Source organism: Streptomyces sp. NPDC007157, from assembly GCF_040634235.1.
In the GTDB taxonomy this organism is placed as follows: Bacteria; Actinomycetota; Actinomycetes; order Streptomycetales; family Streptomycetaceae; genus Streptomyces.
Window position 1 is genome coordinate 1 of record NZ_JBEYFE010000046.1, and the last position, 50,042, is coordinate 50,042.

Here is a 50,042-nt window from a genome sequence, read left to right on the forward strand (position 1 = left end):
GCGTTGACTTTTGGCACGCTGTTGAGTTCTCAAGGAACGGTCGCTTCCTTTGTACTCACCCTCTCGGGCTTTCCTCCGGGCTTCCCTTCGGTGTTCCAAACTCTATCAGTGTTTTTCCGGCCCTCTGACCACCCTCCCGCAGACATGCGGAAGATGATCCCGAGTTAGGATCCGACAAGTTTGGGTGCTGCTGAGCGAGGACGCTTTTCAGCGCCGCTCGGCCTCAAGCAGGAGTACGACTGTACACGGAGCCTCGGAGCCCGTGCAAATCCATTAGGCTGGTGGTCTAGACCACTACCTGGTAGCTTCCATGCGGAACCGCCACTTCATATGACATACGCTGCTGCTCAGCGCCGTCCGGAACAGGCAGTGACGGCCCGTAAGCAGCTCCATCTCCGGGAGGCTTCCCATGACCACCGTGACGTCCCCTCTGGCAGGACGCGCCATTGGACTGGCCGCCGTGCCGGATCCGGTCTTCTCCGGGGCCATGGTCGGCCCGGGCACAGCGATCGACCCCGCGCGTGAGCCTTCCGAGGTCGTGGCGCCCGTGGACGGCGTCATCGTCTCCCTGCACCCGCACGCGTTCGTAGTCGTCGACGAGAGCGGCCACGGCGTGCTCACCCACCTCGGTATCGACACGGTGCAACTCAACGGCCAGGGCTTCGAGCTTCTCGTCAACAAGGGCGACACCGTGACCCGCGGCCAGGGCGTCATCCGTTGGAACCCGGCCGAGGTCGAGGCCGCCGGCAAGTCCCCGGTGTGCCCTGTCGTGGCCCTGGAGGCCACGGCCGACTCCCTCTCCCACGTCCGCGACGACGGTGACGTGAAGGCCGGCGACAGCCTCTTCGTCTGGAGCTGACGACCCCGACGCCCTCCCCTCCTATGACGGAGCGGACGGCGACCACGAAAACCACCGCGGCGGCGGGACCCGCCGCACTATCGGAGACGGGTGAGATGGAGACAACGCTGCGAGGCGTCGGCGTGAGCCACGGTGTGGCGATCGGCGAGGTTCGGCACATGGGGACGGCGGTGCTGGAGCCGCCTGCCAAGCAGATCCCGGCGGAAGAGGCGGAGCGGGAGCCGGGGCGTGCCCGGCAGGCCGTGGAGGCCGTCGCCGCCGACCTGATGGCGCGCGGCAACCTGGCCGGCGGTGAGGCTCAGGCGGTGCTCGAGGCGCAGGCCATGATGGCCCAGGACCCCGAGTTGATGGCCGACGTGGAGCGCCGGATCGCCGTCGGCAGCACCGCTGAGCGTGCCGTGTACGACGCGTTCGCCGCGTACCGTGAGCTGCTGGCCGGAGCCGGTGAGTACCTGGCCGGCCGCGTGGCCGACCTGGACGATGTGCGGAATCGTATCGTCGCCCGGCTGCTCGGGGTTCCGATGCCGGGTGTCCCGGACAGCGACGAGCCGTATGTGCTGGTCGCGCGGGATCTGGCGCCCGCGGACACCGCTCTTCTGGACCCTACTCTGGTGCTCGGTTTCGTGACCGAGGAGGGCGGGCCGACGAGTCACAGCGCGATCCTGGCGCGGGCGCTCGGTGTGCCGGCCGTGGTCGCTCTGCCGGGCGCCGGTGAGCTGGTCGAGGGCACGGTCATCGCCGTCGACGGCAGTACCGGCGACATCTTCGTGAACCCGAGTGCGGAGAAGAAGGCCGAGTTGGAGGCCGCGGCCGCCGAACGCAAGGCCGCGCTGACCGCCTCGACCGGTCCGGGTGTCACCGCGGACGGGCACAAGGTGCCGCTGCTGGCCAACGTGGGCGGACCGGCGGATGTGCCGGCGGCCGTGGCGGCCGGTGCCGAGGGTGTGGGCCTGTTCCGTACCGAGTTCCTGTTCCTCGACGACAGCAAGAACGCGCCGTCCGAGGAGAAGCAGGTCGAGGCCTACCGTCAGGTGCTGGAGGCGTTCCCGGAGGGCCGGGTCGTCGTGCGGGTGCTGGACGCGGGTGCGGACAAGCCTCTGGACTTCCTGACTCCGGCGGACGAGCCGAACCCGGCGCTGGGCGTGCGCGGTCTGCGGACGCTCCTGGACCACCCCGACGTGCTGCGCACTCAGCTGACCGCGCTGGCGAAGGCGGCCGAGGGGCTGCCCGTCTACCTTGAGGTCATGGCGCCCATGGTGGCCGACCGTACCGACGCCAAGGCGTTCGCGGACGCCTGCCGTGCGGCGGGGCTGCGGGCCAAGTTCGGCGCCATGGTGGAGATTCCGTCGGCCGCGCTGCGGGCGCGTTCGATCCTCCAGGAGGTCGAGTTCCTGTCGCTCGGCACGAACGACCTGGCGCAGTACACGTTCGCCGCGGACCGTCAGGTCGGTGCGGTGTCCCGGCTGCAGGACCCGTGGCAGCCCGCGCTGCTCGACCTGGTCGCGCTGTCCGCCGAGGCGGCGAAGGCCGAGGGCAAGAGCTGTGGTGTCTGCGGCGAGGCCGCGTCCGATCCGCTGCTGGCGTGTGTGCTGACGGGCCTGGGTGTCACCTCCCTCTCCATGGGTGCGGCGTCGATTCCCTATGTCCGGGCGACGCTGGCCAAGTACACGCTGGCTCAGTGCGAGCGGGCCGCCTTGGCCGCGCGTGCCGCCGACACCGCGGACGAGGCCCGCACGGCGGCTCAGGCGGTGCTGTCCGGCGAGTAGCCGGGCGCGAACCTGATCGGCTGTCCTTCCGGGGGCGCTCCACCTGCGGGTGGGGCGCCCCCGCCGCGTCTCAGTGGTGGTGGCCCGGTGTCGTCCCCTGGTCGCCGAGGTCGGGTGGTGCGCAGTAGTCGACGTCGGATTCCGGGGAGATGAGGTCCCCGGATTCGACGTCGGTGCAGTAGGCGTCGAAGACCTCGGCCGCGGTGAGGGGTGCGAGGCGGTCGCCGCGCAGGCGCCAGCCGTAGACGCGGTCGGCGGTGCCGGGGGCGCTGGTGCGCATGACGAGTCCGCCGGGACTGCGGGTGGCGAGGCCGAGGGCGAGGACGCTGGTGAATTCGAGGGCTTCGGCTTCGTCGAGGCGGGTGGTGCCCTCGCTGTCCTGGTCGGCGTGGAGGACGGTGACCAGCGTTTCGGGTGGTCCGGAGACGCTGCACACGAGGTGCCGGTCGCCCGGTGGGGCGGCGTCGAGGATGCGGGTGAGGAGGTGGGAGGCGCGGGCGAAGGCGGCGCGCCCGATGTCCTCGCCGCAGGTGGGGCAGGGGCCGAGGCGGGCCAGGAGGGTGCTGGCGTACTCCCAGGTGGCTTGGCGTACCGCTTCGTCGACGAGGGCGGGGACGAGGTCGGTCAGGGGGCGGCCGTCGTAGGGGACGGTGGCGCCGGTGGCCGCGAGTTCCGCGGTGAAGCGGGTGCGGGTCGCGGGGTTGTCCGGGTCGAGTCCGGCGGCCGTGCAGAACTCGGCGTACTCCTCGGGGTCGAAGAGGGCGAGTGTGGTGTGGGTGCCTTCCGCGGCGCGGGTCCTGAGGAGGGCTTCGATCTGTCCCAGGTAGGTGGGGTGGTCGTGGAAGGTGAAGGTGCGGTAGCGCCGCATGGCGCGGAAGTCGTGTTCGTCGGTCAACAGGCCGATGGTGCCGGCGATTTCGCGGCGCAGGACGCGTCGCATGGCCCGGTGGTCGGTGTGCGCCATGTTTCCCCCTGTGAGCAGTCGATCAATGCTCACTCACCGTAATCGGCGCCACTGACAATGCTGGTTGCGGAAGCCGGCCTCGGACCAGGCGATGCCGGATCCCGCAGGTCAGGGCGATGGTGGCGCCGAATGCGGTCCGGTCGAGCGGGCCGGTGGCGATGGCGACGAGTCGGCCGTGGTGAACGGCCTGCGGTCGTGGGGCTGGTGGGTGGCCGCGGGGGCGCGGTTCCGGCTGTCGGCCGGTCCGGGAGTGCGGATCTCGACCGCCGGGCTGGAGCCGTCCGACGCGGTGCGGCCGGCCTCGGACTTCGCCGCCGTGCTGGGCGAGTCCGAGGCCACCTGTGGCGGGTGAGCGCTCCTGCCGGGAGGATCAGGCGCGCTTGCGGGCCAGGTCCTCGTAGAAGCTCAGCAGGTCGAGGTTGTCGATGGAACCGGGGTTGACGGCCTTCTCCAGGGGCGCGCCCTGGAGGAGGCGCTTGACCGGGACCTCGATGCGCTTGCCGGTGAGGGTGTGCGGGACGCCGGGGACCTCGATGATCTCGTCGGGGACATGGCGCGGCGAGAGCTGTTCGCGGATGGCCTGCTTGACGCGGTTCAGCAGGGCTTCGTCTAGGACGGCGCCCGGTGCCAGGTGGACGAACAGGGGCATCCAGTAGCCGCCGTCGGGCTGTTCGATGCCGATGACGAGGGATTCCCTGATCTCGGGCAGGCGCTCGACGACCTCGTAGATGTCGGCCGAGCCCATCCGTACGCCCTGGCGGTTGAGCGTGGAGTCGGAGCGGCCGTGGATGATCACCGAGCCGCGGGAGGTGACGGTGATCCAGTCGCCGTGCCGCCAGACGCCGGGATACATGTCGAAGTAACTGTCGTGGTAGCGGCTGCCGTCGGGGTCGTTCCAGAAGTGGATCGGCATCGAGGGCATGGGGTTGGTCACGACGAGTTCACCGACCTCGTCGATGACGGGGTGGCCGCTGGGGTCCCAGGCCTGGAGATCGGTTCCGAGGCCGGGTGCCTGGAGTTCGCCGGTGTAGACCGGGAGGGTGGGGACGGCGCCGGCGAAGCAGGAGCACACGTCGGTGCCGCCGCTGACGGAGGCGATCCAGAGATCGTCGCGGACCTCGTCGTGCAGCCAGCGGAACCCGTCGGGGGGCAGTGGCGAGCCGGTGGTGGCGACGCACCCCACCTTGGAGAGGTCGAAGTCGCGGGCGGGGTGCACACCGGCCTTGCGGCAGGCCATCACGTAGGCGGCGGAGGTGCCGTAGAGGGTGGCTCCGGTACGTTCGGCGACCCGCCACTGGGCGCCGGTGTCGGGGTAGCCGGGGCTTCCGTCGTACAGGACGATCGTGGTGCCGGTGAGGAGGCCGGAGACGAGGAAGTTCCACATCATCCAGCCGGTCGAGGTGTACCAGAAGAAGCGGTCCTCGGGGCCCAGGTCGCAGTGCAGGCCGAGCTGTTTGAGGTGTTCGACGAGGATGCCGCCCTGGGACTGGACGATGGCCTTGGGCAGGCCGGTGGTGCCGGAGGAGTAGAGCACCCAGAGGGGGTGATCGAACGGGACCTGCTCGAATTCCGGCTCGGTATCGGCGGCGGTCAGGGTCGACCACTCCAGGGCGCCTTCGGGGGCGGCCGTGCCGAGCAGCGGGACATGGACGACGGCGCGCAGGGTGGGCAGTTCGCGCCGGAGTTCGGCGACGGTCTCGCGGCGGTCGTGTTCCTTGCCGCCGTAGCGGTAGCCGTCGACGGTGAACAGGACGACGGGTTCGACCTGCTGGAAGCGGTCCAGGACGCTGCGGGCGCCGAAGTCCGGGGCGCAGGAGGTCCAGACGGCGCCTACGGTGGCGGTGGCGAGAAGGGCGACCACGGCCTGTGGGATGTTCGGGAGGTAGCCGCTGACGCGGTCTCCCGGGCGGACGCCGAGGGTGCGGAGTTCGGCGGCCAGGGAGCCCACCTGGCGGCGCAGTTCGGACCAGGTGACCGGGAGCGGTTCGTGGGTCTCGTCGACATACAGGAGCGCGGGTTCGTCCGCGCGGGTGGCGGCGGCGCGCAGGGCGTGCTCGGCGTAGTTCAGCGTCGCGCCGGGGAACCATTCGGCGCCGGGCATCGTGCGGTCGCCGAGCACGCGCGCGTAGGGCGTCGAGAACCGGACGTCGAACCACTCCGTGACGGCCTTCCAGAACGTGTCCAGATGGTCGACGGACCAGCGGTGCAGGGCCGGGTACCCGCCCTCGGCCGGGGCTCCGTGGTGATCCGCGGCCCAGGACTGGAACCTGGTGATGTGCGCCTGGGCGATCCGTCGCGGATCGGGTTGCCAGAGCGGCTGGGGGTTCGCGGTCGACATGGGGCGGCTCCCGGGCTTCTGCGCTGGTGGGCGTAGGACGCGCACGGGCTGGGGTGTGCGCGTACGCGGCTGACAGGGACGATGCCATGTGATCGACTTCTACACCAGGGTGCGCTCCACATAGTCCGTGTCGTGAAGATGTGGTCCCGGCACGGGTGAACGGCAGTTGAACGGCACGCGTGTGTGGAGCGCTGAGTGGCAGGGTGAGCAGTATGGACGGTCGTGACCTGGTGCGTTCGGTGAGAGTGGTCGGTTCGAGGAAGGCGGCTCAGGGGTTGCGTACCGTACGGGCGGCATGGCGCAGGAGGCGGATCGACGCCGCCGGGCTGCCCGCGCGGGGGGCCGAGCGTGCCCGGGTGCCGGGGCCGGTGCAGGAGGCGGTGCCGGGGCCGGGCGGCGGTGTGATCCGCTTCAGCCGGTCCGAGCTGCGGATCACGGTCGCCGTGAACGGGGCGGTCTTCTGGGGCTGGGACGGGGCCGGTCCCGAGCCGTCGTACGCGCTCGCGGGGCGCTGTCCCGAGCCTGACCCGCGGGCGGTCCTGGAACCGGACACGGACGGCGGCTGGCGGGTCGTGGCGGAGCGGGTGAAGGTCAGCGTCTCGCGGCACGGCGCGGTGGAGGTGTGCACGCCCGGTGGCGTGATGCTGCGGCGGGATCTGCCGCCCCGCTGGTGGGAGCCGGTGGACGGCGGTCCGGCACGCTGGATGCAGCGGTCGGAGGTCGCCGCGGACGCGCGGTTCTTCGGTCTCGGTGGGCGTGCCTCGGGGCCGCGGTTGCGCAACGGCACGTACCGGCTGTGGAACACCGACCCCGGCCGTGCCTTCGGGCCCGGAACCGATCCGCTGTACATCACCATGCCGGTGCAGCTGGTGGTGGCGGACGCGGCCGCGCACCTCGTGTTCCACGACACCTCCTGGGACGGCACGGTGACCCTCCGGGAGGGCGAGGAGGGTGCCGGGTCCGGCCATGACCGGACCGGGCGGTGCGAGCTGCGGATGGACGGCGGTCCGCTGCGCTGCTGGGTGATGGTGGGCACGCCCGCGCGCGTGCTGCACACCTGGGCCTCCCTCGCGGGCGCGCCCGCGCTGCCGCCGGCCTGGGCGCTGGGCCATCACCACGCGCGCTGGGGTTTCGGCAGCGAGCAGGAGGTCCGGCGGATCGTCGGCGGTTACCAGGAGCGGGGTCTGCCGCTGGACGCCGTCCATCTGGACATCGACCACTACGACGCCCATCAGGTGTTCACCGTCGACCAGGAGCACTTCCCGAAGCTGCCGACGCTGGCGGAGGAGCTGCGGCGGGACGGGATCCGGCTGGTGTCGATCGTCGACCCGGCGGTGAAGGCCGCGTCGGGCAACGCGGTCTATGACAGCGGGACGGGGGTCGACGCCTTTGTGCGGGATCCGTCGGGGCGGTTGGTGGAGGGCGTGGTGTGGCCCGGTGAGGCGGTCTATCCCGACTTCACGCACGCGCGCGTGCGCAAGTGGTGGGGCGAGCTGTACGAGGAGCGGCTCGCGCAGGGCTTCGCCGGGTTCTGGCACGACATGAACGAGCCGACGTCCTTCAACGCCTTCGGGGAGTCGACGCTGCCACGCGCCTCACGCCACGCCTTGGAGGGACGCGGCGGCGACCACCGGGAGGCGCACAACGTCTATGCGCTCTGCATGGCGCGGGCGGCCTACGAGGGGTTGCGCGAACTGGCGCCCACGGAGCGGCCGTTCCTGTTCTCAAGGGCCGGCTGGGCCGGCATGCAGCGTTACGGGGGCACCTGGTCCGGTGACGTCGCCACCGGCTGGCCGGGGCTGCGCGCGTCCCTGTCGCTGGTCCTGGGGCTCGGGCTGTGCGGGGTGCCGTACTCCGGGCCGGACGTGGGCGGTTACGACGGGAGTCCGTCGCCGGAGCTGTTTCTTCGCTGGTTCCAGCTGGGCGCCTACCTGCCGCTGTTCCGTACGCACGCGAGCATGCGGGCGGGGCGCAGGGAGCCGTGGGAGTTCGGGGCCGAGGTGCTGGAGCACGCGCGCGTGGCGCTCCTGGAACGGCGGCGCCTGCTGCCGTACTTCATGACGCTGGCCCACCTGGCCCGGCGGACCGGCGCGCCCTATGTGCGGCCGCTGTGGTGGGGTGCGCCGGAGGACCGGGCCCTGCGTGACTGCGAGGACGCGTTCCTGCTGGGCGACAGCCTGCTGGTGGCTCCGGTGCTCGGTCCGGGTGCCGACCGGCGTGCGGTGCAGCTGCCCCGGGGGCGCTGGTACGACACGCTGACGGAGCGAGCGTACGAGGGGCCCGGGCAGGTGCTCGTGGACGCCCCGCTGTCGCGGATCCCGGTGCTCGCGCGCGCGGGTGCCGTCCTTCCCGTGCGGGACGAGGACGGCGGTGTGCGGCTGGAGGTGTGGGCGCCCGCCCGGGGACGGACCGGGGGCGGGCTGTTCGTGCCGGACGCGGGCGACGGCTGGGACGAGCCGGAGATCGAGCGCTACGTCGCCCGCTGGGAGGGCCGGCGGGTGGTGGTGAGACGGGAGGACGAGAACGGCGTGAGCGAACCGCCGTATCCGGTGCGCGTCCGGGGGCTGGGGTGAGCCGGAGGGCTCAGTAGCGGCCCTCGAACCACGCGCGTACGGCCACGCTGTGCAGCGGGAAGGCGAGTTCCTCGGGCCTGCGCAGTAGGTGCCACCCCTCCGTCTCGTCCGTCGCGCCGGACGGCGGGAGCCCTTCGGCCGGGCGTTCCGGGAGGAGTCCGAACAGCAGCAGGTGCCCGTCGGGTGAGCTCATGGCGTCGACGAGCCGTACGTCCCGCGCGGCCGCGTCGATGCCGGTCTCCTCCTTGAGCTCACGCACGACGGCGAGCCGCCAGTCCTCGCGGTCGTCGACATAGCCGCCGGGCAGCGCCGTGCCTCCGCGCGCGGGGGCGATGGTCCGGGTGATGACGACCAGGGCGGTGCCCTTGGTGTCGTACACGGGCTGGAGGGCGATCGCCACCGGCAGCGGGTTGCGGTAGGCGATGTGGCCGCAGGCCGGGCAGGTGCGCGGCCAGCCGGAGACTCCCGCTCCGTAGGGCGCTCCGCAGCTCGAACAATGCGAGCCCGGAGCGGAGTTGGCAATTGGGTGCTGATTTTCGGACACGCGCGGACTTTATCCGATCACGGGAGCGACGTCTTACGGTCATGGGAACGTCTCGTTCCGGAAGTGAACCGACGCCGGCGGCCGGGACCGGCCGAACGGGAGACGACCCGGGGGCACGGCCTGCCCAATTGCGGCGACCCGTGGCACACTTCTGACGTTCCGTCAGATCTCGCGCCCTGGAGGAGCTTTGTCGCGCACACGCATGCCTGCGGTCGAGGGCTGGTTCACGGGCGAGGGGGACGGGTTCCGGCTCCTGGGCACCCGTTGCGCGGCCTGCGCCTCGGTCTTCTTCCCGCGCGAGGACGCCCACTGCCGCAATCCCGGGTGCGCGGGCGGCGACCTGGCGGAGGTCCCGCTCTCCCGCCGCGGGCGGATCTGGTCGTACACCGACAGCCGGTACCGGCCGCCGTCACCCTATGTGAGCGATCCGGAACTTCCGTGGGAGCCGTACGCGTTGATCGCTGTGGAGCTGGAGTCCGAGCGGATCGTGGTGCTGGGACAGGCGGTTCCCGGGATCACCGTCGCCGATCTGACGGTGGGCATGGAGGTCGAGGTCGTCCCCGGAGTGCTGAGCGAGGACGCGGCGACGGCATGGACGACCTGGCACTGGAGGCCGACGGGGGTGGCGGCATGACGGCGGACGTGGCGGTGCTCGGCGTGGGCATGCACCCCTGGGGCAAGTGGGGGCGCGGCTTCGTCGAGTACGGGACGGCGGCGGCCCGCGCGGCCCTGGCGGACGCGGGACTCCGGTGGCGGGACATCGGGTCGCTCGTGGGCGCGGACACGGTGCGTGGCGGGTATCCCGGCTATGTCGCGGGCGCGACCTTCGCCAAGGCGCTGGGCTGGCAGGGAGCGCGTGTCGCGAGCGTGTACGCGGCGTGCGCGTCCGGGGCGCAGGCGGTCGCCGCGGCGCGGGCGCAGATCCTGGCGGGGCTCGCGGACGTGGTGCTCGTGGTGGGCGCGGACGCGGCGCCCAAGGGCTTCTTCCGGCCCGCCGGAGGGGACCGCCCCGACGATCCCGACTGGCTGCGCTTCCGGCTGCTGGGCGCGACCAATCCCACGTACTTCGGGCTGTACGCGCGCCGGCGGATGGCGCTGTTCGGGGACACCCCGGAGGACTTCGCGCTGGTCAAGGTGAAGAACGCGGCCACGGGCGCGCTCAATCCGTACGCCCGCTACCGCGAGCGGGTCACCGCCGAGCAGGTCGCCGCCTCCCAGGTGGTCGCCGATCCGCTACGGCTGCTGGACATCTGCGCGACCTCCGACGGCGGGGCCGCGCTGGTGCTGTCCAGCCTGGAGTTCGCGCACCGGCACGGTGCGGCCCGGCCGGTGCGGATCCGCGCGGTGTCCACGGTCACACCGCGCTACCCGAACACGGTGCTGGACCTCCCGGACATCGCCACGGACTCCGCGGCCGCGGTCGAGCCCCCGGTGGAGCCCTTCCGGGCGTCGATCGCACGGGCCGCCTACGAGGAGGCGGGCATCGGCCCCGAGGAGCTCTCGCTGGCGGAGGTGTACGACCTGTCCACCGCGCTGGAGTTGCAGTGGTACGAGGATCTGGGCCTGTGCGCCGAGGGTGAGGCCGCCAAGCTGCTGCGCGCGGGGGCGACGGCCCTGGGTGGTCGGATACCCGTCAACGCCAGTGGCGGGCTCGCCTCCTTCGGGGAGGCGGTACCGGCTCAGGCGATCGCCCAGGTCTGTGAGCTGACCTGGCAGTTGAGGGGCGCCGCGGGCGACCGACAGGTGGCGCACGCACGAGTGGGGATCACGGCCAATCAGGGGCTGTTCGGACACGGCTCGTCCGTGATAGCGGTGCGCTGACGGGACTGGTGTGACAGCAGGGGTCGCACACCGTGTGTGATCACCTCGAAATGGTGCGTGAACGTCTTATGAACTGCCCCTGGGCGTACGCCGATGGCGCCATCATGCTCCCGTGCGCTCCTGGACGGATGCTCTCCGTTTCGCCTTCCAGCCGGTGGTCAATCTGACGACCGGCGGGATCACCGCACTGGAGATCCTCGCCCGCCCCGAGACCGGTGACATCCTCGCCGAAGCCCGCCGCAACCCCGAACTGGACGGCAGGCTGGCTGTGTTGGCCCTCCGTTCGGCGGCCCGCCAGGAGGCGCTGCTGCCGCTGCACATCAACGTGTTCGCGGCCACGCTCGCCGACCTGGGCGGCATCGGCCCGCTGCCCGGAGCCATCCGCGAAGCCGGACGGATGCCCTGGGAGGTGACCCTGGACATCGTGCCGCCGTACACGCACGTGCCGCACCGGGCCCTGCTGGAGGCCGTGGCGACGCTGCGCGGCCAGGGCTTCCGGATCAGCGCCGACGGCATCGGCGACGGGGACGTACCCCTGCGGCTGCTCACCGATCTCTCCCCCGACCTGATCAAGCTGGACGCCTCGTTGCTCGGCCGGCCGGCCGCGGTGCGGGCGATGCGGACCCTGTGCGAGGAACTGGGCGCCCTGCTGGCCGTCGAAGGGGTGGAGACCGAACTCCAGTACGCGGCCGCGCTGTCGGCCGGGGCCCAGCTGGCCCAGGGCGAGCTGTTCGCGCCGCCGGCCCGGATCCCGGTGGCGGACGTGTACGTTCCGCCGCGCTCGGCCGCCGCTGTGCCCGCGCCGCGCTCCGGGCCGTCGGTGCGGGAGTTCATCCGGCCCGCCGCCGTGCTGCCGGTCACCGCGTCCGCGCTGCAGGTGCGGGCCCTGCTGACGGGCTCCCCGGAGGTCTCCGGCGTCCTCCTGGTGGACCAGACGGGCGCCCCGGTCCGCTCGGTGCACCGCTCCCGCTTCCTGCTGTCGATGTCCGGCCGCTACGGACACGCCCTGTACGCCGACCGCCCGGCCCTCAAGCTCGGCGACGCACCGCGCACGGTCGGCGTGGACGCGACCGCCTGGGAGGTCCTGGACGTGGTCGCCGTCGGCGACCGGGACCGCACCTCGGACGACGTGGCGGTGGTCGACCGACTCGGGCGCTGCGTGGGCGTCGTACGCCTCGCCGACCTGGTACGCGCCCTCGCCGAGAACCGCGTCGAGGAGGCGGCCGGGCTCAATCCGCTGACCCGGCTGCCCGGTTCGGACGCGATCACGGGCGAGGCGGACCGGTGGATCGCGGAGGGCCGGGTCTTCGCCCTGAGCTGGCTGGACATCGACCACTTCAAGCAGGTGAACGACGGCGCCGGGTTCGCCGCGGGCGACGAGCTGATCCGCGCGGTGGGACGGACACTGCAGCAGGCCGTGGCCGGGCACGCGCGCGTGGGGCACATCGGCGGGGACGACTTCCTGGTGCTCGCCGACGAGGAGGGGCTGGACCGGCTGGTGACCGGCGTGCTCGACGCGCCCTGGTCCGCCGGCGGCCGTCCCGTCACGCTGTCCCTGGCCACCGTCGTGTGCGGGCCCGGCAGCGTGGCCGACCACCGGGAGGCGGCCGCGTGTCTCGCGCCGCTCAAGAAGGCCGCCAAGGCGCTGCCCGGGGCGAGTTGGGTGCTGGGGCGGGCGGGACTGCCCGGGCACGAGATCCGGCGCGGCTCAGGCACGTATCCGGCCCAGGCCGGTTATGCGGCGGCGGAGCCGTGAAAGCCGGCTCCGGGCGAGTTGCCTGTCATCGTTGCCGTCGGCGACCTTGACGCTCCCTGAGTGCCGGTGAAAACTTCCGGTGTCGGTCGACATCGCCGTACATTCTCGGCGTAATCAGGCACTGCGCCATGGGCCGCTCCTGTCCTGAGGCCCGCTCCCCCATGGGCGATTCGGCTGTTACGGCACGCTCGTCACTGACGCCGGGCGGGGCGCGGGACCTTCCCTGCCTTCGGCTGACGTCGCCAAGGGAACCGTTCCTGCTCAATGCGCCGGGGTCGATCCTCCGGCCAGCGCCCTAGGAGCCGCCATGAGCAACGGAGACATATTCGTCGGCGAAGTCATCGGCACCGCCATCCTGATCCTGTTCGGCGCGGGCGTCTGCGCCGCCGTCACCCTCAGACACTCCAAGGCGAGAGCGGCGGGGTGGGTGGTGATCGCGTTCGGCTGGGGATTCGGTGTCCTGGCCGGCGCCTACACCGCCGCTCCCCTCTCCGGCGGCCAGCTCAACCCCGCCGTCACCATCGGCATCGCCGTCGACACCGGCGAGTGGGGCAAGGTCTGGGTCTATCTCCTCGGTCAGTTCGTCGGCGCGATCCTCGGCGCCGTTCTGACGTACCTCGTCTACCTGGCCCAGTTCCAGGCCAACGTGGCCGACGAGGACACCGCGGAGGAGCCGACGCCGACGCTCGGCATCTTCTCCACCATCCCGGAGATCCGGAACCCGGTCGCCAACCTCATCACCGAGATCATCGCGACGATCGCACTGGTCCTGCCGATCCTCGCGTTCGGACTGACCAAGGGGCTCGGCGAGTCCGGCACCACCGTGCTGATCGTCTCGCTGCTGGTCGTCGGTATCGGGCTGTCCCTGGGCGGGCCCACGGGCTATGCCATCAACCCGACGCGCGACCTCGGCCCCCGGATCGTGCACACCTTCCTGCCGATTCCCAACAAGGGCACCTCCGACTGGGGTTACGCCTGGATCCCGGTCGTCGGCCCCCTGGTGGGCGGAGCGCTCGCGGGCCTCATCTACCACGCGGCCTTCTGAAACGCGGCCTTCCGATCCCACGCAGCCTTCCGACCCAGCGACCAAGGGGTAGCCATGACGGACACCGCCGAGAGGTACGTCGCCGCAATCGACCAGGGCACCACGTCGAGCCGCTGCATCATCTTCGACCACGGCGGCGCGATCGTCGCCGTCGACCAGCGCGAGCACCGCCAGATCTTCCCCAAGCCGGGCTGGGTGGAGCACGACGCCACCGAGATCTGGTCCAAGGTGCAGGCCGTGGTCGCCGGGGCGCTCGCCAACGCCGGGCTGCGCGCCGACCAGCTGAGCGCGCTCGGCATCACCAACCAGCGCGAGACGACGGTCCTGTGGGACCGCGCCACCGGCAAGCCCGTGCACAACGCGATCGTCTGGCAGGACACCCGCACCGCCGCCCTGTGCGGCGAACTCGGCGGCAGCGACGGCCAGGACCGGTTCCGCGACCAGACCGGACTGCCCCTGGCCAGCTATTTCTCCGGGCCGAAGGCGGCCTGGCTGCTGGACAACGTGCCCGGGCTCCGGGACCGGGCCGAGCGCGGTGAGATCGCCTTCGGGACCATCGACTCCTGGCTGATCTGGAACCTCACCGGCGGCATCGACGGCGGCCGGCACGTCACCGACGTCACCAACGCCGGGCGGACCATGCTGATGAACCTGGAGACCCTCCAGTGGGACGTCTCCATCCTGTCCGCGATGAACATCCCCGCGGCGATCCTGCCCGAGATCAGGTCCTCCGCCGAGGTGTACGGCACCGCCGTCGGCCAGCTCGCCGGGGTGCCGGTGGCGTCCGCGCTGGGCGACCAGCAGGCGGCCGTCTTCGGGCAGGCCTGCTACGACGTCGGCACGGCGAAGAACACCTACGGGACGGGCAGCTTCCTGCTGCTCAACACCGGTGACCGGCCGGTGCCGTCCAAGAACGGGCTGCTGACGACCATGGGCTACAAGATCGGCGACGAGGCGCCGGTGTACTGCCTGGAGGGGTCGATCGCCATCACGGGCGCGCTCGTCCAGTGGTTCCGGGACCAGCTCGGCATCATCCGCACCGCCGACGAGATCGAGACCCTGGCCGCGAGCGTCGACGACAACGGCGGCGCCTACATCGTGCCCGCCTTCTCCGGCCTGTTCGCGCCCTATTGGCGCGGGGACGCGCGCGGGGTCGTCACCGGCCTCACCCGGTACGTCACGAAGGCACATCTCGCGCGCGCGGTCCTGGAGGCGACCAGCTGGCAGACGCGGGAGGTCGTGGACGCCATGTACCAGGACTCCGGGGTGCAGATCACGACCCTGAAGGTGGACGGCGGCATGACGAAGAACAACCTCCTGATGCAGCACCAGGCCGACGTCCTCGGGGTGCCGGTGATCCGGCCCCGGGTCTCCGAGACGACCTGCCTGGGCGCCGCCTACGCGGCCGGCCTCGCGACCGGTGTGTGGAACGACCTCGACGAGCTCAAGTCGCACTGGCAGAAGGACGTCGAGTGGACGCCGGCCATGGAGGCGTCGGTGCGCGACAGGGAGTACGCGAACTGGCGCAAGGCCGTGGAGAAGAGCTTCGGCTGGCTGGAGGACGGCGAGTAGCCGCCCGCCCCGGGACCACGGCCCGTACCCCGGTCGGCGGGGGTACGGGCCGTGCCGGCGCGTCAGGTGGTGACGGTCTGGCGGCGGCCCGCCGCGTACGCCATCGCGTGCCGGACAACGCCGATGAGCACCTCCTTGACCGATTCGCGGTCCCGGGCGTCGCACAGCAGGACCGGCACGTCCGCGTCGAGGTCGAGTGCCTTGCGGATGTCCTCGGCCGGGTAACGGTCCGCGCCCTCGAAGCAGTTGACGCCGACCAGGAACGGTATGGAGCGCCGCTCGAAGTAGTCGACGGCGGCGAAACAGTCCTCCAGGCGGCGCGTGTCGGCGATCACGACAGCGCCCAGCGCGCCCTCGGACAGCTCGTCCCACATGAACCAGAACCGCTCCTGCCCGGGCGTGCCGAACAGGTACAGCACCAGGTCCTCGCGCAGGGTGATCCGGCCGAAGTCCATGGCGACGGTGGTGGTGTGCTTGCCCTCGACGCCGTTGGTGTCGTCGACCGGACGCCCGGCCTCGGTGAGCACCTCCTCGGTGCGCAGCGGCCTGATCTCGCTCACCGCGCCGACCAGCGTCGTCTTGCCCACGCCGAAGCCGCCGGCCACGAGGATCTTGAGCGTGACGGGCTCGACCGGGGGCTTGCCGCGCTCAGATCGCCCGAAGATCATCGATCTCTTCTCCTGCTTGATGGGGGTCGGGTGACGGGCTTCCGTATCCGCCGCCACCTGGGGTTTCGATGACTAGTACGTCGTCGACGGCGACGTCCGCGCTGCCGCTGCCGCCGAGTTCGGTGACCGTGCCGTCGGCCCGCTCCACCCGGTTGGCGCCGAGCGCGCCGGGCGCGCCGCCCGCCATGCCGTACGGCGGGACGCGCCGGTGCTGGGAGAGGGTGGAGACGGTCATGGGTTCGAGGAAGCGGATGCGGCGCACCGCTCCGTCCCCGCCGTGCCAGCGGCCCGCGCCGCCGCTGCCCTGCCGTACCGCGAACTCGTCGAGGCGGACCGGCAGTCGCCACTCCAGGACTTCCGGATCGGTGAGCCGGGAGTTGGTCATGTGGGTCTGTACGACGCTGGCGCCGGGGAAGCCGTCGCCGGCTCCGGACCCGGAGGCGACGGTCTCGTAGTACTGGTGGCGCTCGTTGCCGAAGGTGACGTTGTTCATGGTGCCGGAGCCCTCGGCCTGGACGCCTAGCGCCGCGTAGAGGGCTCCGGTGATGGCCTGGGAGGTCTCGACGTTGCCCGCGACCACGGCGGCCGGTGGCTCCGGGGCGAGCATCGATCCGGGCGGTACGACGATGTCCAGCGGGCGCAGGCAACCGTCGTTGAGCGGGATGTCGTCGGCGACCAGGGTGCGGAAGACGTACAGCACGGCCGCGTTGACGACGGCGAACGGGGCGTTGAAGTTGGTGTCCAGCTGCGCCGAGGTGCCGGTGAAGTCGACGGTCGCGCGCCGGTTGTCGCGGTCCACGCGCACGCGTACCCGGATCACGGCGCCGGAGTCGGTCTCGTAGGCGTACGCGCCGTCGTCCAGGGCGTCGATGACGCGGCGGACCGCTTCCTCCGCGTTGTCCTGGACGTGCCGCATATAGGCCTGGACGACGTCGAGGCCGAACTCCTCGATCATGCGGCCGACTTCGTCGACGCCCTTGCGGTTGGCGGCGATCTGGGCGCGCAGGTCGGCGAGGTTGGTGCGAATGTTGCGGGAGGGGTAGCGGACCTCGGCGAGCAGCCGGTGGGTCTCGGCCTCGCGGAACCGGCCGTTCTCGGCGAGCAGCCAGTTGTCGAATAGGACGCCCTCTTCGTCGATGGTGCGGCTGTCGGCGGGCATCGAGCCGGGCGCGATGCCGCCGATCTCGGCGTGGTGGCCGCGGGAGGCGACGTGGAAGAGGATCTCCGGGGCACTTCCGGGGTCACCCTCCGTGTCCGCCGCGCCGCCGGTGCCGCCGGTGCCGAAGACCGGGGTGATCACGGTGACGTCGGGGAGATGCGTGCCGCCGTGGTACGGGTCGTTGACGGCGTAGGTGTCGCCGGGGCGCATCGAGGTGCCACGACGGCGGATCACCTCTTTCACGCACGTCCCCATGGAGCCCAGGTGGACGGGGATGTGCGGGGCGTTGGCCACCAGGTTCCCGTCCGGGTCGAACAGGGCGCAGGAGAAGTCCAGGCGCTCCTTGATGTTGACGGACTGGGCCGTCGACTCCAGCCGGGCGCCCATCTGTTCGGCGATCGACATGAAGAGGTTGTTGAAGACCTCGAGCAGAACCGGATCCGCTTGCGTGTCGAGATCGGAACTCCGCGTAACCACCGCGCGTTCCATGACCAGATGCCCGTAGTCCGTCGCCGCGGCCCGCCAGCCGTCGTCGACGACGGTCGTGGCGCCGGCTTCGGTGATGATCGCCGGGCCGGTGACGGACTCGCCGGGGGGAAGGGCCTCGCGGCGGTGCAGGGGTACGTCGCGCCAGGCGCCGCCGGTGTGGAGGCGGACGGCTTCCGGGGCGGCGGGACTGCCTTCGTACGGGGCGAGGACGGAGAGATCGGGGGGTCGGGTGATGCCGGTGGCTTCCACGGAGAGGGCTTCGACGACGACCGGGCGGTCGAGCGTGAAGGAGTACGTGGCGCGATGACGTTCTTCGAAGGCGTGTTTCATCGTGTCGGGCTCGGTGAGCTCGACGGTGAGGGTGGTGTCGGTGCCGTCGTAGCGGAGCTGGGCGCGGCGGGTGACTTCGATGCGGTCCTCCGGGACGTCCTCGGCGAGGAGTTCGGAGCGGGCCGCGGCCGCCAGGTCGTCGGCGGTCTTGAGGACGCCGGGCATGGCGGCGGGCTCCAGGGGAGCCTCGACGGACTGTTCGCGCATGGCGGTGGTGTCGGCGAGGCCGATGCCGAGCGCGGACAGGAGACCCGCCATGGGCGGCACCAGGACGGTGCGGATGCCGAGCGAGTCGGCGACCATGCACGCGTGCTGGCCGCCGGCCCCGCCGAAGGTGGTGAGGGCGTAGCGGGTGACGTCGTGGCCCTTCTGGACGGAGATCCGCTTCACGGCGTTGGCGATGTTGGCCACGGCGATGCTCAGGTAGCCCTCGGCGACCTGTTCCGGGGTCCGGTCGTCGCCGGTCTGTTCGCGGATCTCGCGCGCGAGGCCGGTGAAGCGGTCGCGGACGAGGCCGGCGTCGAGGGGCTGGTCGCCGTCGGGTCCGAACACACGGGGGAAACGGGCGGGCTGGACCCGGCCGAGCATGACGTTGGCGTCGGTCACCGTGAGCGGGCCGCCGCCCCGGTAGCAGGCCGGGCCGGGGTCGGCGCCGGCCGAGTCGGGGCCGACGCGGTAGCGGGAGCCGTCGAAGTGCAGCACCGAGCCGCCGCCCGCGGCGACGGTGTGGATGTCCAGCATGGGAGCGCGCAGCCGCACGCCCGCGATCTGGGTGGTGAAGACCCGTTCGTACTCGCCGGCGAAGTGCGAGACGTCAGTGGAGGTTCCCCCCATGTCGAAGCCGATGACCCGGTCGAAGCCGGCGAGCTGCGACATCCGGGCCATGCCGACGATCCCTCCGGCCGGCCCGGAGAGGATGGCGTCCTTGCCGCGGAACTGCCCGGCCTCGGCGAGGCCGCCGTTGGACTGCATGAACATCAGCCGGACGCCTTCGAGTTCGTCGGCGACCCGGCGGACGTAGCGGCGCAGTACGGGCGACAGGTAGGCGTCGACGACGGCGGTGTCGCCGCGCGGGACGAGCTTCATCAGCGGGCTGACCTCGCTGGACAGCGAGATCTGCGGGAAACCGGTGCGGGCGGCCAGCTCGCCGATCGCCTGCTCGTGGGCGGGATGGAGATGGCTGTGCATACAGACGACGGCAACGGCGCGGATCCCCTCGTCGTACGCCTCCTGGAGCGGCCCCGCCAGGGCGTCCAGGTCGGGGGCGCGCAGGACGGTGCCGTCGGCCGCGATGCGCTCGTCGGCCTCGACGACCCGTTCGTACAGCAGCTCGGGCAGGTCGATGCGGCGGGCGAAGATGCGGGGGCGGTTCTGGTAGCCGATGCGCAGGGCGTCGCGGAAGCCGCGCGTGATGACGAGCAGGGTGCGCTCGCCCTTGCGTTCCAGCAGTGCGTTGGTGGCGACCGTGGTGCCCATACGGACGGCGTCGACCTGGTCGCCGGAGCCTTCGAGCAGCTCACGCACGCCTGCCACCGCGGCGTCGGCGTACCGCGCGGGGTTGTCGGAGAGCAGTTTGTGGGTGAGCAGCCGGCCGTCCGGGCGCCGCGCGACGACGTCGGTGAACGTACCGCCGCGGTCGACCCAGAACTGCCAGCCTGTCACGTCACTACTCCGCATCCGCGCCGGTCACAGCGCCCGGAGGCCGTTGATCACGTCGCGCAGAATACTCTCGTCCACCAGCTCGGCCGGTGGGACCGGGCGGTTGACATGGACGAGTTCACCGTCGACGAGGTCACCGATGAGGACCCGGACCACTCCGACGGGCAGATCGAGTCCGGAGGCCAGCTCGGCGACCGACTGCGGGGTGTCACGGCACAGCTCGACGATGTCCACGTGCTCCGGGGACAGCATCCGGTCGTCCTCCGGGTCGTCCGCGTGATCCTCCGTGACGACCACCGCGATCAGATCGAGGCGGTGCTGGGCCGCACTGGTGGTGCGGCCCCGCGTCATGGCGTACGGACGCACGACCGGTCCGGCCTCGTCGTCGAACCAGTGACTTCTTCCCTGACCGTCTCCGCTCATGTCATCCCACTACCCGCCTGAGGGCAGATCGGTGCGCGGTGCGGCCACCAGATGTGCGCCGACCCGCTTGACCAGGAGTGTCATCTCGTACGCGACCTGGCCGACGTCGGAGTCGGCGTCGGAGAGGACGGCCAGGCAGCTGCCGTCGCCGGCCGCCGTGACGAACAGGAAGGCGTCGTCGAGTTCGACGACGGTCTGCCGGACGCTGCCCGCCTCGAAGTGGCGGCCCACGCCCTTGGCGAGGCTGTGGAAGCCGGAGGCCACGGCCGCCAGGTGCTCGCCGTCCTCTCTGGTGAGGTCCTTGGAGACACCGGTGGCCAGGCCGTCGCCGGAGAGCACGACGGCCTTGCGGATGCTGGCGACCCGGTCGACCAGGTCGTCCAGGAGCCAGTTCAGCTCGCCCTTGTTCGTCGCCGTGTGGCCGGTCGCCTTCGGATCGGTCATCGACCGTCCCCCTTAGTCGTTCCTTGTGCTGTGCCGTCCCCGGACCCGTCGCCCGCGGTGTTCTCCGCCCGGCCGCGCTGCCAGCCGCGCTGGAGCGAGGCCATGCGGCTGCGGACCTCGTCGGCGTCGCGCTCGACGGGTTCCGGCTCGTGCCCGGCGGGTCGGGCGGGTTCCTGTCGCAGCTGTGGGGCCAGGTTGGCCTGCCGTACCCGCCGGGGCAGCGGCCGGGTGCCGGGTGCGGCCTCCGGGGGTGTGCTGCCGAGGGGCGGGACGGAGTCGTCGGTGCCGCTGCCGGAGGTCATCGCGGAGCGGCGGGTGCGCCGGGGCAGCGCCGGGGGCCCGGAGGGTTCGGCCGGGCCGCCCGCCGCGGGCGCCGTGCGCGGTTCGTCGCGGTCGGCCGGGCCGCCGGTGCGCTGCGGGGACGGCTCGGCGCGGCGGCGGGAGGGCAGCGGGGCGAGTCCGCCCGGTTCGGGCCGGCCCGCGTCCGCCGGGTCCCGGTCGTCCGGTCCGGTGCGGCGGGAGCGCTGCTCGGTGACGGGCCTGCCGTGCGAGCTGACCAGCTTGGGCGTACTGCGTCGGGGCAGTGGCACCGGGCCGCCGGGCCGCTCGTCGCGGAAGCCGTCCGCGGTGTCCGGGGCGGGCTGACGCAGCTCACTCACGACGGGCTCGCTGTCGTCGTCGGCGCGGGCGAGGGAGCGGCGGGGGCGGAACAGACCGCCGCGCTCGCTGTCCTCCTCGGTGAGGGCGCCCGGGAAGTCGTCCAGCGCGTCCAGGTCGACGGGTGCCTCCAGCTCGACCGGTCCGCCCAGGAGCGCGGTGGGCAGCCCGGGGTGTTGCGCCGACACCTGGGTGAGGGTGGTGGCGCGGCTCTCCTCGGGTCCGTTCTCCGAGGCGGTCCGGAGGCGGTCGAGGCGGAAGCCGACCCCGTTGGTGTCGGAGATGTCCTCGGTCAGCAGCACGTCGGGGATGAAGACGACGGCGGTGGTGCCTCCGTAAGGGGACGGCTGGAGGGAGACGCGGACGTTCTGGCGCTGGGCGAGGCGGCTGACCACGAACAGGCCGAGCCGGTCGGTGTCGGAGAGCTCGAACTCGGGGGTCTCGGCGAGCCGCAGGTTGGCGTCGAGGAGCGCCTCGGCCGCCATGCCGAGACCCCGGTCGTGGATCTCCAGGGTGAAGCCGTTGGCGACCCGCTCGCCGAGCACCTGGACGGCGGTGTGCGGCGGCGAGAACACCGTGGAGTTCTCGAGGAGTTCGGCCACCAGGTGGGTGAGGTCGGCGACGGCGGGGCCGGTGACGGCGACCCGTGGCAGCCGGCGGACCTCGATGCGCTCGTAGTCCTCGACCTCGGCCACGGCGGCACGCACCACGTCCATCAGCTGGACGGGGCGGCGCCACTGCCGCGAGGGGGCGGCGCCGGAGAGGATCACCAGGCCCTCGGCGTGCCGGCGCATGCGGGTGGTGAGGTGGTCGAGGCGGAAGAGGTCGGCGAGTTCGTCGGTGTCCTCGGTCCTGCGTTCCATGGTGTCGAGCAGCGTGAGCTGCTTGTGCAGCAGTACCTGGCTGCGGCGGGCGAGGTTGACGAAGACCTCGGCGACACCGGAGCGCAGTTCGGCCTGCTTGACGGCGGCTTCCACGGCGGCGCGCTGCAGGGTGTTGAGGGCCTGGCCGACTTCGCCGATCTCGTTCTTGTCGTACTCCAGGCGCGGGACCTCGGTCTCCACGTCGACCTGTTCGCCCGCGGACAGCCGGCGCATCACGCTCGGCAGCCGGACCCCGGAGGCCTCGTGCGCCTCCTGGCGCAGCAGCCGCAGGTCGCGGATGAGGCTGCGGCCGACCCGGACCGACACGACCAGCGAGAAGAGCACGGCGACCAGGCCGAGGACGCCGACCACGGCCGCCTGGACGATCACGCTGACGCCGACCGGCCGGATGCGGTCCTGGTAGCGGTCACCGACCTGGTCGTCGAGGGTGCGCAGTTCGTCGAGCACATTGCCGGCGGCGGTGTCCCAGCTCTTGGCGCCGACGTCGTTCGGCACACCGGTTCCGGCGGCGATCACGGACTGTTCCGCGGTCCGCAGCGGGGCGGTGGTGGCGTTCTTCCAGAAGCGGTCGAAGCGGTCGCGTTCCGACGACGGCAGCAGCGGCAGGCTGATGTCGTACAGGAGGGTGCGCTGGGCGACGAGGTCGGAGATCTCCCGGGTCTCGGCGCGGGAGATCTTCCCGACCACGAGGGCGGAGCCGAGCAGGGCGTCCTCGCGGGAGAGGAGTTCGCGGGCGCGGGTGATGTTGATGAGCGCGCGGGCCTGCTTGTCCATCTCGACGTCGTCGATCCCGCCGAGGGAGGCGAGCAGCGTGTAACAGGGGTCGACCACGCGGTTGTAGAGGTCGAGGGCCTGGGCGCGGCTGACGGTGCCCTGTTCGACGCTGTGGCGCAGGGCGTCGATGCCCTCGAACGCGTCGAGCACGGCGGTGAGGCGTTCGGCGTCGTCGGCGCTCATACCGTCGCGGGCGCTCTGCTTCCGGGTGTTCTTACGCAGTTCGGCCACGGCGCTGTCGGTGGCGACGCGGGTGCGGTGCAGAGCGGCGAGCGCGTCGGCGGCGCGCGGGTCGGCGAGATAGACGAGGGTCTGCCGGCGTTCCTGCTGGAGGACCCGGGCGGTGTCCTCGGTGGGGTAGCCGATCTCCTCGACGATGTTCGACACCTGGAACAGCTGGGTGACCTCGCGCCCCGTGAGCACGGCCGCGAAGCCCCAGACGGCCGTCAGGGACACCAGCGGCACGAGAAGCAGCGCCACGATCTTCCGGCGGATCGACTTCCCGCGAAAGCGCATGGCCTCCCCCAGCTCGACCCCCGCCGGCCGGGGGTACACATGTACGTCAACAAACGGCGCGAGCCTACTACCGCCACATGGATAACTCGAAGACGCGTCCGGACGACGAACTTCCGCCTCGATGCCGACACATGGGGAACGGACAGGGAGAGATGTCCGGGCATTGCGGGAGATTGCCACCGCGATCGCGCCGACTTCGCGCGTCTCGGGGCGGGAACGACACGAAGGATCAGTTGGCCGGAAATTTTCACTGGTGGGGAATCATCGGGCGAGTTCGTTCGTCCTTGTTGATGGGCGATGGGTGCGAAATCGGCCACAGGAGCCGTATCTCGCATCCGGGCGGCGTAAAACAGCGCAAGCCGGGCAGCCACTGGGGAGCCGGGGTCGTCGGACACCGGTACGAGGGGGTCTGTCGGCGGTGGGGAGTGACACCTTGATGGGGACGGCTCAGCGGCGCTTGGCGCCCGAGGACGGCACGGCGGCACGCTCGGCGGTGCGTCCGGTGCCCGAGGTGCCGGACGGTGGCCTTTCGCCACGCGGCGGCGACGAGGAGCTCTCCGCGGCGCGGTCACGCACGCAACAGCAGGCACAGTACCGGCCGTTGTGGGTCGAGGAGCCCGCCAAGCGGTACCGGATGCCGGATCCGGTGCGTACCTCGGCGGTGCGGGCGCTGATCATCATCGCCGTCACACTGATCCAGGCCATGGTGGCGTTCTTCTGCACGATGGCGGAGTCCTGGCTGGCGTTCCCGATGGTGATCAGCAGCGTGGCGAGCACGGTGCTGGCCACCTGGGGCGCGGTGGACGTCCTGGTGACCCGTCAGGTGTGGAACCAGCGCAACGGCGTGATCTCGGAGCCGAGCAGCACGGCGCGCTCGCTCCGCCGCGAGCGACGCGCGGCCCGGCGGCGGCAGCGGGCCGCCGAGCGCGAACAGGAGCGGACACGGCGGCGCGGTGGCAACACCGGGCAGCTGTCCCACCCCTGAGACCGGCACCGCCGTCGGAGGACGGGCTTCAGTTTGACGGCCTCTTGAACACCTCAGGCCGACGGCCTCTTGAACATGCGGGTCGCCGTGATCTCGCTGTGCCCGACCTCCCCCGCCTGTGGCTGCTGCGGCAACCCGGGGCGCAGGTGCTCCTCCACGCTGATGTACTTCAGCCCGGCCCGGAGGTCGGCGTCGTTCCGCAACCGGATGACCAGCGGGAACTCGGCCAGCGCGGTGGTGTCGAACAGTCCGGTGGTGTAGAGCAGTTGCACGCCCAACGCGTCCGACACGGCTCGCTGCAGCTCCAACAGATAGGTCGCGTTGGCCCGCCCGATGGGGTTGTCGAGGAACAGCGTCCCGGCGTGCCGGTGTTTGTCGCGCCCGCGGTCGTTGGACCTGAGTGCGGCCATGGTGCAGTACAGGGCGATGGCCGCGGTGAGCAACTGCCCACCGGAGAACACGTCCCCCATCTGTCCCACCGGCACCCGTTCCGCGCGCAGCACGGCGTCCGGCTTGAGGATCTCGACGGCGACCCCCTTCGGCTGCAGGGCCGCCCCGACCCCCCTCAGCAACAGGGACATTCCGTCCCGCCGCAGGTCGGAGTTCTTCTTCACGGCGGCCCGGGTCGCCTCGTCGACGACCTCGCCGAGCCGCTCGGTGAGCGTGGCCTGGTCGGGTTCCTCGAAGCGGATCCGGAGGAACTCCTGCCCGGACCACTCGCCGAGCCCCTCGGGCAGCCGGGACAGCCGCTGGGCGGACCGCAGGGTGGCGAGGGCCGACTCGACGAGCCCGCGCAGCCGGTCCACGATCGAATCGCGGTTGCGCTCCAGCTGGGCCAACTCGTCGGTCAGCACCCGCAGTCGGGGCGCGAAGGCGTCCGCCCACTTCTGGGCGTGCTCGGGCAGCGCGGAGGCGGGCAGTTCACGGATCTGCTGCCGTGCGGGCGTCCGGACCGCTTCGTACCGCGTGGAGTTGGCGTGCCGCACGAGCACATCGCTCGCCTCGCGCACGGCTGACTCGGCGGCGGAGAGATCACCGGCGCAGCCGCGCAGCGACCGGCGGGCCTCGGCGGCGGACTGCCGGGCCTCCTCCAGGGTGCCGGGGTAGGGCTCGGGCTCCTCCTGCTCCTCCTCGGTGACGTGTTCGCGCAGCAGGTCGCGGAGCATGGCGGCGATCTCGTCGAAGCCGCCGGCCGCGTCCTCGGCCGCGCGGTGGGCGTCCAGCAGTTCGGCGTGTGCCTCGCGGGCCTGGGTCAGGGCCTCGGTGCGGGTGGCGAGTTCGGCGGTCGCGGTGCGCAGCAGGGCCTGCGCGTGCTCGGCGTCGCGCGGCTGGAGCTCCTCGGGCAGCTCGGTGTGCACCTCGCCGTCCTCGGGGGCGTGCCGTTCGGCCTCGCCCCGCAGCCGTCCGAGCTGCTCGCTCGCGGTGGACATCCGGGTCTCCAGGAGCTGCACCAGCTCCTCCGCGCGGGCGGCGGCGGCCTGCCGGGACGGCCCGTCGGAGCCGTCGGGCGACTGCAGCAGCTGCTCCGCGCGGGTGCGGACCTTGTTGGTCAGCCGTTCCAGCTCCGTCAGCGCGGCGCTCTCGTCGCTCTCCGAACGGGCCTGCTCGGCACGGAGGTCGGCGCCGACGCCGACCTTCTCGTACACCTGTGAGGCGGCCCGGTAGGCCTCCCGGAGGGCGGGCAGCGAGGACTTGGGCGCGTCCTCGTCGGCCTCCGGTACGTCGTCGGGGGCGCCGGCGATCTCGGCGCGCTCGGCGCGCAGCGCGCGGGCGGTGCGGCGGGCGTCGTCGGCGGCCCGCTGGGCGCCGCGCCGGTCCTCGTCGGCGACGCGGGCGCGCTCCAGGCAGGACTGGGCGCGGGCCTCCGACTCGGTGGCCTCGTCGGCGAGTTCCCGTAGTTTGACCTGCCAGCCGGCCCGTTCGCGCAGCCGGAACGCGAGGCCGGCGAGAGCGTCGGCGGCGCGCCGGGCCTTCTGCGCGGCCTCCTGCCGTTCGTCGCGCACCTGGGCGGTCTCCGCGGCCGCCTCCTCGGTCTCGGCCCGCACCGTCCGTGCCTCGGCCAGTTCGGCCTCCGACTCCTCCGCGAACGCGCGGGCCTCCCGTGCGGCCTGGGCCAGTTCCACGAGCCGTCCGGCCGGGCAGCCGGTGCGCCAGGAGGCGAGCCGCGCGGTCAGCTCGCGGTCCTTGCCGAGCCTGGCGGCGAGGCCGCGGATCTCCTCGTCCCGCTCGGTGGCCCGTGCGCGCAGCGCCTGCCGCTCCTCGTCGGCGGCGTGCTCGTCGTGCATGGCCGGGTTCGGCGGTACGAGGAACACGTCGCCCGGGGTGGCGCCGGTGGCCGGGGTGGGCGCGAGCAGGGCGGCGGCCGTGCCGACGGCGACGGCGGAGCGCGGCAGCAGGGCGGCCTCGCCGAGCGTCTCGCGGGCCCGCGCGTGGGTGTCCGGGTCGGTGATGATGACGCCGTCGACGAGTTCGGGGCGGGCGGCGAGCACACGCGCGTGGTCCGCCGGGTCGACCGCCTGGGCGAGATAGCGCCAGCCGGGCAGCGCCGGGATGCCGTGCTCGCCGAGGTACTCGACGGTGGCCAGGACGTCGGGACCGGGCGGGAGCAGCCCGCCGTCGCCGAGGGCGCCGAGGATCCGGGAGTCGTCGGCGGCCGCGGTGCGCAGTTCGAACAGATGCCGTTCGGCGGAGCCGACGGCGTCGTCGAGCAACTCGCGCAACTCGTCGGCGAACCGGTCGAGTTCCTCGGCGCCGAGCGTCTCGTCGGCGCTCTCGCCCCGGGGCCGGGGAATGGTCGTACGGGAACCGGTGAGGCCCAGCAGCTCGGTGAGCCGTTCCTCCGCCGCCAGGGCCTCTGCCAGGCGTTTCTCGGCGTCGTAGCTCCGCTCGGCGGCCGTCGCGGCGTCTGCCGCGCGGGCGGCGGTCAGCTCGGCGCGGGACTCGGCGGAGGCCGCCTCGCGCGCGTGCTCGGATGCCTTGCGGGAGGCCTCGCGCGCGGTGTCCCAGGCGGCCACGGCCGTCTTCTCGGCGTCGCTGGCCGCGAGGGCGGCGCGGGCCGGGTCGGCGTCCGGGGCACTGTCGTCGAGCCAGCCCGCGCGGACGGCTTCGGCGGTCTCCTGCTCGACCTCGCTGAGGCGCTGGCGCAGATGCCCGACCTCGCTGCGGGCACGCTGTGCCTCGGTGGCGGCGGAGGTCGAGTCCCGGTGGGCGCGGTCGCTGACCTCCTGGAGGGCGGCGGACCGCTCCTCCTCCTCGTTGGCGAGGTGCTCCGCGCTACCGGCGGCCGCGTGCAGGGCCCGTACGAGTTCGACGGCGGCCTTGGCGCGGGCGGCGAGCGCGGGGGCCGCGTCCCGCTCGGCCTCCTGGATGACGGCGGCCACGCGCGCGACGCGGTCGGCGGCGGCGCGGTGGCGCAGCACGGCCTCGGCGGCCTGCCAGGCCGAGTGCAGGGTGCGGGCCTCGGCCAGCTCGCGCTTCTGCGCGGCGGCGGACTTCTCACCGGCGGCCAGTGCCAGCGAGGCGTGCCGGTAGGCGAGTTCGGCGGCGACCAGGGCGCTGCGCTCGCGGGCGCCCTCGGAGTGCGTGACGGCGTACGCCGCGGCCGTGACGCGCTGGGCGAGGTCGGCGGCGCGCGTCCGCTCCTGCACGCCCCGCCCGGACAACCGGCGCGCGAGCGTGCGGGTACGGCGCTCGGCGCCGGCGTGGATGTCACGCGCGCGTGCCCGCGCCTCGGCCGCCTCGACGATCCGCCCCAGCAGATCCACCGACCCGGCGGTGAAGTCCCGTTCGGCGATCAGCTCGGCGCGCCGCCCCAGCTTGTTGCCGAAGCCGCCGACCAGGTCGGCGAGCCCGTCGGTGTCCCGGGTGTCGGTCACGGCTCGCAGCAGCAGGTCGGTGAAGTCGGAGTCCTTCTTGACCGCGAAGAGGCCGGCGGCCTCGCCCTCGTCGGCGTTCATCTCCCGCTGGTAGCGGAAGAGCTCGGGGTCGAGGCCGAGGTCGCCGAGGTGCTCGATCCAGCGGTCGTGGATCTCCTCCCAGTGCACCTCCAGATGCGGGTACGCCTTGCCCGCCTCGGTGAGGGCGTCCCGGAAGCCCTTCATGGTGCGCCGCCGCCCCTGCGCCCCGGAGACGCCCTCCACGGGCGGTCGTACGGCGGTGGACTCGGCGACCGGCAGATTGTCCAGGGAGAGTCCGGGCCCGGGGCGGAACGAGTACCAGGCCTCGGCGAACTTCCGGGGATCGTTGGAGACCTGTCGTCCCCGCCACTCGCTCACCTTGCCGACGACCACGCACTCGCCGGTGAGCGTGTGCTGCCACTCCAGGGCGACGTGCCCGCAGTCGTCGGCGAGCAGGAACTTGCGCAGCACGCCGGAGCTGGCGCCGCCGAGGGTGTTGCGGTGGCCCGGCAGCATCACCGAGAAGATCAGCTTGAGCAGCACCGACTTGCCGCCGCCGTTCTCCAGGAAGAGCACGCCGGCGGGCGCGGGGCGGCGCGGCGGGCCGACCGGCTCCTCCTCGAAGAACTCCGCCTGGGTGGGGGCCGGGTCGGGCACGGGCCGGCCGACGCCCCGCAGGTCCAGCACGGTGTCGGCGTAGCGCGCACCGGCGGGCCCGATGGAGTAGAGGCGGACCCGGGACAGCTCGTACATGGCGGACTCTCGTAAGTCTGGGGAAAGGTGCGGTGGGTCTGGACGGTCAGGAGTGGAACGGCAGCCCGGCGTCGGCGACCAGGTCGTCGCTGTCGTCGGCGGGCAGCAGGCTGGCCGTGCCGTCGGTGACCGGGACGACGCCGAGTTCCAGCAGTTCGGCCATGGCGGCGCTGCCGGCCATGTCCCGTACCTGGAGCTGGTAGCGGGCCGTCGTGCGGTAGGTGCCGCCCTGGTCGTCGCCGGTGCGCTGGAGGAACCCGGAGTCGGTGAGGAAGACGACCGCCTTGCCGATGATGCCGGTGGTGGAACCGGCCAGTCGGCGGGCGTCCTTGGTGGCGCCGGTCGCGCTGCGTCTGGCCCAGATCCGCCAGGCGGCCTCCAGACCGGGCGCGTCGGTGGCCGGGTCGGTGTTCTCCCCCAGCTCGTCGGCCCGCTCCTCCAGGCGACGGCAGGCCTGCCGGACGAAGGCATCGACGCCGTTGACCGTGATCCGCCCGATGTAGCCGTCGTCGGCCAGGTCCTCGGGGCGCGGGAACGCCAGCGCGGCGACGGCGAGGTGGGCGAGGCCGTGCAGGAACCGGTCGCTGCCGTCCGCGGACGTACGTCGTGCGTAGTCGCCCATGCGCACGGCGAACACCGAGTCCTCGGCGGCGGTCACGGCCATCCCGGCGCGGGGCGACACCTCCAGCACCACCAGCCCGAGCCCGGCCGCCACGGCGTCCGCGAGCCGCGCGAACGCCGGGTCCTCCCGGTAGCGCCGCAGCAGCTCGGTGTACTCCTGATCCCGCGCGGGCTGCAGCTTGGGCTGCAGCCCGAAGGCGACGAGCCGAGCCGCGTCGGCGGCGTCGGCGGGCGTGACGGCAGCAGGCGCCGCTCCGGCAGACGCCTCGGCCTCGACGTACTCGTTCACGACGAAAACTCCTTGGTGCTGAGAACAGAGGGATGGGCAACCCCCTCAGGGGCGCGGGGAACTGCGCGATCGGCCCCCACCGACCCGCACCCGGCACACGACATCACGCGGCCTCTGTCCGGTCCGCGGCCATCCCCACCGCGTCCAGCAAAGCGGTCCCCACGATCAGATCCGCCCCGCCGAACTCCGGATCGTCCAGCTCCGTGCCGTCGTCCACCGCGAACAGCAGCTTCTCCTCACCCTGCCGGTAGGCCGTACCGACAGCCGGACTGGCCGCGTGCACCGCCAGCAGGGCGACCAGGTAGGGCAGCTCGGGGTCCCGCTTGCGTGCCTCCGCCAGCAACCCCGACAACCGCCGAGGCGCGTCGGCCGGAAGGTCCAGCAATCGCATGGCGTCCGCCAGCTGCTCCTCGCTGAACCGGCTGTCGTCCGGCGTGGCGATCAGGTCCGGCTCCGGCATCTCCGCACCCAGATGCTCCCGCTCCACGGGCGGCGTCAGAAGTATCTCGACGAGATCGCCCACCCGCACCGACACCGGCGTCCGCAGCCCGGTCCCGTGTGCGAAGAACGCCCCGGTGACCCGGCTCGCCTGCGCCAGCGGCAACGGCAGCAGCGGCGCGACGAGATGCCCGTAGAGGTCTGTCCCGGACGTCGTCATCGGCGTCGCGAACGCCTGCCGGTCCTGTTCCGCGCGGAACAGCGGCCCGGCCTCCAGCAGACGGGACTGCAACTGAGTGTGGCGTCGGATGCAGTCCTTGACGATGTCGACGAGTTCGGCGGCGCGCCGCTTGTTCTCCGGGTCCTCGGTCTCGTCGCGGGCCTTGCGGATGTTGGTGAGGATCGCGTTCTCGTGTCGGTAGCGGTCGGCGACGTGGTCCAGGGCCTCGGCGATCATGTCGGGGACGGCGTTGAGCCAGTCCACCGCGCGGACATTGCGCCGGGTGGCGTCCAGGGCGCGGCGCAGGGTCTCCGAGTACTGCACGGTCCGGTAGCGGGCCTGCTCGGCGGCGAGCTGCGCGTCGGCGAGGCGGCCGCGGTTGATCAGCACCTCCAGCTTGACCTCGGCGGCGATCTGGGCGCTGGTGACGTCCGTGTCGAGGGCGCCGACCAGGACGTTGACCGCCTCGTCGGTCGTGCGGAGGTACACCGTGCCGCCGGGGCCCGGCACCTCCTCGATCAGCTTGAAGTCGTAGTCCCGGCGGACATACGACCCGTCGGGCGCGAAGGTGCCGTACACCGCGCGGAAGCCGCGGTCCACGCTGCCGACGTTGATCAGGTTCTCCAGGACCCAGCGGGCCACGCGCTCGTGCTCGGCGACGGGGCGCCGCGGGGTCTGCGCGGAGATGCGCGGGATCAGCCGGGCGACGATCTGCTCGTGGTCGGCACCGGTGTCGAAGTCCATGTTCAGGGTGACCAGGTCGATGGCGGCGAGGGCCACCTCGGCCATTCCGTACACGGAGTACTCGCCCGCGAGGTTCGCCTTGCGCGTGTCCAGGTCGTGCAGCGGCGCGGTGCAGGCGAGCGCGCGCAGCCGCCGCGCCAGCCCCTCGTCGGCGGCCGGGCCCGGTGCGGGGCGCGGCCCCGCGCTGAGCTGGGGCGGAACGCTGTCCGTCGTCGCAGGCGAAGTCACGGTGCACAGACTAGGTCCTTGGTCTGACAACGACCCAAACGGCGCGGGTGGCTCCGCCGGTGGGGCCGGGTGACTGCAGGTGGTTCGTCAGCGCGCGGGCCGGTGGGGGCTTGTCGCGCAGTTCCCCGGGCCCCTACGGGGCGATCAGCCTTACGGGGCGCTGTCCACTCGGCGTCGGTATACCTCCACCACTCGCTCCAGTGAATCAGTGAGGTACGTCTCCAGCAGCCGCTCCGCACCGCGCCTGTCGCCCGCCTCCAGGGCCTGGAGGATCTCCCGGTTCCGGGCCAGGTACGGCTCGTGCAGGGCGTGCGGGTCGTCGACGATGTGGAACGCGAGGCGGAGTTCGGCGAAGACGCTGCGCATCAGTTCGTCGGTGCGTTCGCTGCCGGCCAGGGCGACCAGTTCCCGGTGGAAGTGGATATTGGCGGTACCCACTGCTTTCCAGTCATTTCCGGCCGCCGCCTGCCGGCCCTCCGTGACCGCCGCCGAGAGTCCGTCCAGGGCGTACGGGGGCTCGCCGAGACCACGCACGACGGCGCATTCGACCAGGGACCGGGTGCGGTAGATGTCCTCGACGTCCTCGACGGTCAGGACCCGGACGAAGACGCCCCGGTTGAGTTCGTGGACCAGCAGGCGTTCGTGGGTGAGCAGCCGGAACGCCTCGCGCAGGGTGTTGCGGGAGACACCCAGCGCGCCACCGATGCCGTCCTCCGACAGGCGGGTGCCTGGCGGGAAATAACCCTCCGCGATGCGGCTCCTGAGGATGTCGGAGACCCGTTCGGCGGTGCTGGTGCGCCCGAGGAGGGCACGGTCGTCGGCCAGTCCCGTCAGCTGCTCTGCCATGCCCGGAATTCAACCGCAGACACAGGAACGAAACAACGTGGGTATTGAAGGATCGTTGAACGATCCTCTACGGTGCTCAGCACGCTCACCTTGGCACGGCACCGCACGGCTCAGTCCCCGCACCCTTCGTCCCCTCATCTGCGAGGTGCCCATGAGCACGACTCCTCCACCGCAGGCCCTGACCTCCGACGCGCACCCGGGCAAGGGCGAACGCACCGCCGAGGACGGCGCGTTCGGCTGGCTGCGCGCCCTCGGTCCGCGAGGCCGGCAGGCGTTCGCCGGTGCTTTCGGCGGATATGCCCTGGATTCGTACGACTACTTCACCCTGCCGCTGAGCATGGTCGCGCTCGCGGCGTACTTCGGCCTGAACAGCGCCCAGACCGGCCTGTTCACCACCGTCACCCTGGTGGTCTCCGCGGTCGGCGGTGCCGCGGCGGGCGTGGTCGCGGACCGGGTCGGCCGGGTCCGCGCCCTGATGATCACGGTCATCACCTACGCCGTCTTCACGGTGGCCTGCGGCTTCGCACCCAACTACGAGACGCTGCTGGTGTTCCGGGCCCTCCAGGGCCTCGGCTTCGGCGGCGAGTGGGCGGTCGGCGCGATCCTGGTCGCGGAGTACGCGAGCGCCCGGCACCGCGGCCGCACGCTCGGTGCGATCCAGAGCTCGTGGGCCGTCGGCTGGGCGCTCGCCGTGATCGTCTACACGCTGGTCTTCTCGTTCGTCGGCGACGACATGGCCTGGCGGGTCATGTTCTGGACCGGCGCGCTGCCCGCGCTGCTCGTGGTGTGGCTGCGCCGCCGGGTGCACGACGCCCCGCAGGCGGTCGCGGTCCGCGAACAGAGCCCTCGGCGCGGTTCGTTCGCCGCGATCTTTCGTCCGGGCACCGCCGAGGCGCCGGGTCTGCTGCGCACCACGGTCTTCGCGGGCCTGCTGTCCACGGGTGTCCAGGGCGGGTACTACACGCTGGCGACCTGGGTCCCGACGTATCTCAAGACCGAGCGCGGCCTGTCGGTCGTCGGTACCGGCGGGTATCTGACCTTCCTGATCTCGGGAGCCTTCCTCGGCTATCTGACCGGCGGTTACCTCACCGACCGGCTGGGCCGGCGCCGCAACATCTGGCTGTTCGCACTGTTGTCGGCGGTCTGTGTGCTGGCGTACGCGAACATCCCGGACAGCGCCAACACCACGCTCCTGGTGCTCGGTTTCCCGCTCGGCTTCTGCATGTCGGCGATCTTCAGCGGCTTCGGTTCCTACCTGAGCGAGCTGTACCCGACGGCGGTGCGCGGCACCGGGCAGGGCTTCACGTACAACGCGGGCCGCGCGGTGGGCGCGGTCTTCCCGACCCTGGTGGGCTTCCTGGCCGACAGCTGGGGCGTGGGCGGAGCGCTGGTCTTCGGCGCGGCCGGGTACGGGCTCGCCGCCCTGGCCCTGTTCGGACTGCCGGAGACGCGCGGGAAGGAACTGACGTGAACCGTACGGAAGACCGTCCTGTCGCCCTCGTCGACGAGCACGCGCACGCGTGGAGCCCGAGAACCGCCCGGACCCGCTTCCGGGAGGGCCTCACGGGCGCCACTGCCGGGGTCGCGGCCGGCCACACCCAGGCCAACCTGATCTCGGTGCCCGCCGACTGGGCGTACGAGATGCTGCTGTTCTGCCAGCGCAACCCCAAGCCGTGCCCGGTGCTCGACGTCACCGACGCCGGCGCCACGGCCACCGTGCTCGCGGACGGCGCGGACCTGCGCACCGACCTGCCGCGCTACCGGGTGTGGCGGGACGGCGAGTTGGTGGACGAGCCCACGGACGCGAAAGCCCACTGGCGGGACGATCTGGTGTCGTTCCTGATCGGGTGCAGTTTCACGTTCGAGTGGGCGCTGGCCGAGGCGGGGGTGCCGATCCGCCACGTCGAGCAGGGCCGGAACGTGCCGATGTACGTGACCAGCCGCCCGTGCCGTCCGGCGGGGCGGCTGAGCGGGCCCATGGTGGTGTCGATGCGCCCGGTCCCGCCGGAGCGTCTGTCGGCGGCGATCCGGGAGAGCAGTCGGCTCCCGGCGGTGCACGGCGGCCCCGTGCACTGCGGCGATCCCTCGGCGCTCGGCATCCACGATCTCGGCCGGCCCGACTTCGGCGACCCGGTGGACGCCGGCCCCGACGACATCCCGGTGTTCTGGGCGTGCGGGGTGACCCCGCAGGCGGCGGTGATGGCCTCCCGGCCGCCGTTCGCCATCACGCACGCACCGGGCCAGATGTTCATCAGCGACACCCGCGACGAGCAGTACCGCGTCGCCTGACACGAGAGACGGCTGATCCATGACCTCGATCGACCTGAACGCCGACCTCGGCGAGGGCTTCGGCCGCTGGCGGCTCACCGACGACGAACAGTTGCTGTCCGTCGTCACCAGCGCCAACGTGGCCTGCGGCTTCCACGCGGGGGACGCGGCCACCATGCGGCGGGTGTGCGAGCTGGCGGCCGGGCGCGGGGTGACGATCGGCGCCCAGGTGTCCTACCGGGACCTGGCGGGGTTCGGGCGGCGCGCGATGGACGTGCCGCCCGCCGAGCTGGCGGCCGAGGTGGCCTATCAGATCGGCGCGCTCGAGGTCTTCGCACGCGCGGCCGGCGCGCGGGTGGCGTACGTGAAGCCGCACGGCGCGCTCTACAACCGGGTCGTGCACGACGGGGAGCAGGCCGCCGCGGTGGTGGACGGCGTGCTCCTCGCGAGCGCTTCGCTGCCCGTCCTCGGGCTGCCCGGTTCACGGCTGCTGGAGCTGGCCGGGAAGGCGGGACTGCCCGCAGTCACCGAGGCGTTCGCGGACCGCGCGTACACCGACGAAGGGACGCTCGTCCCGCGCGGGCGCGAGGGTGCGGTGGTGAGCGACCCGGAGGCCGTCGTGGAGCGCTCGGTGGAGCTGGCGCGCTCCGGCTCGGTCACCGCGCACTCCGGCGCGCGCATCGCCGTGCGCGCCCGCTCACTCTGCCTGCACGGCGACACCCCGGGCGCCGTCGAGCTGGCACGCAGGGTGCGCGCGCGGCTCACGGAGGCGGGCGTGACCGTAACGGCCTTCGCATGAGCATGAACATGAACACGGACATGAACACTGACATGAACGCGGACACGAACGCGGACATGATCCCCGGCAGGAGCACGGGCCCGGGCCTCGTCCCGAGCCCGAAGCCCGAGACTGCCACGGCCATGACAACCCACCTCGTCGGTGACGACGCCCTCCTGATCGAGGTCGGCTCCGGCGCGGAGGCGCAAGCTCTGCACGCCGAGCTCTCGCGCCGGCGTGCGGAGGGCTCGCTGAGGGTCCGCGAGATCGTGCCGGCCGCCCGCACGGTCCTGCTCGACGGCCTCGACGACCCGGCGCGCTGGGCCGCCGAACTGGCCGCCGCCGAGATCCCGTCCGCTCCCCCACGCGCGCGTGCGGCCATCGATCTGCCCGTGCGCTACGACGGCCCGGACCTGGCCGAGGTCGCCGCCCACTGGCGGGTGCCCGAGCGGGAGGTGGCCCGCATCCACGCGGGAACCGAGTTCACGGTCGCCTTCTGCGGCTTCGCGCCCGGCTTCGGCTACCTCACCGGACTCCCCGTCCGCTACGACGTGCCGCGCCGTGCCACCCCGCGCACGGCGGTGCCCGCGGGCGCGGTGGCGCTGGCCGGGCCGTACACGGGCGTGTACCCGCGCGCCTCGCCGGGCGGCTGGCAGTTGATCGGGACGACGGAGGCGGTGCTGTGGGACCACGCGCGCGTGCCGGCCGCGCTGCTGACTCCGGGTACGCGGGTGCGGTTCGTGCCGGTGGGGGGCGTATGACCGACCGTGCGCTCGTCGTCGTACGGGCCGGGGCGCTGACCACCGTCCAGGACCGTGGACGCCCCGGGTACGCGCATCTCGGGGTGCCCCGCTCCGGGGCACTGGACGCGCCCGCCGCGGCACTCGTCAACCGGCTGGTCGGCAACTCCCCCGACGCGGCCGTCCTGGAGACGACGCTCAACGGGTGTGCCGTGCGACCGCGTTCGACGGTGGTGGTCGCGGTCGGGGGTGCGCCGGGTCCGGTCGCGGTGGGCGGACGCCCGGCCGCGTGGGGCGCGCCCGTGGTGGTTCCGGCCGGAGAACTGCTGGAGGTGGGAGCGGCCCGGTCCGGCGTACGGAGTTATGTGGCCGTCTCCGGTGGGATCGCGGTCGAGCCGGTGCTGGGCAGCCGGGCCACGGATCTGCTCTCCGGGCTCGGGCCGGCCCCGCTGGCGGACGGCACGGTGCTCCCCCTGGGCACTCCGGCGGCTCCGCACGCGCGCGTGGACGTCGTACCGCAGCCGTCCCCGCCCGCAGAGCTCGTGCTGCGGGTGACGCTCGGTCCACGCGCCGGCTGGTTCACGCCCACGGCCGTCCGGGCGTTCACCTCGCGCGCGTACCGCGTGTCGTCGGCGAGCAACCGCATCGGGCTGCGCACGGCAGGGCCCGCCCTGGAGCGGGCCCGTCCCGGTGAACTCCCCAGCGAGGGCATGGTCCTCGGCGCCGTCCAGGTGCCGCCTGACGGCTGTCCGGTGGTGTTCCTGGCCGACCATCCGACCACCGGCGGCTATCCGGTGATCGCGGTGGTCCGCGCCGCCGACCTCCCGGCCGCGGCCCAGGCGGTCCCGGGCATCCCGGTCCGCTTCGTGGCGGTACGCCGTCGCTGAGCCACCATGACGGCCCCGTCCGGAACACCGCGCCACCACCGGCACCGTCGCCCGCGCGTCACCACCGGCGTCGTCGCCCGCGCGTCACCACCGGCACCGTCGCCCGCGCGCCGCGTCCGGCGCCGACCTCCACGCGCCGCGTCCGGCGCCCTCGGCCGCGTGTGACGTCATCGTCCTCACGCGACGTCGGCCGGCCGCTCCGGCGGCTGGAGGGCGGCCAGTGCGGCGGACACGGCGGCGGACGCGCTCAGGTCCAGGCGTGCGCTGGTGCCCTTCCGGCGGTGCCGCATCTCGTCGACGGCCAGCCGCAGCAGCTGGGGCAGCAGGTCGCGGCAGCGCCTGATCACCCAGGCGGTGCCGGCCGTGGCCAGCCAGAACAGGCTCGCCTTCTTGGTCGGCGCCGGGAACTCGGGCTCGGGGGACGGCGCCGTCCCCGTCGCCCTGCCCATCGGGGCGAGCAGGGCGTGGAAGCGGACGGCGAGCTGCCGGTGCCCGCGCTCGCACGGGTGCAGCCGGTCCGCGCTCCACATCGCGCGGTCGGCGAGCCAGGCGCCCTCCGCCGCGTGCAGATGGACGGCCCCGTACCGCTCGGACAACGCGTGCACCACCGTGTTGACCGCACGCTGCCGGCGGGCCAGCGGGCGGGCCAGGGCGCCCGGGAGTCCGAGCATCGAGCCGGGGTCGGGCAGACACGCGGTGAGCAGCGTCGCGCCCGAGGCTGTGAAGGCCGCGTAGACCCTGTCGAGCCGTTCGGCCACCGCGTGGATGTCGAAGGTGCAGCGCAGGGTGTCGTTGACGCCGATGACGACGGCGACGATGTCGGGGCGCAGGTCCAGTGCGGCCGGGGTCTGGCGTTCCAGTACGTCCCGGGTCTGCGCCCCGCTGACCGCGAGGTTGGTGAAGTCCACGTCCTTCGCGGCGAGTCCGCCGGCCAGCAGCGCGGCCCAGCCGCGCCACCCGTCGCCGGCGGGATCGCCCACGCCCTCGGTCAGCGAGTCCCCCAGCGCCACGAACCGAACCGTTCTCATGCCACGCCCTCCGGCACGACGCGACGGATCGATTCCGTCGTTCCGTTCTCGTCGCGACGGCACAGCACCGGCGCGTCGTGCGCGGCGAGGAAGGCCTCCACGGCCGTTCCCCAGCCGAAGCACTCCGCTCGGGCGCGTGCCACTTCCCGGCGCTCGGGGCCGGGCCGCTCCAGGAGCATCTCCACCGCGTCGGCGAAGGCGTCGCCACGGTCGGCCGCGGTGGCCCCCGCGGACCCGATCACCTCGGGCAGCGCGGAGGAGGCGCTGGCGACCACGGGAGTCCCGCAGGCCATGGCCTCCAGGGCGGCGAGCCCGAAGGTCTCGGCGGGGCCGGGCGCCATGGCCACGTCGGCGGAGGCCTGCAGCGCGCCCAGGGTGTCCCGGTCGGAGACGTGCCCGAGGAAGGTCACCGGCAGTCTGCGCTCCCGCGCGCGCTGTTCCAGACGCGCCCGCAGCGGCCCGTCGCCGGCGGCGACCAGGATGACCCGGCGGCCGCGCCGGACCAGCGCTTCCACGGCGTCGAGGGCGGTGCCGGGCCGCTTCTCCACGGACAGCCGCGAGCACATGACGAGCAGTGCCTCGTCCTGGCTCGCGTACCGCGCCCGCAGGTCGAGGTCGCGCATCGAGGGGTGGCGGCCCGTCAGGTCGACGCCCAGGGGGGCGCGTACGACGTTGCGCGCGCCGATCCGGATGAACTCACGCTCGGCGAACTCGGTGGTGCACACCACGCGCGCGTACGTGTGCGCCGTGCGGATGTTGAGGGCGTCGGCGGTGCGCCGGGACATGTTCTCGGACAGGCCCCAGGTGCGCAGGACGCCGTCGGCGGTCTCGTGGGACACCATCACGGCGGGGATCCGGGCGCGTCTGGCCCAGCGGCCGGTCCAGCGCAGGGTGGTGCGGTCGGACACCTCCAGGCGGTCCGGAGCGAGGTGCTCCAGGAGGGTCTGCACGCGCTTCTTGTCGACGAGGACGCGGTAGCCGCCGGTGCCGGGCAGCACCGGGCCGGGCAGGGTGATGACCCGGCCCTGCTCCTCGACCCGGTCCGAGTAGCGCTCGCCGGGCACGATCAGGACCGATTCGTGACCGGCGGCCACGAAACCCTTTCCGAGTTCGCGCAGGGCGGTACGCAGGCCGCCGGAGGACGGGGCGACGAAGTTGGCCAGCCGGACGATGCGCAGGGGTGCTGACGACGGGACGCTCATGCCGCCACCACCGGTCGGCGTGCCGCGAGGACGTCCTCGTAGTGCTGGATCAGCTGGTCGCCGACCGCGGCCCAGGTGCGGCCCTCGACGGTCGCGCGGGCGGCGGAGCCGAAGCCGGCCCGCATCGCGGGGTCGGCCACCAGGGAGGCCACGGCCTCGCGGACGGCGCTCGCGTCGCGCGGCGGGACCAGGAACCCGGTGCGGCCGTGGTCTACCAGGTCGATCGGGCCGCCGGCGGCGGGCGCGACGACCGGGACACCGCTGGCCATGGCCTCCTGGACGGTCTGGCAGAACGTCTCGAAGGGGCCGGTGTGCGCGAAGACGTCGAACGAGGCGAAGATCCGCGCGAGGTCGTGGCCGGTGCGGCGGCCGAGGAAGACCGCGCCGGGCAGCGCCTCGGTGAGGTGGGCCTGGCTGGGCCCGTCGCCCACGATCACGACCTTGACGCCTTCCAGGCCGCAGACCCCGGCGAGGAGTTCGACCTGCTTCTCGGGGGCGAGGCGGCCGACGTAGCCGACGATGACCTCGCCGTTCGGTGCGATCTCGCGGCGCAGCGCCTCGTCGCGGAACTCGGGGCGGAAGCGGACGGTGTCCACGCCGCGCTGCCACAGCTGGACCCGGGGAACCCCGTGCGACTCCAGGTCGCCGATCGAGGCGGTGGACGGAGCGAGGGTGCGGTCGGCGGCGCCGTGGACGGACCGTATCCGCCGCCAGGCGGCCGCCTCGCCGGCGCCCACATAGGTCCGGGCGTATCCGGCCAGGTCGGTCTGGTAGACGGCGACGGCGGGGATGCCGAGCCGGGCGGCGGCGGCCATGCCGCGGACGCCGAGGATGAAGGGACTGGCCAGGTGGACGACGTCCGTGCGGTGCTCGATCAGCGCCGCGGCGAGCCTGCGGCTGGGGAGAGCCACGCGGACCTGGGGATAGCCCGGGAGCGGAAGGGAGGGGACGTGGACGACAGGGCACGGCGCGGCAGCCGCGGCGAGCCTGTTTCCGGGGGCGGGAGCCGGAGCGACGACGAGGGGAACGTGACCGCGATCGACGAGGTGTCGGGCGGTCTGAAGCGCGCAGTGGGCCACGCCGTTCACATCGGGGGGAAAGGATTCGGTCACGATGACGACACGCATACCGGTGTTGTCGCCGCGCTGGACGTGGCCGCGTCAAAGTGGATCTTTCCGAAGGTTAAACGTCCCATGAGCGTTGCCCTGCACACCCGAGCGGGCCAGACCGCGTCCACATCCGGCCTGTCCGCCGGTCACCGGTCGTTCACTTGGCGGGCCGTCTTCCGCGAATGGAACGTACGCGGGATCCCCCGTGGTTCCCGAGTTGAAGCCGTCTTCCCCCGTGGCGATGTCTCACACGGCGGGTGTGTCCGGTCCGATACGGCTGCGGACGGCGGTCTGGACCTCGTCCTCCTCGGCTGGGTCGGCGGCGAGCCGGCGGAGTTGTTCGACGACCCGGGCGTCACCGGTCTCGGCGTGCCGGGCGGCGATCTCGCGGGTGGTCTCCTCGCAGTCCCAGAGGCATTCGACGGCGAAGCCGGCGGCGAAGGAGGGATCGGTGGCGGCCAGGGCGCGGGCGGCGCGGCCGCGGAGATGGGACGAGGCGGTCTCGCGGTAGACGTGGCGCAGGACGGGCGCGGCGCAGGCGATGCCGAGGCGTCCGGTGCCGTCGACGAGGGTCCACAGGGTCGGCGCGTCCGGGCCTTCGCCGCGGACGGCTTCCCGCAGGGCCGCGAGGACGAGTTCGCTGTCCTGGGCGCCGCCTCGGCAGGCGAGCATCCGTCCGGCGGCGGCGCCCAGGGCGTCGGGCCGGCGGGCCCAGCCGCGGGCGCGGTCGACGGCGGCGATGCTGCGCATGCGTTCGAAGGCGTCGACGGCGGCCTCCACGACGGCGGCGGTGCCGTCGATCACCGCGGCCTCGATCAGGCTCAGGGCGTCGGAGTCGTTGCTGTCGGCGAGATAACGCAACGCGGTGCAGCGGGCCCCGTCGGTGCCGTCCTTGGCCGCCTGGAGGATCTCCGGCCGGTCCTCGGGACCGGCCACGGCGACCAGGCAGCGGGCGGCCGGCACATGGAGGGCCGCACCCCGCTCGACGCCCTGCTGGGCCCATTCGAAGACCGCGCGCACGCTCCACCCCGGACGGGGTCCGGTAGGTCGCATCTGCCGCTGCCAGCGGTCGAAACAGCCGGTTTCCTGTGCGGCACGCACGCGCGTGGCGATCGATTCGCGGGGATCGTCGGCCCACAGCCGCCAGGGCCGTGGCTCGAAGGCGTCCCGCACGGCGGCGGCCAGCTCGGCCTCGCCCTCGGCGTCCGTGGTGAAGCGCGCGAGCACCGGCACGGCCAGGGCGCACAGGCCCGCGTCGTCGTCGCGCAGCGCCAGCTCGTCCAGGGCCCAGGCCCAGTTGGCGCCGGTGGCGGCGTACCTGCGCAGCAGTGCGAGCGCGTCCCGCCTGCCGTAGGAGGCGAGGTGCCCGAGCACGGCCAGCGCGAGGCCGGTGCGGGATTCCTCGGTGTCGAGGACGTCGTCGGGGTCGAAGAGATGCGCCTCGATGGCGTCCAGCTCGCCGTTCAGGTCGAGATAGAGGCGGGCGTAATAAAGGGAGCGGTTCTCCACCTGCCAGTCGTGGCGGGGGTCGCGGAGCACGCAGTGGTTCAGGGCCGCGAGCGCTTCGGCGCGCGGGGCGGTGAGCGCGTGCAGCGTGCCGTCGCCACGGCCCCGCTGGAGCAGGCCGAGCAGCGTACCGCTGGGCGCTATGACCGGATCGAACATGGGAAACAGCCTCACATCAAGCGTCGACGCAACCGGAGAACACGCACTACCTGGCCGCGTGACACAACGTCGGAGCGCCCGCCGTCTCTTGCTTGCTGTAGACCATCTCTCTCTGCCTCTCGTCAGTGGCCCATGCGGGCCGCATCACGGCCCGCGCGGTGCGGCAACACCTGCCCAGCCATCGCGTCCGTGAATCACGACGTCATGATGACTCGGCACTTCGACCTGCCGCGACCGAAATTTCGGCGGCCCTGTACCGCCTCCCCCGTTTTGTGTGTTTTCGCTGGTCGGACGGTTGGTTCAGTGGATGCCGAACAATTCGAGAAGTTCCGCCTTGCCGAACATCCGCGCGGTGTCGACGGCTGACGGAGTGCCCGCCGCGGGGTCCGCGCCGGCCTCCATGAGCGCCTTGATGACCTCTGTCTCGCCCTTGAAGACCGCTCCGGCGAGCGGGGTCTGACCTCTGTCGTTGATCCGGTCCGCCTCGGCACCCCGGGCGAGCAGTTCGCGCACCGCGTCGGCGTGCCCGTGGTAGGCGGCGAGCATCACGAGGGAGTCGCCGCGGTCGTTGGTGAGGTTGGCCGGAACGCCCGCGTCGAGGTACGCCACGAGCGCCTCGGTCCGCCCCTGCCGGGCCAGATCGAAGATCTTGGTCGCCAGCTCCACGACCTCGGGGTCGGGGGCTTCGCTCATCGAACGGACCGCCTCTCCTGTGTACTGCGGGGACTTCCGCGGACGGGGGGAGCGTACGGCAACGGGCGGGCCGCGCGGCCGTACGAGTGAATCGTCAGCGTACTGGCTTCAGGGTGCACATGACCGGAACCGCCCGAGGTAAAGATCACCGCAGTGCCGCCGGACGATCACCCGGACCCACCCGGACACCGTCCGACCTGGTCGGCCCGGGTCAGGAATGATCCGCCGATCGAGTGAAATCTGACGAATTTCACTCATTTACACCTTTAATAGTATGGATACCTGCTGTGATCCTGGAAGAACTCATGGTGACTGTCCCCCTTCGACACCAGGAGATCTCAAATGATCCTCTCCATCTCAGGCGTCATCGTGCTCGGCATCGTCGTCTTCCTCTTCTTCCGCAAGGACGGACTGAAGCCGTCGCACGCCACGGCCTCGGCACTCTTCGGGTTCTATCTCGCCAGCACGGCCATCGCACCGAGCATCAAGGCAGGCGGCGAGAGCCTTGCGAGCCTCCTCGGCGGCATCAAGTTCTGACGACGCCCCTCCCGTCCCTACGCACCTTCAGGAGACAGCAGTGGCCCGGCGCCCTCTCCCCCGCATTCTGAGCAACGGCACCGCGCAGCTCGCCCGGAGCAGGGAGCTGGCCCGGACGGCCGCCGACAACGCCACCGACGTCCTCCATCCGCTCATCACCGTCACGCGCGGACTGGGCCGACTGGCCTCGGCCGGACGGCAGAGGTGGGCGGAGACGCCCAAGGACAAGCGTGGCCCGCTGCTGTTCCTGGTGGCCTCGGTCGTCCTGGTCGTCGCCCTGGTGCCGTACGGACCCCTGCTCGCCGTCATCACCCTGATGGCGGCGAGCGCCTGGCACGGCCGCGACCGCACCCCACCCCCGCCGGAGGGCCCCGACGAGTCGCAGACCCAGCGGCTCCAGTCCCTGTACGAGGCCCTGGTGCCGTACTTCTCGGCCGCCGAGGACCCGGCGCCGCTGTACGCGCACGGCGGGGAGTGGGAGAAGGCCTTCCTCTCCCACGAGTTCGACGACGCCGGCCGGATCGGCCAGCTGCTGATCCGCTACCCCGCGTACTTCCCGGACGGCGAACCCGACGCCCGGGCCCGGATCGAGTACCTGCTCACCGCGAAGTCCGGGCGCGGCCGCGAATACCACTTCGCGTGGGACGAGGAGGGCAACCGGCTCACGGTGACCGCCCTGGCCCCGCTGCCCACCGACATCGCGGCCCAGCGGTTCGTCACCGCGCCGGGCGAGACGGTCCTGGGCTTCACCGATCCCAGCGAGGTACAGCGCACCCTCCCGCTCGCGTACGGCGAGGAGCAGCGGGACGTCCCGCCGGTCGTCTGGCGCACCGGCGCCCGGTCCACCGAACCCCATCTGCTGGTCATGGGCCGCCCCGGCAGCGGCGCCTCGACCCTGCTGCGCTCCGTCGCCCTGCAGGCACTCCAGTACGGCGACGTGCTGATCATCGAGGGTGGCGGCACCGGCGAGTACGCGTGCCTCTCCGGCCGGGACGGGGTCCTCGCCGTGGAGTGCGGTCTTGCCGGGGCACTGGCCAGCCTCGAATGGGCCGCGCACGAGACGGAACGACGGCTCATCGCCCTCAACCGCGCACGGCAGGCCGGCCATCCGCCGCCGGACGACTGCCGGCGCCCGCTGTGGATCCTGCTGGACCGCCCCGGCTCCTTCGTCCACCTGGCCTCGGCCAACGGCCACCAGGACCCGCAGGCCCTGCTCCAGACCCCGCTCCGGCACGGCCGCGCGGCGAACGTCACCGTGGTGGTCGCCGAGCACCTCGACAGCACGGACGCGGTGAGCGAGGCGCTACGACAGCACACGCGCGCGCGTGTCGTGCTCGGGCCGGCGCTGCCGGACGAGCTGGAGGCGGCGCTGGGGGCACCGCCGCACACGACTCCGTTGGCCCACATGCCGCCGGGCCGGGGCTATGCCCGGCTGGGCCACGGTCCGGTACTGCGGCTCCAGGTACCGGCCACACCGGACCCGTACGACGACGCGACGAGCGACGCGGACCGGCAGGCGGTACTGGACCTGTTGCCGCCGCGGAGTGAACTGACGGAACAGCCGGTACCGATGGAGGCGGCGGTCGCCGAGGGCTGAGGCAGCCGGTGGTCGTTCGGCTGCGGGAGGCTGGGGGCTGGTCGCGCGGTTCCCGCGCCCCTCGAAGGGGCGCTGCAGTCCGCGTCGGCCGGACAGCGAGGCCCACGTGCCGATGAGCGACCCGACGCCTACGCCACGAACGTCCTCGGCGCCTCACCCCCGCCGGAGGCGCCGGCCTCCACCAACCGCGCCGCCGCGGCCAGTCGAGCCGCCGCCTCCTCCGCCACCGCTCCCCCCACGGTGAACGGAAGCCGCACATAGCCCTCGAAGGCCCCGTCGACCCCGAACCGTGGCCCGGACGGCACCCGCACCCCCACCCGCTCCCCCGCTTCCGCCAGCCGCGAGCCGGACAGCCCGCCCGCGCGGACCCACAACGTCAGCCCGCCCCGCGGGACCTCGAACTCCCAGTCCGGCAGCTCCCGCCGTACCGCGGTCAGCAGGTCGTCCCGGTTCTGGCGGGCCTGGACCCGGCGCAGCTCGACCGCGTGCTCCCAGCCCCCCGTGCCGAACAGCCAGTTCACCGCCAGCTGCTCCAGCACCGGGGTCCCCAGGTCGGCGTAGGCCCGCGCGGCGACCAGGCTGCGGATGACGTCCGGAGCGGCCCGCACCCATCCGATGCGCATGCCCGCCCAGAACGCCTTGCTGGCGGAGCCGACCGTGACCACGGTCGAGCCCGCCGGGTCGAAGCCGCAGACCGGGCGGGGCATCTCGACCCCCTCGTCCAGCCACAGCTCGCTCATCGTCTCGTCGGCGACCAGCACCGTGCCCGCCGAGCGGGCCGCGTCGACCAGCCGGCGGCGCTGGTCCTCGTCGGCGAGCGCCCCGGTGGGGTTGTGGAAGTCGGCGACGACATACGCGATCCGGGGCGCCGCCTCCCGCAGGACCTGGCGCCAGCGGTCCATGTCCCAGCCCGTGAGGCCCTCCGCCATCGCCACGGGGACCAGCCGGGCGCCGGCCTCCCGCATCAACTGGAGGATGTTGGCGTACGAGGGCGACTCGACGGCGATGCGCTCGCCGCGGCCGCCGAAGAGATGGCAGATCGCGTCGATCGCGCCCATCGCACCGGTGGTGACCATGATCTGCTCGGGCATCGTGGGGATCCCACGCGCGGTGTAGCGCTCCGCGATCATCGCGCGGAGGACCGGGAGCCCGGCCGGGTAGTCGCCGTGCGTGTGGGCGTACGGCGGGAGTTCCTCCAGGGCGCCCTGGACCGCGCGGGTCAGCCAGGGTTCGGGCGCCGGCAGGGCGGCGCAGCCCAGGTCGATCAGCGAGCCGAGCGCCTCGGGCGGCAGTGGTTCGAGGCCGCGGGCGGGCAGCGGGTTGCCCGCCGGCACGGCGGTCCAGCTGCCGGCGCCCCGCCGGGACTCCAGGAATCCCTCCGCGCGCAGCGCCTCGTACGCCGCCGCCACGGTCGTACGGCTGACGGTCAGGGCGAGGGCCAGTTCGCGCTCGGCGGGCAGCCGGGCGGCGACCGGGACGCGTCCTTCGAGGACCAGCAGGCGGATACCGTCGGCGAGCGCGCGGTAGGCGGGCGGGCGCCGGGTGCCGGGGCCGGCCGGGCGGTCCTGCTGCGAGTTGAGCAGCCGCCCGAGCTGCGCGGCACCCACCGCCGAGGTCCACTGCGCCATGAGAATCAGTCCACCTTCCCCGAATTGGCCATGGATGGCTTTTCCTCCCAAGCCACAGAGTGACATGAACCAGTCCACCATCACCAGCAGGGGGTACCTCTTGTCCACGCGAGGCCGGCTCGGGCGACGGCTGATCCAGCTCTATGCGGGGCTCACCCTGTACGGCGTGAGTTCCGGGCTTCTCGTCGAGGCGGGCCTGGGGCTGGAGCCCTGGGGCGTGCTCCACCAGGGTCTCGCCGAGCACATCGGGCTGAGCATCGGCACAGTGTCGATCATCGTGGGCGCGGCCGTGCTGCTCCTGTGGATCCCGCTGCGCCAGCGCCCGGGCCTCGGCACGGTCTCCAACGTGTTCGTCATCGGCCTCGCCATGAACGCCACGCTCGCCGTCGTCCCCGGCGCGCACGCGTTCGCCGTGCGGATTCCGCTGATGGCGGCGGGGATCGTACTCAATGGCGCGGCGACCGGGCTGTACATCGCGGCGAGCTTCGGGCCGGGCCCCCGAGACGGTCTGATGACGGGGCTGCACCGCCATACCGGACGTTCGATCCGGCTGATCCGGACGGCGATCGAGGTCGCGGTGGTCGTCACGGGGTTCGCGCTCGGCGGGACCATCGGCGTCGGGACCCTGCTCTACGCCGTGTCCATCGGGCCCCTCGCCCAGCTGTTCCTGAAGCTGTTCGCCGTTCCGGTGGCATCCGCAGGCAGCACGGTCGTTGCCAAGGGGTCATCGGAGCAGGCCATACTTCGCCCGTGAGCACGTTGATACGCCACCCGTACCTGGACCACCCCGGCCCCATCGCCTTCGCCCACCGGGGCGGGGCGGCGGACGGCCTGGAGAACACCGTGGTGCAGTTCCGGCGCGCCGTGGAACTCGGCTACCGGTACATCGAGACCGATGTGCACGCCACGGCGGACGGCAGGCTCGTCGCCTTCCACGACGACACCCTGGACCGGGTCACCGACGGGGCGGGCCGGATCGGCGACCTGCCGTGGGAGGACGTACGGCACGCGCGCGTGGCGGGCCGCGAACCGCTCCCCCTCTTCGAGGAACTCCTCGAAGAGTTCCCCGACGTCCGCTGGAACGTGGACGCCAAGGCGGAGCCGGCGCTGCGGCCGCTGCTGGACCTGATCGACCGGACGGACTCCTACGACCGGGTGTGCGTCGGCTCGTTCTCGGAGGCGCGGGTGCTGCGCGCGCAGCGCATCGCCGGGCCGCGGCTGGCCACCTCGTTCGGCACCCGCGGTGTGGTCGGGCTGCGGCTGCGCTCCTGGGGGCTGCCCGCCTCGGTGCGCCGGTCGGCGGTCGCCGCGCAGGTACCCGAGTCGCAGTCGGGCGTGCCGGTCGTCGACCGCCGCTTCGTCCGCGCCGCCCACGCGCGCGGGTTGCACGTCCACGTGTGGACCATCAACGAACCCGAGCGGATGCACCGGCTCCTGGACCTGGGAGTCGATGGCATCATGACCGATCACATCGACACGTTGCGTGAGGTCATGCAGGACCGCGGCGTCTGGGTCTGAGACGCGCGACGGCACTGCTGCGGGAAAGGCGAGGGCACGGGTGGGCACCGAAACCGTGCGGGCGGGGGCCTCGGACGAGGTCACCGAGCTGCGGCGCGAACAGCGCGGCTGGTATTTCTACGACTGGGCGTGCTCGGTCTACTCGACGAGCGTGCTCACGGTGTTCCTCGGCCCGTACCTCACGTCGGTCGCCGACCACGCGGCCGACGCGGACGGCTATGTGCACCCGCTCGGGATCCCGGTCCGCTCGGGCTCCTTCTTCGCCTACTCGGTCTCCCTGTCGGTGATCCTGGCGGTCGTGCTGATGCCCCTGGTGGGCAGCGTGGCCGACCGCACGGGCCGCAAGAAGCAGCTGCTGGGCGCGGCCGCGTACACCGGGGCCGTGGCGACCACGGGCATGTTCTTCCTCGACGGCGACCGCTATCTGCTCGGCGGGCTGCTGCTGATCGTGGCGAACGCGGCCCAGTCCGTCGCCCTGATGCTCTACAACTCCTATCTCCCCCAGATCGCCCCGCCCGAGGAACGCGACACGGTCTCCTCCCGGGGCTGGGCCTTCGGCTACGCGGCCGGTTCCGTGGTGCTGATAGCCAACCTGGTCCTGTACTCCGCGCACGACTCCTTCGGCCTCTCCGAGACGGAGGCGGTCCGTATCTGCCTGGCCGCGGCGGGGGTGTGGTGGGGCGTCTTCACCCTGGTACCGCTACGGCGGCTGCGCGACCGGGGCGGCCGGGCGGCCGAGGCGACGGCGCCCGGGCTGCGTCAACTCGCGGCGACCGTCCGGGACATGCGCCGCCATCCGCTGACGTTGTCCTTCCTGCTGGCGTACCTCGTGTACAACGACGGCATCCAGACGGTGATCTCCCAGGCGTCGGTCTACGGCTCCGAGGAGCTCGGGCTCGGCCAGTCGACGCTCATCGGGGCCGTCCTGCTGGTCCAGGTGCTGGCGGTGGCCGGCGCCCTGACGATGGGGCGGCTCGCGAGGCGGTACGGGGCCAAGCGCACGATCCTCGGGTCGCTGGTGGCGTGGACGGTGACCTTGGCGGCCGGGTACTTCCTGCCGGCTGGGGCGCCGGTGTGGTTCTTCGTCCTCGCGGCCGGCATCGGTCTCGTCCTCGGCGGCAGCCAGGCCCTGTCCCGCTCCCTGTTCTCGCATCTCGTGCCGCCCGGCAAAGAAGCCGAGTACTTCGCGGCGTACGAGATGAGCGATCGGGGGATGAGCTGGCTGGGACCTCTGTTGTTCGGGATCACCTTCCAGCTCACCGGAAGCTACCGCTCGGCGATCATCTCGCTGGTGGTCTTCTTCGTCATCGGGTTCGCGCTGCTCGCGCGGGTTCCGGTGCGGCAGGCGATCGGTGAGGCCGGCAACCCGGTTCCGCAGAAGGTCTAACGGAAGATCCAGCAGGAAGATTTAGCGTTCAACGCGGAAGAGCGGTAGTGTACGCGTTTGGCCTGCCAGGCGTACCGTTACTGCGCGTCAAAGATGCAGAAACGCTGGGTGACATCTGTTAGCAGATGTGACAAACCGGGCGCTGGTGGGTACAACAAGGGGCGGCTACGACGGCGACGCATGACCCGGAACGGGAATCTTTACCGCCGACCGGACGTTGACCGGATGACGACGACAGCGACACCTGTCCTGTGGGCGACAAGCCCGGGAGGCACGATTCATGAGTGAGCGAGCTCTTCGCGGTACGCGCCTCGTAGTGACCAGCTACGAGACGGACCGCGGTATCGACCTGGCCCCGCGCCAGGCCGTGGAGTACGCATGCGAGAAGGGGCACCGGTTCGAGATGCCCTTCTCGGTCGAGGCGGAGATCCCGCCGGAGTGGGAGTGCAAGGTCTGCGGGGCCCAGGCACTCCTCGTGGACGGCGACGGCCCTGAAGAGAAGAAGGCCAAGCCCGCGCGTACCCACTGGGACATGCTGATGGAGCGACGCACCCGTGAGGAACTCGAAGAGGTCCTCGAGGAGCGTCTGGCGGTTCTGCGCTCCGGCGCGATGAACATCGCGATTCATCCGAGGGACAGCCGTAAGTCTGCATAGCGACACAACAAACCGAGGGCGCACCGAAGGACTGCAGGTAGTAGGCGTTCATCGAGCGCATCGTGACGTTCTTCGACTCCCAGATGAAG

At 72.3% G+C, this 50,042-nt stretch carries 39 protein-coding genes; 21 read left to right on the forward strand and 18 right to left on the reverse strand.

Features of this window, described 5'->3' with window-relative positions:
- Positions 1-409 precede the first annotated feature (409 nt).
- Together ABZ642_RS44230 and ptsP are read left to right on the forward strand one after the other, a co-directional pair.
- Positions 410-859 (forward strand): PTS glucose transporter subunit IIA, encoded by a 450-nt coding sequence (locus ABZ642_RS44230; RefSeq protein ID WP_360496719.1) that lies wholly within the window; start codon positions 410-412, stop codon positions 857-859.
- 95 nt (positions 860-954) lie between these two features.
- Complete coding sequence (ptsP, locus tag ABZ642_RS44235; RefSeq protein ID WP_360496722.1) at positions 955-2,625, forward strand: phosphoenolpyruvate--protein phosphotransferase; 1,671 nt, start codon at positions 955-957, stop codon at positions 2,623-2,625.
- A gap of 70 nt (positions 2,626-2,695) precedes the next feature.
- Here the strand turns inward: ptsP and ABZ642_RS44240 are convergent, their stop codons facing one another.
- The gene (locus ABZ642_RS44240; RefSeq protein WP_360496725.1) at positions 2,696-3,589 is read right to left on the reverse strand and encodes a hypothetical protein; all 894 of its coding nucleotides are present in this window, start codon (positions 3,587-3,589) and stop codon (positions 2,696-2,698) included.
- 91 nt (positions 3,590-3,680) lie between these two features.
- Between ABZ642_RS44240 and ABZ642_RS44245 the strand changes: the two genes are divergently transcribed.
- Positions 3,681-3,941: a hypothetical protein gene (locus ABZ642_RS44245; RefSeq protein ID WP_360496728.1), complete on the forward strand. Its 261-nt coding sequence runs from the start codon at positions 3,681-3,683 to the stop codon at positions 3,939-3,941.
- An 18-nt stretch (positions 3,942-3,959) separates the two neighbouring features.
- Here ABZ642_RS44245 and ABZ642_RS44250 read toward each other — a convergent pair whose 3' ends face one another.
- On the reverse strand, positions 3,960-5,927 hold the full coding sequence (locus ABZ642_RS44250) for an acetoacetate--CoA ligase (protein WP_360496731.1): 1,968 nt from the start codon (positions 5,925-5,927) through the stop codon (positions 3,960-3,962).
- A 212-nt stretch (positions 5,928-6,139) separates the two neighbouring features.
- On the opposite strand from ABZ642_RS44250, the gene ABZ642_RS44255 reads away from it, so the two are divergent.
- A complete protein-coding gene (locus ABZ642_RS44255; RefSeq protein WP_360496734.1) occupies positions 6,140-8,500 on the forward strand; it encodes a glycoside hydrolase family 31 protein in 2,361 nt (786 codons plus the stop codon).
- 10 nt (positions 8,501-8,510) lie between these two features.
- Here the strand turns inward: ABZ642_RS44255 and ABZ642_RS44260 are convergent, their stop codons facing one another.
- Positions 8,511-9,044, reverse strand: a complete 534-nt coding sequence (locus tag ABZ642_RS44260) for an NUDIX domain-containing protein (protein WP_360496737.1) — start codon at positions 9,042-9,044, stop codon at positions 8,511-8,513.
- A 202-nt stretch (positions 9,045-9,246) separates the two neighbouring features.
- Here ABZ642_RS44260 and ABZ642_RS44265 point away from each other — a divergent pair, with 202 nt between their 5' ends.
- From ABZ642_RS44265 to glpK, 5 genes are all read left to right on the forward strand, one after another.
- A complete protein-coding gene (locus ABZ642_RS44265) occupies positions 9,247-9,678 on the forward strand; it encodes a zinc ribbon domain-containing protein (protein ID WP_360496819.1) in 432 nt (143 codons plus the stop codon).
- A complete protein-coding gene (locus ABZ642_RS44270; protein WP_360496822.1) occupies positions 9,675-10,865 on the forward strand; it encodes a lipid-transfer protein in 1,191 nt (396 codons plus the stop codon). The genes ABZ642_RS44265 and ABZ642_RS44270 overlap by 4 nt, the downstream gene beginning before the upstream one ends.
- A gap of 112 nt (positions 10,866-10,977) precedes the next feature.
- A complete protein-coding gene (locus tag ABZ642_RS44275) occupies positions 10,978-12,621 on the forward strand; it encodes a GGDEF domain-containing protein (RefSeq protein WP_360496740.1) in 1,644 nt (547 codons plus the stop codon).
- Between the two features lie 307 nt (positions 12,622-12,928).
- Positions 12,929-13,666, forward strand: coding sequence for an MIP/aquaporin family protein (locus ABZ642_RS44280; RefSeq protein WP_360496743.1), 738 nt, complete (start codon positions 12,929-12,931; stop codon positions 13,664-13,666).
- A 54-nt stretch (positions 13,667-13,720) separates the two neighbouring features.
- The gene (gene glpK / locus ABZ642_RS44285) at positions 13,721-15,238 is read left to right on the forward strand and encodes a glycerol kinase GlpK (RefSeq protein WP_360496746.1); all 1,518 of its coding nucleotides are present in this window, start codon (positions 13,721-13,723) and stop codon (positions 15,236-15,238) included.
- Positions 15,239-15,300: 62 nt separating this feature from the next.
- Here the strand turns inward: glpK and ABZ642_RS44290 are convergent, their stop codons facing one another.
- From ABZ642_RS44290 to ABZ642_RS44310, 5 genes are read right to left on the reverse strand one after another with little or no spacing between them, the layout of a single operon-like run.
- Positions 15,301-15,906 carry an ATP/GTP-binding protein gene (locus tag ABZ642_RS44290; RefSeq protein WP_360496749.1) on the reverse strand — a complete coding sequence of 202 codons (606 nt, stop codon included), beginning with the start codon at positions 15,904-15,906 and terminating at the stop codon, positions 15,301-15,303.
- Positions 15,887-19,546, reverse strand: coding sequence for a hydantoinase B/oxoprolinase family protein (locus ABZ642_RS44295; RefSeq protein ID WP_360496752.1), 3,660 nt, complete (start codon positions 19,544-19,546; stop codon positions 15,887-15,889). The genes ABZ642_RS44290 and ABZ642_RS44295 overlap by 20 nt, the downstream gene beginning before the upstream one ends.
- A 24-nt stretch (positions 19,547-19,570) precedes the next feature.
- Complete coding sequence (locus ABZ642_RS44300; protein ID WP_360496755.1) at positions 19,571-19,966, reverse strand: DUF742 domain-containing protein; 396 nt, start codon at positions 19,964-19,966, stop codon at positions 19,571-19,573.
- Between the two features lie 9 nt (positions 19,967-19,975).
- Positions 19,976-20,410, reverse strand: coding sequence for a roadblock/LC7 domain-containing protein (locus ABZ642_RS44305; RefSeq protein WP_360496758.1), 435 nt, complete (start codon positions 20,408-20,410; stop codon positions 19,976-19,978).
- On the reverse strand, positions 20,407-23,241 hold the full coding sequence (locus tag ABZ642_RS44310) for a nitrate- and nitrite sensing domain-containing protein (protein ID WP_360496761.1): 2,835 nt from the start codon (positions 23,239-23,241) through the stop codon (positions 20,407-20,409). Before ABZ642_RS44310 ends, ABZ642_RS44305 begins: the two co-directional genes overlap by 4 nt.
- A gap of 436 nt (positions 23,242-23,677) precedes the next feature.
- Here ABZ642_RS44310 and ABZ642_RS44315 point away from each other — a divergent pair, with 436 nt between their 5' ends.
- Positions 23,678-24,226 (forward strand): hypothetical protein, encoded by a 549-nt coding sequence (locus tag ABZ642_RS44315; protein ID WP_360496764.1) that lies wholly within the window; start codon positions 23,678-23,680, stop codon positions 24,224-24,226.
- 53 nt (positions 24,227-24,279) lie between these two features.
- Here the strand turns inward: ABZ642_RS44315 and ABZ642_RS44320 are convergent, their stop codons facing one another.
- The 4 genes from ABZ642_RS44320 to ABZ642_RS44335 all read right to left on the reverse strand — a co-directional run bounded on the left by ABZ642_RS44320 (position 24,280) and on the right by ABZ642_RS44335 (position 32,261).
- Positions 24,280-28,875, reverse strand: a complete 4,596-nt coding sequence (locus tag ABZ642_RS44320) for a hypothetical protein (RefSeq protein WP_360496767.1) — start codon at positions 28,873-28,875, stop codon at positions 24,280-24,282.
- Positions 28,876-28,921: 46 nt separating this feature from the next.
- Positions 28,922-29,785, reverse strand: a complete 864-nt coding sequence (locus ABZ642_RS44325; protein WP_360496770.1) for a hypothetical protein — start codon at positions 29,783-29,785, stop codon at positions 28,922-28,924.
- Positions 29,786-29,888: 103 nt separating this feature from the next.
- Positions 29,889-31,415, reverse strand: coding sequence for a hypothetical protein (locus ABZ642_RS44330; protein WP_360496773.1), 1,527 nt, complete (start codon positions 31,413-31,415; stop codon positions 29,889-29,891).
- A gap of 150 nt (positions 31,416-31,565) precedes the next feature.
- Positions 31,566-32,261: a GntR family transcriptional regulator gene (locus ABZ642_RS44335; protein WP_360496776.1), complete on the reverse strand. Its 696-nt coding sequence runs from the start codon at positions 32,259-32,261 to the stop codon at positions 31,566-31,568.
- A gap of 151 nt (positions 32,262-32,412) precedes the next feature.
- Between ABZ642_RS44335 and ABZ642_RS44340 the strand changes: the two genes are divergently transcribed.
- From ABZ642_RS44340 to ABZ642_RS44360, 5 genes are all read left to right on the forward strand, one after another.
- Positions 32,413-33,732 carry an MFS transporter gene (locus ABZ642_RS44340; protein WP_360496779.1) on the forward strand — a complete coding sequence of 440 codons (1,320 nt, stop codon included), beginning with the start codon at positions 32,413-32,415 and terminating at the stop codon, positions 33,730-33,732.
- Positions 33,729-34,550: a putative hydro-lyase gene (locus ABZ642_RS44345; protein WP_360496782.1), complete on the forward strand. Its 822-nt coding sequence runs from the start codon at positions 33,729-33,731 to the stop codon at positions 34,548-34,550. The genes ABZ642_RS44340 and ABZ642_RS44345 overlap by 4 nt, the downstream gene beginning before the upstream one ends.
- A 19-nt stretch (positions 34,551-34,569) precedes the next feature.
- Positions 34,570-35,328, forward strand: coding sequence for a 5-oxoprolinase subunit PxpA (locus ABZ642_RS44350; RefSeq protein ID WP_360496785.1), 759 nt, complete (start codon positions 34,570-34,572; stop codon positions 35,326-35,328).
- A 122-nt stretch (positions 35,329-35,450) separates the two neighbouring features.
- The gene (locus ABZ642_RS44355) at positions 35,451-36,068 is read left to right on the forward strand and encodes an allophanate hydrolase subunit 1 (RefSeq protein WP_360496825.1); all 618 of its coding nucleotides are present in this window, start codon (positions 35,451-35,453) and stop codon (positions 36,066-36,068) included.
- Entirely contained in the window at positions 36,065-36,934 is an 870-nt protein-coding gene (locus ABZ642_RS44360; RefSeq protein WP_360496788.1) for a biotin-dependent carboxyltransferase family protein, read from the forward strand. Before ABZ642_RS44355 ends, ABZ642_RS44360 begins: the two co-directional genes overlap by 4 nt.
- A 176-nt stretch (positions 36,935-37,110) precedes the next feature.
- Here ABZ642_RS44360 and ABZ642_RS44365 read toward each other — a convergent pair whose 3' ends face one another.
- From ABZ642_RS44365 to ABZ642_RS44385, 5 genes are all read right to left on the reverse strand, one after another.
- On the reverse strand, positions 37,111-37,962 hold the full coding sequence (locus tag ABZ642_RS44365) for an SGNH/GDSL hydrolase family protein (protein WP_360496790.1): 852 nt from the start codon (positions 37,960-37,962) through the stop codon (positions 37,111-37,113).
- Entirely contained in the window at positions 37,959-39,164 is a 1,206-nt protein-coding gene (locus ABZ642_RS44370) for a glycosyltransferase (RefSeq protein WP_360496793.1), read from the reverse strand. The genes ABZ642_RS44365 and ABZ642_RS44370 overlap by 4 nt, the downstream gene beginning before the upstream one ends.
- On the reverse strand, positions 39,161-40,291 hold the full coding sequence (locus ABZ642_RS44375) for a glycosyltransferase family 1 protein (protein WP_360496796.1): 1,131 nt from the start codon (positions 40,289-40,291) through the stop codon (positions 39,161-39,163). Before ABZ642_RS44375 ends, ABZ642_RS44370 begins: the two co-directional genes overlap by 4 nt.
- A 228-nt stretch (positions 40,292-40,519) precedes the next feature.
- Complete coding sequence (locus ABZ642_RS44380) at positions 40,520-41,938, reverse strand: HEAT repeat domain-containing protein (protein WP_360496799.1); 1,419 nt, start codon at positions 41,936-41,938, stop codon at positions 40,520-40,522.
- 300 nt (positions 41,939-42,238) lie between these two features.
- A complete protein-coding gene (locus tag ABZ642_RS44385; RefSeq protein ID WP_360496802.1) occupies positions 42,239-42,631 on the reverse strand; it encodes an ankyrin repeat domain-containing protein in 393 nt (130 codons plus the stop codon).
- Between the two features lie 342 nt (positions 42,632-42,973).
- Between ABZ642_RS44385 and ABZ642_RS44390 the strand changes: the two genes are divergently transcribed.
- Together ABZ642_RS44390 and ABZ642_RS44395 are read left to right on the forward strand one after the other, a co-directional pair.
- Positions 42,974-43,168: a hypothetical protein gene (locus ABZ642_RS44390; protein WP_089103318.1), complete on the forward strand. Its 195-nt coding sequence runs from the start codon at positions 42,974-42,976 to the stop codon at positions 43,166-43,168.
- A gap of 40 nt (positions 43,169-43,208) precedes the next feature.
- Positions 43,209-44,765, forward strand: coding sequence for an ABC transporter ATP-binding protein (locus ABZ642_RS44395; RefSeq protein WP_360496806.1), 1,557 nt, complete (start codon positions 43,209-43,211; stop codon positions 44,763-44,765).
- A 128-nt stretch (positions 44,766-44,893) separates the two neighbouring features.
- Here ABZ642_RS44395 and ABZ642_RS44400 read toward each other — a convergent pair whose 3' ends face one another.
- Positions 44,894-46,393: a PLP-dependent aminotransferase family protein gene (locus ABZ642_RS44400; protein ID WP_360496809.1), complete on the reverse strand. Its 1,500-nt coding sequence runs from the start codon at positions 46,391-46,393 to the stop codon at positions 44,894-44,896.
- Positions 46,394-46,457: 64 nt separating this feature from the next.
- Between ABZ642_RS44400 and ABZ642_RS44405 the strand changes: the two genes are divergently transcribed.
- The 4 genes from ABZ642_RS44405 (at position 46,458) to ABZ642_RS44420 (ending at position 49,953) form a co-directional block, all read left to right on the forward strand.
- Complete coding sequence (locus tag ABZ642_RS44405; RefSeq protein ID WP_360496812.1) at positions 46,458-47,147, forward strand: hypothetical protein; 690 nt, start codon at positions 46,458-46,460, stop codon at positions 47,145-47,147.
- Positions 47,144-47,911: a glycerophosphodiester phosphodiesterase gene (locus tag ABZ642_RS44410; protein ID WP_360496814.1), complete on the forward strand. Its 768-nt coding sequence runs from the start codon at positions 47,144-47,146 to the stop codon at positions 47,909-47,911. The genes ABZ642_RS44405 and ABZ642_RS44410 overlap by 4 nt, the downstream gene beginning before the upstream one ends.
- A gap of 40 nt (positions 47,912-47,951) precedes the next feature.
- A complete protein-coding gene (locus ABZ642_RS44415; protein WP_360496817.1) occupies positions 47,952-49,298 on the forward strand; it encodes an MFS transporter in 1,347 nt (448 codons plus the stop codon).
- 280 nt (positions 49,299-49,578) lie between these two features.
- Positions 49,579-49,953, forward strand: coding sequence for an RNA polymerase-binding protein RbpA (locus ABZ642_RS44420; RefSeq protein WP_010046329.1), 375 nt, complete (start codon positions 49,579-49,581; stop codon positions 49,951-49,953).
- Positions 49,954-50,042: the final 89 nt, after the last annotated feature.

What these genes read in the sequence shown, in the direction of transcription:
- ABZ642_RS44230 (WP_360496719.1), top strand. Translation starts at nt 410, where the DNA reads ATGACCACCGTGACGTCCCCTCTGGCAGGACGCGCCATTGGACTGGCC.
- ptsP (WP_360496722.1), top strand. Translation starts at nt 955, where the DNA reads ATGGAGACAACGCTGCGAGGCGTCGGCGTGAGCCACGGTGTGGCGATC.
- ABZ642_RS44240 (WP_360496725.1), bottom strand. Translation starts at nt 3,589, where the DNA reads ATGGCGCACACCGACCACCGGGCCATGCGACGCGTCCTGCGCCGCGAA.
- ABZ642_RS44245 (WP_360496728.1), top strand. Translation starts at nt 3,681, where the DNA reads ATGCCGGATCCCGCAGGTCAGGGCGATGGTGGCGCCGAATGCGGTCCG.
- ABZ642_RS44250 (WP_360496731.1), bottom strand. Translation starts at nt 5,927, where the DNA reads ATGTCGACCGCGAACCCCCAGCCGCTCTGGCAACCCGATCCGCGACGG.
- ABZ642_RS44255 (WP_360496734.1), top strand. Translation starts at nt 6,140, where the DNA reads ATGGACGGTCGTGACCTGGTGCGTTCGGTGAGAGTGGTCGGTTCGAGG.
- ABZ642_RS44265 (WP_360496819.1), top strand. Translation starts at nt 9,247, where the DNA reads ATGCCTGCGGTCGAGGGCTGGTTCACGGGCGAGGGGGACGGGTTCCGG.
- ABZ642_RS44270 (WP_360496822.1), top strand. Translation starts at nt 9,675, where the DNA reads ATGACGGCGGACGTGGCGGTGCTCGGCGTGGGCATGCACCCCTGGGGC.
- ABZ642_RS44280 (WP_360496743.1), top strand. Translation starts at nt 12,929, where the DNA reads ATGAGCAACGGAGACATATTCGTCGGCGAAGTCATCGGCACCGCCATC.
- glpK (WP_360496746.1), top strand. Translation starts at nt 13,721, where the DNA reads ATGACGGACACCGCCGAGAGGTACGTCGCCGCAATCGACCAGGGCACC.
- ABZ642_RS44290 (WP_360496749.1), bottom strand. Translation starts at nt 15,906, where the DNA reads ATGATCTTCGGGCGATCTGAGCGCGGCAAGCCCCCGGTCGAGCCCGTC.
- ABZ642_RS44300 (WP_360496755.1), bottom strand. Translation starts at nt 19,966, where the DNA reads ATGAGCGGAGACGGTCAGGGAAGAAGTCACTGGTTCGACGACGAGGCC.
- ABZ642_RS44305 (WP_360496758.1), bottom strand. Translation starts at nt 20,410, where the DNA reads ATGACCGATCCGAAGGCGACCGGCCACACGGCGACGAACAAGGGCGAG.
- ABZ642_RS44310 (WP_360496761.1), bottom strand. Translation starts at nt 23,241, where the DNA reads ATGCGCTTTCGCGGGAAGTCGATCCGCCGGAAGATCGTGGCGCTGCTT.
- ABZ642_RS44315 (WP_360496764.1), top strand. Translation starts at nt 23,678, where the DNA reads ATGGGGACGGCTCAGCGGCGCTTGGCGCCCGAGGACGGCACGGCGGCA.
- ABZ642_RS44320 (WP_360496767.1), bottom strand. Translation starts at nt 28,875, where the DNA reads ATGTACGAGCTGTCCCGGGTCCGCCTCTACTCCATCGGGCCCGCCGGT.
- ABZ642_RS44335 (WP_360496776.1), bottom strand. Translation starts at nt 32,261, where the DNA reads ATGGCAGAGCAGCTGACGGGACTGGCCGACGACCGTGCCCTCCTCGGG.
- ABZ642_RS44340 (WP_360496779.1), top strand. Translation starts at nt 32,413, where the DNA reads ATGAGCACGACTCCTCCACCGCAGGCCCTGACCTCCGACGCGCACCCG.
- ABZ642_RS44350 (WP_360496785.1), top strand. Translation starts at nt 34,570, where the DNA reads ATGACCTCGATCGACCTGAACGCCGACCTCGGCGAGGGCTTCGGCCGC.
- ABZ642_RS44355 (WP_360496825.1), top strand. Translation starts at nt 35,451, where the DNA reads ATGACAACCCACCTCGTCGGTGACGACGCCCTCCTGATCGAGGTCGGC.
- ABZ642_RS44360 (WP_360496788.1), top strand. Translation starts at nt 36,065, where the DNA reads ATGACCGACCGTGCGCTCGTCGTCGTACGGGCCGGGGCGCTGACCACC.
- ABZ642_RS44365 (WP_360496790.1), bottom strand. Translation starts at nt 37,962, where the DNA reads ATGAGAACGGTTCGGTTCGTGGCGCTGGGGGACTCGCTGACCGAGGGC.
- ABZ642_RS44370 (WP_360496793.1), bottom strand. Translation starts at nt 39,164, where the DNA reads ATGAGCGTCCCGTCGTCAGCACCCCTGCGCATCGTCCGGCTGGCCAAC.
- ABZ642_RS44375 (WP_360496796.1), bottom strand. Translation starts at nt 40,291, where the DNA reads ATGCGTGTCGTCATCGTGACCGAATCCTTTCCCCCCGATGTGAACGGC.
- ABZ642_RS44380 (WP_360496799.1), bottom strand. Translation starts at nt 41,938, where the DNA reads ATGTTCGATCCGGTCATAGCGCCCAGCGGTACGCTGCTCGGCCTGCTC.
- ABZ642_RS44385 (WP_360496802.1), bottom strand. Translation starts at nt 42,631, where the DNA reads ATGAGCGAAGCCCCCGACCCCGAGGTCGTGGAGCTGGCGACCAAGATC.
- ABZ642_RS44390 (WP_089103318.1), top strand. Translation starts at nt 42,974, where the DNA reads ATGATCCTCTCCATCTCAGGCGTCATCGTGCTCGGCATCGTCGTCTTC.
- ABZ642_RS44400 (WP_360496809.1), bottom strand. Translation starts at nt 46,393, where the DNA reads ATGGCGCAGTGGACCTCGGCGGTGGGTGCCGCGCAGCTCGGGCGGCTG.
- ABZ642_RS44405 (WP_360496812.1), top strand. Translation starts at nt 46,458, where the DNA reads ATGAACCAGTCCACCATCACCAGCAGGGGGTACCTCTTGTCCACGCGA.
- ABZ642_RS44420 (WP_010046329.1), top strand. Translation starts at nt 49,579, where the DNA reads ATGAGTGAGCGAGCTCTTCGCGGTACGCGCCTCGTAGTGACCAGCTAC.